The organism is Kribbella sp. NPDC054772 (assembly GCF_053611945.1).
Genome location: NZ_JBSHBJ010000026.1, coordinates 1 through 57,354, shown reverse-complemented (window position 1 = coordinate 57,354; position 57,354 = coordinate 1). Strand labels below are relative to the sequence as shown.

52 protein-coding genes and 2 tRNA genes (1 of these 54 only partly in view) are annotated in these 57,354 nt (G+C 67.7%); 16 read left to right on the top strand and 38 right to left on the bottom strand.

The window, feature by feature from the left end; translation table 11 throughout:
- From ACWGID_RS30655 to ACWGID_RS30630, 6 genes are all read right to left on the bottom strand, one after another.
- A protein-coding gene (locus ACWGID_RS30655; RefSeq protein WP_452202429.1) for an alpha/beta hydrolase crosses the window boundary here: on the bottom strand, positions 1-525 show its start. 1,080 nt of this gene lie to the left of the window's left edge; the window shows 525 of its 1,605 coding nt (coding positions 1-525); its start codon is at positions 523-525; its stop codon lies off the left edge, out of view.
- A 102-nt stretch (positions 526-627) separates the two neighbouring features.
- Positions 628-1,926, bottom strand: coding sequence for an ATP-dependent Clp protease ATP-binding subunit ClpX (gene clpX, locus ACWGID_RS30650; protein WP_452202427.1), 1,299 nt, complete (start codon positions 1,924-1,926; stop codon positions 628-630).
- 209 nt (positions 1,927-2,135) lie between these two features.
- Positions 2,136-2,747: an ATP-dependent Clp protease proteolytic subunit gene (locus ACWGID_RS30645; protein WP_452202425.1), complete on the bottom strand. Its 612-nt coding sequence runs from the start codon at positions 2,745-2,747 to the stop codon at positions 2,136-2,138.
- 29 nt (positions 2,748-2,776) lie between these two features.
- Positions 2,777-3,400, bottom strand: a complete 624-nt coding sequence (locus tag ACWGID_RS30640; RefSeq protein ID WP_452202423.1) for a ClpP family protease — start codon at positions 3,398-3,400, stop codon at positions 2,777-2,779.
- A 357-nt stretch (positions 3,401-3,757) separates the two neighbouring features.
- Positions 3,758-5,152, bottom strand: a complete 1,395-nt coding sequence (gene tig, locus ACWGID_RS30635) for a trigger factor (RefSeq protein ID WP_452202421.1) — start codon at positions 5,150-5,152, stop codon at positions 3,758-3,760.
- 76 nt (positions 5,153-5,228) lie between these two features.
- A tRNA-Pro gene (locus ACWGID_RS30630) sits at positions 5,229-5,301 on the bottom strand.
- Positions 5,302-5,408: 107 nt separating this feature from the next.
- Between ACWGID_RS30630 and ACWGID_RS30625 the strand changes: the two genes are divergently transcribed.
- A tRNA-Gly gene (locus tag ACWGID_RS30625) sits at positions 5,409-5,479 on the top strand.
- A gap of 700 nt (positions 5,480-6,179) precedes the next feature.
- Positions 6,180-6,569, top strand: coding sequence for a cupin domain-containing protein (locus ACWGID_RS30620; RefSeq protein ID WP_452202420.1), 390 nt, complete (start codon positions 6,180-6,182; stop codon positions 6,567-6,569).
- A 57-nt stretch (positions 6,570-6,626) separates the two neighbouring features.
- On the opposite strand, the gene ACWGID_RS30615 is transcribed toward ACWGID_RS30620, so the two are convergent.
- On the bottom strand, positions 6,627-7,010 hold the full coding sequence (locus ACWGID_RS30615; protein ID WP_452202418.1) for a VOC family protein: 384 nt from the start codon (positions 7,008-7,010) through the stop codon (positions 6,627-6,629).
- 87 nt (positions 7,011-7,097) lie between these two features.
- On the opposite strand from ACWGID_RS30615, the gene ACWGID_RS30610 reads away from it, so the two are divergent.
- Entirely contained in the window at positions 7,098-7,850 is a 753-nt protein-coding gene (locus tag ACWGID_RS30610; RefSeq protein WP_452202416.1) for a phosphotransferase family protein, read from the top strand.
- A gap of 109 nt (positions 7,851-7,959) precedes the next feature.
- Here the strand turns inward: ACWGID_RS30610 and ACWGID_RS30605 are convergent, their stop codons facing one another.
- Entirely contained in the window at positions 7,960-9,822 is a 1,863-nt protein-coding gene (locus ACWGID_RS30605; RefSeq protein WP_452202414.1) for a hypothetical protein, read from the bottom strand.
- 142 nt (positions 9,823-9,964) lie between these two features.
- On the opposite strand from ACWGID_RS30605, the gene ACWGID_RS30600 reads away from it, so the two are divergent.
- From ACWGID_RS30600 to ACWGID_RS30580, 5 genes are all read left to right on the top strand, one after another.
- Positions 9,965-11,026, top strand: coding sequence for an ATP-binding protein (locus tag ACWGID_RS30600; protein WP_452202412.1), 1,062 nt, complete (start codon positions 9,965-9,967; stop codon positions 11,024-11,026).
- On the top strand, positions 11,019-12,797 hold the full coding sequence (locus ACWGID_RS30595; RefSeq protein WP_452202410.1) for a vWA domain-containing protein: 1,779 nt from the start codon (positions 11,019-11,021) through the stop codon (positions 12,795-12,797). The genes ACWGID_RS30600 and ACWGID_RS30595 overlap by 8 nt, the downstream gene beginning before the upstream one ends.
- A 64-nt stretch (positions 12,798-12,861) precedes the next feature.
- A complete protein-coding gene (locus tag ACWGID_RS30590; protein ID WP_452202408.1) occupies positions 12,862-14,079 on the top strand; it encodes an MFS transporter in 1,218 nt (405 codons plus the stop codon).
- A gap of 335 nt (positions 14,080-14,414) precedes the next feature.
- Complete coding sequence (locus ACWGID_RS30585; protein WP_452202406.1) at positions 14,415-16,079, top strand: ABC transporter ATP-binding protein; 1,665 nt, start codon at positions 14,415-14,417, stop codon at positions 16,077-16,079.
- On the top strand, positions 16,076-17,962 hold the full coding sequence (locus ACWGID_RS30580) for an ABC transporter ATP-binding protein (protein ID WP_452202404.1): 1,887 nt from the start codon (positions 16,076-16,078) through the stop codon (positions 17,960-17,962). Before ACWGID_RS30585 ends, ACWGID_RS30580 begins: the two co-directional genes overlap by 4 nt.
- Positions 17,963-18,015: 53 nt before the next feature.
- On the opposite strand, the gene ACWGID_RS30575 is transcribed toward ACWGID_RS30580, so the two are convergent.
- Positions 18,016-18,933, bottom strand: coding sequence for an RNA polymerase sigma-70 factor (locus ACWGID_RS30575; protein ID WP_452202544.1), 918 nt, complete (start codon positions 18,931-18,933; stop codon positions 18,016-18,018).
- Positions 18,933-19,874 (bottom strand): NAD-dependent epimerase/dehydratase family protein, encoded by a 942-nt coding sequence (locus tag ACWGID_RS30570; protein WP_452202402.1) that lies wholly within the window; start codon positions 19,872-19,874, stop codon positions 18,933-18,935. Before ACWGID_RS30570 ends, ACWGID_RS30575 begins: the two co-directional genes overlap by 1 nt.
- A gap of 87 nt (positions 19,875-19,961) precedes the next feature.
- Here ACWGID_RS30570 and ACWGID_RS30565 point away from each other — a divergent pair, with 87 nt between their 5' ends.
- On the top strand, positions 19,962-21,113 hold the full coding sequence (locus ACWGID_RS30565) for an AAA family ATPase (protein ID WP_452202400.1): 1,152 nt from the start codon (positions 19,962-19,964) through the stop codon (positions 21,111-21,113).
- Here the strand turns inward: ACWGID_RS30565 and ACWGID_RS30560 are convergent.
- The 10 genes from ACWGID_RS30560 to ACWGID_RS30515 form a co-directional block, all read right to left on the bottom strand.
- Positions 21,110-21,961 carry a hypothetical protein gene (locus ACWGID_RS30560; protein ID WP_452202398.1) on the bottom strand — a complete coding sequence of 284 codons (852 nt, stop codon included), beginning with the start codon at positions 21,959-21,961 and terminating at the stop codon, positions 21,110-21,112. The genes ACWGID_RS30565 and ACWGID_RS30560 overlap by 4 nt on opposite strands.
- Positions 21,961-22,692, bottom strand: a complete 732-nt coding sequence (locus ACWGID_RS30555; protein ID WP_452202396.1) for a CDP-alcohol phosphatidyltransferase family protein — start codon at positions 22,690-22,692, stop codon at positions 21,961-21,963. Before ACWGID_RS30555 ends, ACWGID_RS30560 begins: the two co-directional genes overlap by 1 nt.
- A gap of 189 nt (positions 22,693-22,881) precedes the next feature.
- Positions 22,882-23,322 (bottom strand): nitroreductase family deazaflavin-dependent oxidoreductase, encoded by a 441-nt coding sequence (locus ACWGID_RS30550; RefSeq protein ID WP_452202394.1) that lies wholly within the window; start codon positions 23,320-23,322, stop codon positions 22,882-22,884.
- A gap of 84 nt (positions 23,323-23,406) precedes the next feature.
- Entirely contained in the window at positions 23,407-23,841 is a 435-nt protein-coding gene (locus ACWGID_RS30545; protein ID WP_452202392.1) for an SRPBCC domain-containing protein, read from the bottom strand.
- 47 nt (positions 23,842-23,888) lie between these two features.
- Positions 23,889-24,350, bottom strand: coding sequence for a hypothetical protein (locus ACWGID_RS30540; protein ID WP_452202390.1), 462 nt, complete (start codon positions 24,348-24,350; stop codon positions 23,889-23,891).
- 72 nt (positions 24,351-24,422) lie between these two features.
- Positions 24,423-25,517 (bottom strand): PP2C family protein-serine/threonine phosphatase, encoded by a 1,095-nt coding sequence (locus tag ACWGID_RS30535; protein ID WP_452202388.1) that lies wholly within the window; start codon positions 25,515-25,517, stop codon positions 24,423-24,425.
- Between the two features lie 63 nt (positions 25,518-25,580).
- On the bottom strand, positions 25,581-26,408 hold the full coding sequence (locus tag ACWGID_RS30530; protein WP_452202386.1) for an Fpg/Nei family DNA glycosylase: 828 nt from the start codon (positions 26,406-26,408) through the stop codon (positions 25,581-25,583).
- Positions 26,409-26,603: 195 nt separating this feature from the next.
- Positions 26,604-27,071, bottom strand: a complete 468-nt coding sequence (locus tag ACWGID_RS30525; RefSeq protein WP_452202384.1) for a ribose-5-phosphate isomerase — start codon at positions 27,069-27,071, stop codon at positions 26,604-26,606.
- Positions 27,072-27,081: 10 nt separating this feature from the next.
- Positions 27,082-28,122: a hypothetical protein gene (locus ACWGID_RS30520; protein ID WP_452202382.1), complete on the bottom strand. Its 1,041-nt coding sequence runs from the start codon at positions 28,120-28,122 to the stop codon at positions 27,082-27,084.
- 81 nt (positions 28,123-28,203) lie between these two features.
- Positions 28,204-28,818, bottom strand: coding sequence for a mycothiol-dependent nitroreductase Rv2466c family protein (locus ACWGID_RS30515; protein WP_452202381.1), 615 nt, complete (start codon positions 28,816-28,818; stop codon positions 28,204-28,206).
- A gap of 111 nt (positions 28,819-28,929) precedes the next feature.
- Here ACWGID_RS30515 and pepN point away from each other — a divergent pair, with 111 nt between their 5' ends.
- Together pepN and ACWGID_RS30505 are read left to right on the top strand one after the other, a co-directional pair.
- Positions 28,930-31,500, top strand: a complete 2,571-nt coding sequence (pepN, locus tag ACWGID_RS30510; RefSeq protein ID WP_452202379.1) for an aminopeptidase N — start codon at positions 28,930-28,932, stop codon at positions 31,498-31,500.
- 91 nt (positions 31,501-31,591) lie between these two features.
- Positions 31,592-32,122: a hypothetical protein gene (locus ACWGID_RS30505; RefSeq protein ID WP_452202377.1), complete on the top strand. Its 531-nt coding sequence runs from the start codon at positions 31,592-31,594 to the stop codon at positions 32,120-32,122.
- Here the strand turns inward: ACWGID_RS30505 and ACWGID_RS30500 are convergent.
- Together ACWGID_RS30500 and ACWGID_RS30495 are read right to left on the bottom strand one after the other, a co-directional pair.
- Complete coding sequence (locus tag ACWGID_RS30500) at positions 32,111-32,674, bottom strand: HEAT repeat domain-containing protein (protein WP_452202375.1); 564 nt, start codon at positions 32,672-32,674, stop codon at positions 32,111-32,113. The two genes, ACWGID_RS30505 and ACWGID_RS30500, sit on opposite strands and share 12 nt — an antisense overlap.
- 52 nt (positions 32,675-32,726) lie before the next feature.
- Positions 32,727-33,719 (bottom strand): aldo/keto reductase, encoded by a 993-nt coding sequence (locus tag ACWGID_RS30495; RefSeq protein ID WP_452202373.1) that lies wholly within the window; start codon positions 33,717-33,719, stop codon positions 32,727-32,729.
- Positions 33,720-33,962: 243 nt separating this feature from the next.
- Between ACWGID_RS30495 and ACWGID_RS30490 the strand changes: the two genes are divergently transcribed.
- A complete protein-coding gene (locus ACWGID_RS30490; protein WP_452202371.1) occupies positions 33,963-34,694 on the top strand; it encodes a hypothetical protein in 732 nt (243 codons plus the stop codon).
- Here the strand turns inward: ACWGID_RS30490 and ACWGID_RS30485 are convergent, their stop codons facing one another.
- From ACWGID_RS30485 to ACWGID_RS30450, 8 genes are all read right to left on the bottom strand, one after another.
- The gene (locus tag ACWGID_RS30485; protein ID WP_452202369.1) at positions 34,695-35,585 is read right to left on the bottom strand and encodes a hypothetical protein; all 891 of its coding nucleotides are present in this window, start codon (positions 35,583-35,585) and stop codon (positions 34,695-34,697) included.
- Between the two features lie 95 nt (positions 35,586-35,680).
- Positions 35,681-36,760 (bottom strand): alginate lyase family protein, encoded by a 1,080-nt coding sequence (locus ACWGID_RS30480; RefSeq protein ID WP_452202367.1) that lies wholly within the window; start codon positions 36,758-36,760, stop codon positions 35,681-35,683.
- Positions 36,757-38,385, bottom strand: a complete 1,629-nt coding sequence (locus tag ACWGID_RS30475; RefSeq protein ID WP_452202365.1) for an extracellular solute-binding protein — start codon at positions 38,383-38,385, stop codon at positions 36,757-36,759. Before ACWGID_RS30475 ends, ACWGID_RS30480 begins: the two co-directional genes overlap by 4 nt.
- Before the next feature lie 36 nt (positions 38,386-38,421).
- The gene (locus ACWGID_RS30470; RefSeq protein ID WP_452202363.1) at positions 38,422-39,372 is read right to left on the bottom strand and encodes a carbohydrate ABC transporter permease; all 951 of its coding nucleotides are present in this window, start codon (positions 39,370-39,372) and stop codon (positions 38,422-38,424) included.
- A complete protein-coding gene (locus ACWGID_RS30465; RefSeq protein WP_452202361.1) occupies positions 39,369-40,355 on the bottom strand; it encodes an ABC transporter permease in 987 nt (328 codons plus the stop codon). Before ACWGID_RS30465 ends, ACWGID_RS30470 begins: the two co-directional genes overlap by 4 nt.
- Positions 40,355-41,599, bottom strand: a complete 1,245-nt coding sequence (locus ACWGID_RS30460) for a polysaccharide pyruvyl transferase family protein (RefSeq protein ID WP_452202359.1) — start codon at positions 41,597-41,599, stop codon at positions 40,355-40,357. Before ACWGID_RS30460 ends, ACWGID_RS30465 begins: the two co-directional genes overlap by 1 nt.
- Before the next feature lie 138 nt (positions 41,600-41,737).
- A complete protein-coding gene (locus ACWGID_RS30455) occupies positions 41,738-42,751 on the bottom strand; it encodes a LacI family DNA-binding transcriptional regulator (RefSeq protein ID WP_452202357.1) in 1,014 nt (337 codons plus the stop codon).
- Between the two features lie 59 nt (positions 42,752-42,810).
- Positions 42,811-46,266 carry an alginate lyase family protein gene (locus ACWGID_RS30450; protein WP_452202355.1) on the bottom strand — a complete coding sequence of 1,152 codons (3,456 nt, stop codon included), beginning with the start codon at positions 46,264-46,266 and terminating at the stop codon, positions 42,811-42,813.
- Between the two features lie 141 nt (positions 46,267-46,407).
- On the opposite strand from ACWGID_RS30450, the gene ACWGID_RS30445 reads away from it, so the two are divergent.
- Positions 46,408-47,406 (top strand): LacI family DNA-binding transcriptional regulator, encoded by a 999-nt coding sequence (locus ACWGID_RS30445; RefSeq protein WP_452202353.1) that lies wholly within the window; start codon positions 46,408-46,410, stop codon positions 47,404-47,406.
- Positions 47,407-47,452: 46 nt separating this feature from the next.
- On the opposite strand, the gene ACWGID_RS30440 is transcribed toward ACWGID_RS30445, so the two are convergent.
- The 7 genes from ACWGID_RS30440 to ACWGID_RS30410 form a co-directional block, all read right to left on the bottom strand.
- The gene (locus tag ACWGID_RS30440; protein WP_452202351.1) at positions 47,453-48,037 is read right to left on the bottom strand and encodes a GNAT family N-acetyltransferase; all 585 of its coding nucleotides are present in this window, start codon (positions 48,035-48,037) and stop codon (positions 47,453-47,455) included.
- A 15-nt stretch (positions 48,038-48,052) separates the two neighbouring features.
- Complete coding sequence (locus tag ACWGID_RS30435; protein WP_452202349.1) at positions 48,053-48,454, bottom strand: DUF5130 family protein; 402 nt, start codon at positions 48,452-48,454, stop codon at positions 48,053-48,055.
- Entirely contained in the window at positions 48,441-48,728 is a 288-nt protein-coding gene (gene ctaJ / locus ACWGID_RS30430; RefSeq protein ID WP_452202347.1) for an aa3-type cytochrome oxidase subunit CtaJ, read from the bottom strand. Before ctaJ ends, ACWGID_RS30435 begins: the two co-directional genes overlap by 14 nt.
- Positions 48,729-48,845: 117 nt before the next feature.
- On the bottom strand, positions 48,846-49,349 hold the full coding sequence (locus tag ACWGID_RS30425) for a hypothetical protein (protein ID WP_452202346.1): 504 nt from the start codon (positions 49,347-49,349) through the stop codon (positions 48,846-48,848).
- Positions 49,350-49,430: 81 nt separating this feature from the next.
- Positions 49,431-50,030 carry a lytic polysaccharide monooxygenase auxiliary activity family 9 protein gene (locus ACWGID_RS30420; RefSeq protein WP_452202344.1) on the bottom strand — a complete coding sequence of 200 codons (600 nt, stop codon included), beginning with the start codon at positions 50,028-50,030 and terminating at the stop codon, positions 49,431-49,433.
- Positions 50,031-50,145: 115 nt separating this feature from the next.
- Positions 50,146-52,263 (bottom strand): 4-alpha-glucanotransferase, encoded by a 2,118-nt coding sequence (gene malQ / locus ACWGID_RS30415; RefSeq protein ID WP_452202342.1) that lies wholly within the window; start codon positions 52,261-52,263, stop codon positions 50,146-50,148.
- A 52-nt stretch (positions 52,264-52,315) separates the two neighbouring features.
- Positions 52,316-53,332, bottom strand: a complete 1,017-nt coding sequence (locus ACWGID_RS30410) for a hypothetical protein (RefSeq protein ID WP_452202340.1) — start codon at positions 53,330-53,332, stop codon at positions 52,316-52,318.
- Positions 53,333-53,376: 44 nt separating this feature from the next.
- On the opposite strand from ACWGID_RS30410, the gene ACWGID_RS30405 reads away from it, so the two are divergent.
- The gene (locus ACWGID_RS30405) at positions 53,377-54,156 is read left to right on the top strand and encodes a mechanosensitive ion channel family protein (RefSeq protein ID WP_452202339.1); all 780 of its coding nucleotides are present in this window, start codon (positions 53,377-53,379) and stop codon (positions 54,154-54,156) included.
- Between the two features lie 108 nt (positions 54,157-54,264).
- Here ACWGID_RS30405 and ACWGID_RS30400 read toward each other — a convergent pair whose 3' ends face one another.
- Positions 54,265-55,155 (bottom strand): SDR family NAD(P)-dependent oxidoreductase, encoded by an 891-nt coding sequence (locus tag ACWGID_RS30400; protein ID WP_452202337.1) that lies wholly within the window; start codon positions 55,153-55,155, stop codon positions 54,265-54,267.
- A gap of 531 nt (positions 55,156-55,686) precedes the next feature.
- Between ACWGID_RS30400 and ACWGID_RS30395 the strand changes: the two genes are divergently transcribed.
- Together ACWGID_RS30395 and ACWGID_RS30390 are read left to right on the top strand one after the other, a co-directional pair.
- Entirely contained in the window at positions 55,687-56,421 is a 735-nt protein-coding gene (locus ACWGID_RS30395; protein WP_452202335.1) for a DUF4389 domain-containing protein, read from the top strand.
- A 13-nt stretch (positions 56,422-56,434) separates the two neighbouring features.
- The gene (locus ACWGID_RS30390) at positions 56,435-57,187 is read left to right on the top strand and encodes a DUF4386 domain-containing protein (RefSeq protein ID WP_452202333.1); all 753 of its coding nucleotides are present in this window, start codon (positions 56,435-56,437) and stop codon (positions 57,185-57,187) included.
- Positions 57,188-57,354: the final 167 nt, after the last annotated feature.

Genomic DNA, 57,354 nt, shown 5'->3' with positions numbered 1-57,354 from the left:
GTTCACGGCGACCTTGGCGGCGTCCACGATGAACTGGCGGTCCTCCTTCGCCGTCACCGGGAACGGCGGGACGTTCGCCATCGCCTTCGACTCGTCGGCGGCCGTCGGGTAGCACGTCGTCGGATCGGAGCGACTGACGCCCCGCGGGTCGAAGCCGAGGATGTCGAACTTCGCCCGGAGCTCCGGCGTATAGATCGCTTGTGCGGCCGCCTGGACGAAGTCGACGCCGGAACCACCCGGACCACCGGGGTTCGTGAACAGTGTCCCGACCTTGTGCGCCGGGTCGCCGGCCGGCAGCCGGGTCAGCGCGATCGTCGTGGTCGACCCGCGCGGGTGGTCGTAGTCGGTCGGGACCTCGACGGTCGCGCACTGGAACGCCTTCAGCTTGGGATCGGCACCACAACTCCCCCACGCAATTTCCGGTACGGCGGTTCGCGCCTGGGCAACCGCAGTGGTCATCGGCGTGAGCAGCACCAGGGCCGCGCCGGCGACAGACAGTCTTCGAAGGATTCTTCTGGGCGTCATGTCACCGACCGTAGGCGGGTGACCGCTCCGGTCGCGTCCACCACGAGAAGGAGGCCGGGCACCCGCCTCGCGGCGGACCCGGCCTCCCTCTGTGGACTGCTGTCAGGCGCTCTTCTCGCGCCGGTCGCGCTTGGTGCGCTCGATCTGGTCGCGCGGGATCAGCGTGGGGTTCACGTTCTCCAGGACGACCTCGCCGGTGACGACGACCTTCGCGACGTCCTCACGGCTGGGCACCTCGTACATCACGTTCAGGAGGACTTCCTCCATGATCGCCCGCAGGCCGCGGGCGCCGGTGCCGCGGAGCAGCGCCTGGTCCGCGATCGCCTCGACCGCGTCGTCGGTGAACTCGAGCTCGACGTTGTCGATCTCGAACAGCCGCCGGTACTGCTTGACCAGCGCGTTCTTCGGCTCCGACAGGATCTTGATCAGTGCCTCGCGGTCCAGCGGGGACACCGTGGTGATCACCGGGAGCCGGCCGATGAACTCGGGGATCAGACCGAACTTGAGCAGGTCCTCCGGCATCACGTCGGCGTACCCGCCGAGCTCCTTCGGCTTCTCCGTCTCAGGAGCGGTGTTGAAGCCGATGGTCTTCTTGCCGACCCGCTGCTCGACCATGTGGTCCAGGCCCGCGAACGCGCCACCGACGATGAACAGCACGTTGGTGGTGTCGATCTGGATGAACTCCTGGTGCGGGTGCTTACGGCCACCCTGCGGCGGCACGCTGGCCGTCGTCCCTTCCAGGATCTTCAGCAGCGCCTGCTGGACACCCTCGCCGGAGACGTCGCGGGTGATCGACGGGTTCTCGCTCTTGCGGGCGATCTTGTCGACCTCGTCGATGTAGATGATCCCGGTCTCGGCCTTCTTGACGTCGTAGTCGGCCGCCTGGATCAGCTTCAGCAGGATGTTCTCGACGTCCTCACCGACATAGCCGGCCTCGGTGAGCGCGGTCGCGTCGGCGATCGCGAACGGGACGTTCAGCATCCGGGCGAGCGTCTGCGCGAGATACGTCTTGCCGCAGCCCGTCGGGCCGATCAGCAGGATGTTCGACTTGGCCAGCTCGACGGCCTCGTCCTTCGCGTGCCGGCCCGCGCTGGACGCGCCCTGGCCGTCACGCACTCGCTTGTAGTGGTTGTACACAGCCACCGCGAGAGCCTTCTTGGCCACGTCCTGACCCACGACGTACGCGTTGAGGAAGTCGTAGATCTCCCGGGGCTTCGGCAGCTCGGTGAGACCGACCTCGGAGCCTTCGTTCAGCTCCTCCTCGATGATCTCGTTGCAGAGATCGATGCATTCGTCGCAGATGTAGACGCCGGGACCGGCGATGAGCTTCTTGACCTGCTTCTGACTCTTTCCGCAGAACGAGCACTTGAGCAGATCGCCGCCGTCACCAATGCGTGCCACCGGGACAGATCCCTTCTATGCGCAATCGAACAGGGCCGGGAGGGCATGGGCCGCACGGACCGGGGATTCATGGGGAGCCATGGAGACCCCGAGCCGCGTTTTGACGGTACCCCGTCCGGGGCCGAAAAGCCGCGCTCGCCACCGGGTTGTGACTACGCCGGTGGCGAACGCGTCAGGCCCTTGACAGTTCCCGGGCCCGCGAACCGGAGTCAGACTCCGGCCGGGAGCGGGGCCTTCAGGGACTCGAACACCTGATCGATCAGACCGTACTCGACGGCCTGCTCGGCGGTCAGGAACTTGTCCCGCTCGATGTCGCGGGAGACGTCCGCGATGTCCCTGCCGCTGGCGTCGGAGATCATCTTCTCCAGCAGCGAGCGCAGCCGGAGGATCTCGTTCGCCTGGATCTCGATGTCGCTGGACTGCCCGTAGGTGCCCTCGGTGGCCGGCTGGTGGATGATGATCCGGCTGTTCGGCAGCGCGAACCGCTTGCCCGGCGTACCGGCGGCGAGCAGCACGGCGGCGGCCGAGGCGGCCTGGCCGAGGCACACCGTGGACACGTCCGGCTTGATGTAGCGGATGGTGTCGTAGATCGCGGTCAGGGCCGTGAACGAGCCCCCCGGCGAGTTGATGTAGATGCTGATGTCGCGGTCGGTGTCCATCGACTGCAGGCACAGCAGCTGCGCCATCACGGCGTTCGCGATCTCGTCGGAGATCGGCGTGCCGAGGAAGATGATGCGCTCCTCGAACAGCTTGGTGTACGGGTCGACACGACGCACGCCGTACGACGTGCGCTCCTCCCACTGCGGGATGAAGTAGTTCATGGTGCGTCCTTAACTGACGGAGTGGGAGATCAGGAGTTCGGGCTGCCCTGGCTGAGCTGGGCGGCGCTGCTGACCACGTGGTCGATGAAGCCGTACTCCTTGGCCTGGTCGGCAGTGAACCAGCGGTCCCGGTCGGCGTCGTTCTCGACCTGCTCGAGCGGCTGGCTGGTGTGCTCCGAGATCAGCCGGAACAGCAGCGCCTTCAGGTGCAGCGACTGCTCCGCCTGGATCTTGATGTCCGACGCCGTTCCGCCCATACCGCCGGAGGGCTGGTGCATCATGATCCGCGCGTGCGGCAGCGCGAACCGCTTGTTCTTCGCGCCGGCGCAGAGCAGGAACTGGCCCATCGACGCGGCCAGGCCCATCCCGACGGTGGCGACGTCGTTGGAGATCCACTGCATGGTGTCGTAGATCGCCATACCGGAGTCGACCGAACCACCCGGCGAGTTGATGTACAGCCAGATGTCCGCATTCGGGTCCTGGGCGTTCAGGAGCAGCATCTGCGCGCAGATCGCGTTCGCGTTGTCGTCGCGAACCTCGGACCCCAGGAAGATGATCCGGTTCTTGCGCAACTCCCGGTAGATGTCGTCGTCTTGTCCGCCGGATCCGTTGCCGCCCGCGGCGGTGGGGCTGGCTGCAAATGTCTCGTTCACGAACCCGACATTACTGGTCGGCGGCGACAGACCTAAGGCTGGGCCGTAGGTGTTCGCTCACGGCGCACCGCTCGTCTGCTCTGAGCGAATTCGGCTGCTTCACCAGTCGCACAGGACCACGGATCCGGGCTCGTCGGCCGTTGCCTCGTCAGGTACTTCGCGAGGGTCCGGCGGGTCCGCGTCCCGTCGTACCTCAGACTCCTGCACCTGCGCGGCCACTGGCGTCCCCCTCGACGGAAATCGTTTCACCAGCCACGCTAGGTGCTCGAACCGACAGTTTCCTTGCGACAGGTTCGCAATATGCGAACGACCCGGAACCCTCGCGGGGTCCCGGGTCGTTGCGGGTGCTGCTGGGGCTCAGGCCTTGGCCGGCTCCGGCTCCTCGGCGGTCTCCGCAGCCTCGGCCTCGGCGGCCTCCGGGTCGGCGTACGTGCCGTCGGGCTGCAGGGTCTTCAGCTCGACCGTGTTGCCGGACGCGTCGGTGACCGTCGCGTTCTCCACCAGGTAGGCCAGCGCCTTGCCGCGGACGACCTCGGACACCAGGCTCGGGACCAGGTTGTTCTCGACCGCGTGCTGGGCGAACTGGTCCGGGCTGACGCCGGAGCGCTGCGCGTGCCGGACGATGTGCTCGGTGAGCTCCTGGTCGTTGACGCTCAGCTCCTGCTGCTCGGCCACCAGGTCGAGCACGAACTGCGCCTTGATGGCGTCCTCGGAGCGCTTCTTCAGGTCCTCGTCGAACTCGTCCTGGGTCTGCTCCTCACCCTCGAGGAACTGCTCCATGGTCATCCCGGAGTACCCGAGCTGCTGCTCCAGGTTCTCCTTGCGGGCGGCCAGCTCGTCGGTCAGCAGGCCCTCGGGCACCGGCACGTCGACCAGCGTGAGGATCTTCTCCAGGACGGCGTCGCGCGCCTCGCCGGCCTGCTCGAGCCGCTTGCCACGCTCCAGCCGCTCCTGGACGTCGGCCTTCAGCTCGTCGGCGGTGTCGAACTCCGACGCGGTCTGCGCGAACTCGTCGTCGAACTCCGGGAGCTCCTGCTCCTTGACCGCGGTCACGGTCACCTCGACGTCGACGTCGTCGCCCTTCAGCGCGCCGCCGACCAGCTGGGTGACGAAGGTCTTCTTCTCGCCGGCGCTCAGGCCGATGACAGCCTCGTCCAGGCCGTCGAGCAGCTGACCGCTGCCGACCTGGTACGACAGGCCGGTCGCCTGGGCCTCCTCGACCTTCTCGCCGTCCTTGCTGGCGGACAGGTCGATGGTGATGAAGTCGTTGTCGCCGACCGCGCGCTCGACCGGGTTCAGCGAGCCGAACCGCTGACGCAGCGACTCGATCTGCTCGGTGACCTCGTCGTCGGAGATCGCGATGTCCTCGACCCCGGCCTCCAGGCCCTCCAGGTCCGGCAGGGTGATCTCCGGGCGGACCTCGACCTCGGCGGAGAACTGCAGGTTCTCCTTGTCGTTGAAGTCGGTCACGTCGACCTCGGGCCGGCCGATGGCCTTGACCTGGTTGTCGCTGACCGCCTGCGAGTAGAGCTTCGGAAGCGCGTCGTTGATCGCTTCCTCCAGCACCGGCCCGCGGCCGACCCGCTGGTCGATCACCTGCGGCGGCACCTTGCCCTTACGGAACCCGGGCACGGTGATCTGCGAGGCGATGCTCTGGTACGCCGCGTCGAGGCTCGGCTTGAGTTCCTCGAACGGCACCTCGACGATGAGCTTGACCTTGGTCGGGCTCAAGGACTCGACGGTGCTCTTCACGGTGGCGGTTCTCCTTGATTCGGTGACAAGTGCGGCACGCAACAGCCCGCGCCACAGCGGTGCTGCAGGGGGTTTGTCGGGGCGACAGGACTCGAACCTGCGGTCTCCTGCTCCCAAAGCAGGCGCGCTAGCCACTACGCTACGCCCCGCAGTGACCGCAGAAGTCTAGTCGACCCGAACCAGTGCTCGCGCCACCGGCCCCCCGAACAACCCGTTTTGAGTCCACCCGGGTCCTGTGGAATCATGTCCGAGCACCGCGGGTGTAGCTCAATGGTAGAGCCCCAGTCTTCCAAACTGACTACGCGAGTTCGATTCTCGTCACCCGCTCCCCCCGGAAAGGCCCCCAGCCACAGCTGGGGGCCTTTCCCGTCCCCGCCCCGAAACCGCCGCCGCCGCCACCCAAAGCACTCGTCAATGTGACACAGGTCACTGAAGACGAAAACCTGCGAGTTTGGTGGTCCGGTCGTCTTGGGGCTGTCCTTCAGCTACTGATCCGACCCATCACCCTGCAAGCCCATCGGGGAACGGTGCCGTCTCTTGATCCCAGGCGTCCGGCAACTCGGAACGCCAGGTTCGGCTCCGTGAATGCGAGCCCTGGTTGACCGTTGCCTGTCGCCGCGTCACGTAGCCATACAGACACACCTGGCGTCTCGTGCCCTCGACCATGTGCCAACTGAGCCGCTTGCCAGGGTCGGCTGCATCAGGGAACTGATAGCCGGTGACGCAAAGTTCGAGACCATGCCCGTCGCCGTCTACGAGTCGCACAGCTCCGCAGTCTAGGAGGTCGTGCCCTTCTGGACTGCGTAGCGATTAGCGAGCGATCTCGTCGTCCAGGCCCGAGTCCGAGGGTCCGACGTACGTACCACTCCCGCGGCTTCCGAGGCACGAGGGTACCGCTCCCCGGAGGCGGCCGGTTGCCCGCGTGACAGAGCCGGGCTGGGGAGGATCTCCTGCCCGATATGGCAAGAAATCCTCCCCAACTACCGCGGTGGGAGACGGTCTACGTGGTTGCGAGTGCTTCGGGGAGGTGGAGAATCGCCTCAAACTCCACGCGACTGAACGGGAGGGCAGTGCGATGGATGAACAGCCGGTGCCGGAGACCCGGGGCATCTCGGTCGAATTGCTTGCCACGGTCGATCTCGGTCCTGAGATCCCCGCGTTGGAAGGCCATCAGCTCCGTATGCGCATGGTCACGATCGACCCCGGTGGAGTGTTCGGCCCGCTGCACGACCACGCGGGGCGCCCGGGCACCGTCTACGTCCTGCAAGGAACCATCACCGACCACCGCGACGGCACCACCACGGAGTACGGCCCCGGCCTCGGCTGGCCCGAGGACCGAAACACCCTGCACTGGCTGGAGAACAAAGGCGACGTCCCCGCCGTCGAAGTCTCAGTCGACATCGTCAAACCCGCATAACTCCGGTACGGCGTTATGCGCCGGGGTCGGCCGCAGCGCGGTAGGAGCAGCTGGGGTTCAGGGGGTTGGTGTGGCTCGGTCGGCTTTGCTGCGGAGTACGCAGAATTCGTTGCCTTCGGGGTCGGTGAGGACGACCCAGCCGGTGCCGTCGGGGTTGCGGTGGTCGTTGGCCAGGGTGGCGCCCAGGGCGAGGAGGCGGTCGACTTCCTGGTCGCGGGTCGTGTCGGGGCGTAGGCAGAGGTGGACGCGGTTCTTGATGGTCTTCGGTTCGGGGACCTGGTTGAAGTAGAGCAGCGGGCCCTCCTCGAGCATCACTACGGTCTCGTGATCGCCCGGTTCGCAGTCCGGGTCCAGCGGACGGCCGGTCACCGCGCTCCAGAAGCGGGCCAGTTCGTAGGCGTTCGCGCAGTCGATCGCGACGTTCTGCAGTACCGAAACCATGCGCGTAGCTTTCCCGACTTCCGGTTCAGCCGCCACCAAGCGGTAATCCCGGTGACGCGGAGGGTCGTCCTCGCGAGAATGGCCCGCATGGACGAGGTCGAGGTCGTTGTCGCGCACAGCGAGCGTGCGACGTTGCGCGTCGGTGACGTGTTCCTGAAGGTCGATGCCGTTCAGTCGCGGCTGGACGTCGAGGTCGAGGCGATGGGCATGGTGCCGGTCCCGACGCCGGAGATCCTGTGGCGAAAGCCGCCCGTACTCGCGATCGCGGCCGTCCCCGGCACCGCACTCGGCGTCCTCGGCGAACCGTCGACCGCCTCGTCGGCCGCCTGGGCCGCCGCGGGCGCCGCCATCCGCGAACTGCACGACGCGCCGCTGCCGCCCTGGAAGAGCCCGGGCATCGACGAGCTCGCAGCGAAGCTCGATCACGAATGTGAATGGCTCGTCGCGAACGACGTCCTCCCAGCGGACCTGATCGCGTACAACCGCGAGCTCGCCGAACTCGCGCTCCGCCCGTGGACGCCGGTCTTCATCCACGGCGATCTGCAGATCACCCACGTCTTCGTCGACGGCGACAAGGTCACGGGCGTGATCGACTGGTCCGAGGCGAGCCAGGGCGACGCCATGTTCGACCTCGCCATCCTGACCCTCGGCCACGAGGAAAACCTCGCCGACGTCCTCGCGGGGTACGGCGCCGGCGCCGACGTCGACGTGATCCGCGCCTGGTGGTCCCTCCGAAGCCTCACCGCCGCCCGCTGGCTCACCGAACACGGCTTCGACCCCGACACCCCCGGCTGCGAATTCGACGTACTCCGCACCGCGTTCGCAACAGCCCGCTCCTAACTGACCGCCGGAGGGTCAGGCCTCCGGCGGTCAGCTGCACGGTCCAGGAGGTGGTCCACGGCTGACCCGGGCTGAGCTGCTCACGGATCAGCTCGCGGTCCCGCCGCGGTCAGGCGCGGAGGAAGGCGATGGCGTCGATTGTTGCCGGTGCGGTTGAGGTCGAGACGATCTTGAGAGCGCCTGTCCGGAAGGCCGTGACGGGCAGGTACGTGACCACTCGGCTTGTCGTGGTGGCGGCCAGGGAGACCGTGCCGATCTTGATGTTGGCGTGGTCGATGTCGACCCGCCCCTGCCCCGGTCCGTGGATCGCCACCAACGCAATGCGTTGACCGGCCTCGGTTGCCTTGGTCAGGTAGGCGCCGTTGGCTTTCAGGATCGTGGTGGTGCCCTGGAAGGCCAGAGTGCTGGTGGTGCGGGTGACTGTGCCCGCTGAGGTGAGTGCGCGGTCGTCCTCGGGTGACGCCGAGCAAATGGGCGCCGACCAGGCGGAGAGGTTCCCCAGGTAGTCCCGGGCGCGCACCATGAAGCACTCGTCCCAGCCGAGACGTGGCGTCCACGTGATCGACGTGATGCGGGTGTTCTGCCACGTGGCGGGGTAGATCCACTTGCCGAGCGCAACACCAGGCGCGGCGGTCTTGTAGACGACGTCGTACGACGCGATGTCGGTGTCGTCCTTGTACGCCCAGCGGACCGTCGCGGACGTACCCAGCTCGACGCGGTCACCAATGCGCCACGTGACAAGCGCTGGAGCCGTGCCGTCGACCTCACTGCAGTACGACGTACTCCAAGCGCTGACGTTGCCCGCATAGTCACGCGCCCGCACCTGCCAGCACGTATCGGTCCCCACAGCCGCGGTGAGACTCGCACCGGTCGTCTTGAGTCCCTGCCACCCCGGTACCTCGTTCCAGGCGCCGTACGGCGTACTGCGGTTCGGACGCTGCTGAATACGCAGGTCGTAGCTGTCCACTCCCGTGGCCGGCGCGTTCGGGTCCTGAGGATCGTCGTACGCCCACTCGAAGGACAGACTGGTGTTGTCGCGGATGCGGTCACCGGCGGAGGCGCTCCGCAGTACGGGCGCGACTGTGTCGGAGTGCTCCTGCGGATCGTCGGTCAGCCACGACAGAGTGATGACGCGGGGCTTGCCGGCCGCGTCGGCGTACACGATCTTCGCCAGGCCGGAGCCGTCCGCACGGAAGCTCGGAGTGGTTGTGCGGATCGGTCCGTAGCGACGCTGTCCCAGAGCCGGGTCGTTGAGGTCCGTCACCAGCAGGTCGGAGCCGGACGCCTGGACCGCGAAACCGTTGCCCAGTTGGGAATCCGTCGCTACGGACAGGTTGCGCGGCGCCTGCGGACCGCTGACGTCGACTACCTGGTTGCACCCGCTCAGCACCGCCCAGCGGCCGTTGACGTCGTCAGAGTCGACAGTGCACGCGCCGGCGACCAAGACCGTCTTCACGACACCAGTGGTGAGGTTCTTGCCGTCCAGATGTCCCGGCTCGGTCACCTTCCACACCGTGTCGCCCGACATGGCGAACGGGGGCGCGAAGTCCGCGACCTTGGCCTTCGTGGCGACGTCGTACACCTCAGCGGTCGCAGCAGTCGCCGCGCGGTGTGAGACGAGCTTTCCGCCCTTCCCCAGCACGACCTCGTCCGCCGCTGGGAACGTGAGCCCGCCGACTTTCGCAGTACTACCGTCGAATGTCAGCAGTGCCGCGCCCTCCACCTGCAACGCCTTGCCACTACTACTGCCACCAGAAGGCGTCCACGTCGACCCGTTGTTACTGGTCTCGTAGACGACAGCCGGGTCCGACACCACCACGCGTGCACCGGACAGCCCGACAGCAGTCGCCGCGTGCCCCGGCACGAGAACACCCTCACCCAGATGCGTCGGTGGATCGGCCGCCATCGCGGGTGAAGCGGACAACGGCAGCAGTACGGCGGCGCAGACTGCGGCAGCCTTTAGACGAAACACGAGATACCCCCCAGGCACTGCGACGACATCGCGCCGCACCCTAGCCAGTAACGACCGGTAACGGAAGCCGTGTGGAAATCCGGGTGACACACCGTGACGGCCAGGGGATCCTGAAAGCCGGTCAACGAGCGAAAAGGGACGGATGCAGGCGGGAATCACGGTATCGGCGGCAGAACTGCCCGAAGTACTCCTGCACGTCGCAGTGGTACGGCCGGTGTTCCTCTGGGGCGCACCCGGAATCGGCAAGAGCAGTCTGGTGCGCGCGTTCGCGGAGTCGCTCGGTCTGGAGTGTGTGACGCTCCTGGGCACGCAGCTCGCTCCCGAGGACCTCATCGGCGTACCGCAGATCGTGGACGGCCGCAGCCGTTTCGCTCCGCCGGTGGCGATCGCCCGCGACGAGCCGTACTGCCTGTTCCTGGACGAGCTGAACGCCTCGTCGGCCGAGGTACAGAAGGCGTTCTACTCGCTGATCCTGGACCGCCGCATCGGTGAGTACGAGCTGCCCGAGGGATCCGTGGTGATCGGCGCCGGCAACCGGGCCACGGACAACGCACTGGCCCGTCCGATGGCCAGCGCCCTGGTCAACCGGCTCGTGCACATCCACCTGCGCGCATCCGCAAGCGACTGGCTGCAGTGGGCCGGTACGGCGGGCATCCACCCGTGGGTACTGGAGTACCTGCGCAACCGCCCCGACCACCTGTGGACCGCCCCGCCGAAGACCGAGGAGCCGTTCTCGACCCCCCGCAGCTGGCACATGCTCTCCGACGCCCTGCACTCGTACGGCGACGACGTCACCGACGAGACGCTACGGGTCCTTGCCTTCGGCACCTTGTCCGCGCCGCACGCGTCCACGTTCCGCGCGTACGTGAAGACGGTCCGGCACGCCTTCGGCCTGGACGCCGTACTCAAGGGTGAGACCGGCTGGCCGTCCGCACCGGAGGACCGTGACCTGCTGTACTTCCTCGCCGAGACCTTCCGGGCCCGTCTGATCAAGGAGCTGGCCGCCGACAAGGCCTCCGCGAGTCCTGCGGCCCGCCAGCTCGCGCACCGCGGGAAGGCACTGCTGGTCGAGCTGGCGGAGATCTCGCTCGAGGTGGCGCAGCTCGTGATCGCCTCCGACGACGACGGCCGTCCGGTGCTGCCGACGTGGTTCCTGGTCGAGGTCAGCCGCGACCTGCCGCGTCTGGTGGCCGCCCGTGCCTAAGCGCAAGAAGCGGGACCCTGCGCTGGAGGCGATCCAGGCAGGCTGGACCGCCGTCTTGCAGCACCCCTTGTTCGCACCGATGGCCGACCGGATGCACAGTCCGGAGCGCGACGACACCTGCCCGGCCGACGCCTGGGCGATCATCGACTCGAACGGCCGGATCCACACGCACCGGACCCGCCGCGCTACCCCGCAAGAGTGGACGTGGGTCTTCGCGCACCTGCTGATCCACCTCGGTCTCGGCCACGCCAACCGCGACCTCCCCGAACCTGACCAAGCCCTCAGCGCCGCATACGACGTAGCGGTCAACCGCTACCTCAAATCCCTCAAACTGGGTACGGCGGTACTCGAACTGCCGGTGGAGTTCCCAGCGATGGACGAGGACACGCTGGCACGACTCTGGCGGCGGTCCGGTGTACCAGCGGATTTCGAGCACCTCGGAGTCGCCGGCCACGTCTCCGACGTACAGACGGCTCGGTGGAACGGGTGGGGTAAGCCGCCGGACTGGAGCGAGTTGTTCGCCGCCGGACTGTCCGCGGCCGCCGCGGCAGCGGTTGATGTCGCCGGTGGTGCCCGCTCGTCGCTGACGTCCGGCGGCGGTGGACGCGACGACTGGGACCTGGCGCTCGGCTGGTTCGTGTCGTCGTACCCGTTGCTGGGAGCGATCGCGTCCAGCATGACGATCGTTGCCGAGGTGGAGCTGGCGCGGGCCTGGGACATCCACACCGCGGCCGTCAACGCGTCCGTCGGCGAGATCTACGTCAACCCGCTCTCCAGCCTGACGCTCAACGAGTGGCGGTTCGTGATGGCGCACGAGATGCTGCACGCCGCGCTGCGGCACGGCGAGCGCGTCGGCGGTCGCGACGCGTACCTGTGGAACGTTGCCGCAGACCTGGTGATCAACGGCTGGCTGCTGGAGATGGGTGTCGGCACCATGCCGGACGGCATACTGCACGACCCGGTGCTGAAGGGCATGTCCGTCGAAGAGGTGTACGACCGCATCACCACCGACCTGCGGCGCTACCGGAAGCTTGCGACGCTGCGTGGTGTCGGAATGGGCGACGTACTCGGCCATCCGCTCCCCCACAGCGGTGAAGCGGCTCGCGCGGCCGGGCTGGACGACATCTACCGTCGGGCACTCACGACGGGCCTGGCGTACCACGACCCGACCCGTGGCACCCTGCCAGCCGGCCTGGTCGAGGAGATCCGGGCACTGGACCACCCGCCACTCAGCTGGGACGCACAGCTCGCCCGCTGGTTCGAGGAGCACGTCCCCGCCGTCGAGAAGGCCCGCACCTACGCCCGAGCGTCCCGGCGCCAGTCCGGTACGCCGGACATCCCGCGCCCGGGTTGGGTCCGTCCGGTCGAGCTGACGCGACTCCCGACGTACGGCGTCGTACTCGACACCTCGGGGTCGATGAACCGGGAGCTGCTCGGCAAGGCGCTCGGTGCAATCGCGTCGTACTCCCGCGCCCGCGACGTACCGGCCGCCCGGGTCATCTACTGCGACGCGGCGGCCTACGACGCCGGCTACGTACCGGTCGACGACATCGCGGGCCGGGTGCAGGTCCGTGGTCGCGGTGGCACCGTCCTGCAGCCCGGCGTGGACCTGCTCGAGCGCGCTGACGACTTCCCGGTCGACGGTCCGATCCTGCTGATCACCGACGGCCAGTGCGATGTCGTCCGGGTACGCCGGGAGCACGCGTGGCTGATCCCTCGCGGCGCCACACTCCCCTTCACCGCAAAGGGTTCTGTGTTTCGCGTGGAGTGAACTGCGTCTGCTCAGGGCGAACAGCCGTAGTCGAGTGACTCTGCTGAGTGACAGGTTCACAGCCATGGCGTGGATCGTGAGTGGCGAGTTCCGGAAGCTCTGGATCGGACAGCTGGTGTCGGCGTCCGGCAGTGCGGTCACCACTGTCGCGCTGCCGCTGGTGGCAGTGGTGAACCTGCAGGCGTCGGCAGTGCAGATGGGTGCGTTGTCGGCGCTGACGATCGCACCGCATCTGGTGTTCGGCCTGCTCGCCGGTGTCTGGGTCGACAGGTGGTCGCGGCGGCGCGTCCTCATCCGGACCGACGTAGGGCGGCTCCTGCTGCTCGGCTCAGTCCCCGTCGCAGCGGCCGCAGGGGTACTACGGATCGAGCAGCTGTACGCCGTCGCCGTACTGACCGGAGTGCTCACTCTGCTGTCCGACACCGCGTCGCAGACGATGATCCCGCTGCTCGTGCCACGCGACGACCTCATGCGGGCCAACAGCGCGGCGCTGCTCAACGTCAACCTCGCCTCCACGCTCGGCCCGTCCGTCGCCGGCTTCCTCGTCCAGGTCCTCACCGCGCCGTTCGCGATCGTCATCGACGCCGCGTCGTACGTCGTGTCGGCGATCGCGTCGTACCTGATCCGCGAGCCCGCCCGCGCTCCCGCACCGGAACGGTCCGAGGTGCGGCTCTCGGCGGGACTCCGCGTCCTCTTCGGCGATCGGGTCCTCCAGCCACTCGTTATCTCGGCAGGGATCGCCGCGATGACCGGCGCGATGCAGGCTCCGCTGACCGTGCTGTACCTGATCCGCGAGCTGCACAAGTCAGCGGCGTTCGTCGGGCTGAGCCTGACGACCTTCGGCGCCGCGGCGGTGGGCGGCACGCTCGTCGCCGGCGCCTGGTGCCGTCGGGTCGGTATCGGACGCTCCTACCTGTCCGGCGTCCTGCTCGCGTCCGTCTCCGGCGCCGCCTTCGCCACCGGATCCACTCCGGTGATCCTCCTGGGACAGGTCTGCGCCGGCCTCGGTATGTCGCTGTTCGGCGTCCCGCAGCGCACCCTCCGCCAGGCGCTGGCGCCGACCCACCTGCTGGGTCAGGTCACCGCCTCCTGGCGCACGCTGGTGATCGGCGGCCAGACCGTCGGCGCCGCCGCCTCCGGTCTCGTCGCCACCGCCCTCGGGATCCGCCCCACCCTGCTGCTCGCCTCCGCCGGCATGCTCGCGGGCCTGCTGATCGCCGCACTGTCGCCGCTCCGCACGCTCCGTGACGTGCCCGATCGGGAACCGGCAGGCGATCGATGAGGTTGGACTGATTGCGAAACGCGATAGGTTCGCGCACCCTTCCCGCGTGGAGACGGGACCGGCTATTGCGTCCGGTGGTAATTCATCGGCGGGGAATGGAATTCGGGGGACAAGCGCTTACCTACTGAGTGATACTGGAAAGTGCGCCGTTTTCCGGTCGCCCAAACTCCCCCCTCGTACCGAAGTAGATGGGAAGTGCGCCCGTCCAGATGCCCTCAGAGCACCCTGTCCAAGCGCCGTCGATCGCTGCCCCTACCACCCGTGCCCCAGAGCGTAGCCGTAACCTCTGGCGGCTCCGTCCGTATTTGAAGCCACACCGCTGGCGACTCTCGGTGATGTTCGTGACCGCCATGCTCGGCGTCGGCGTCAGCCTCGCCGTCCCGCTGGTCACCAGGGCCATCATCGATGGTCCGGTCACCCGGCGCGAGCTGAGCATGCTGGTCCCGCTGGCCCTGCTGGCCCTCGGCCTGAGCCTCGCTGAAGTGATCCTGGTCTGGATGCGCCGCTGGGCGCAGTCCCGGACGGTCAGCGACCTCGAAGCGACCCTCCGGCACGACCTCTACGTCCGGCTGCAGTCGCTGCCGATGGAGTTCCACACCCGCTGGCAGAGTGGCCAGCTGCTCTCCCGGGTCACCACCGACCTGTCCATCATCCGCCGGTTCATGGGCTTCGGCCTGCTGTTCCTGGTGATGAACATCCTGCAGCTGATCGTGGTCACGATCCTGCTGCTCCAGCTCTACTGGCCGCTCGGTCTCGTGGTCCTGGTGGCCGCCGTACCGATCGTCCTGGTCTCGCTGAAGTTCGAGAAGAAGTACCTGCGGATCTCCCGCAAGGTCCAGGACCAGCAGGGCGACCTGGCCACCAGCATCGAGGAGTCCGCGCTCGGCTTCCGGGTGATCAAGGCCTTCGGCCGCCGGCCGTACGTCCAGCAGCAGTTCGACGACGAGGCGAGCAGGCTCTACGAGACCGAGGTGGAGAAGGTCCGGCTCGCGTCGAGGTTCTGGAGCTTCCTGGGCGTCATTCCGAACCTGACCCTGGTGATCGTGCTGCTGCTCGGCGCGCTCGCCGTCGGGCGGGAGGCGATCACGCTCGGCACCCTGGTCGCGTTCATCACGCTGATGCTGTCGCTGGTCTGGCCGGTCACCTCGCTCGGCGCCATCCTGGCGATGGCGCAGGAGGCGATGACCGCGGCGGACCGGATCAGCGAGATCCTGGACACCCACTCGGTGATCACGTCCGGCCCGGACGAGCTCACCGACTCCCGCGGCCACCTGCGGTTCGAGAACGTCGGTTTCCGGTTCTCCGACGACTCCACCGAGGTGCTGCACGACATCAACCTCGACCTGGCCCCGGGGACGACGCTCGCACTGGTCGGCGCCACCGGGTCCGGCAAGACCACCCTGACCGCACTGGTCCCCCGGCTGTACGACGTGACGGCCGGACGGATCACCATCGACGGGCACGACATCCGGGACCTGTCCCTGGTGTCGCTGCGGTCCGCGGTCGCCTCGGCGTTCGACGACCCGACGCTGTTCTCGATGAGCGTCCGGGAGAACCTGACGCTCGGCCGCCCGGACGCGACGGACGCGGAAGTCCAGCAGGCACTGCAGGTCGCCCAGGCGCAGTTCGCCAACGACCTGCCGTGGGGTCTGGAGACCCGCGTCGGTGAGCAGGGCATGTCCCTGTCGGGCGGTCAGCGACAGCGGCTCGCACTGGCGCGCGCGGTGCTCGCCAAGCCGGCCGTGCTGGTGCTGGACGACACCCTGTCCGCTCTCGACGTCCACACCGAGGCGCTGGTCGAGGAAGCGCTGCAGAACGTGCTCTCCGACACCACCGGCATCGTGGTCGCGCACCGTGCGTCGACGGTGATGCTGGCCGACAAGGTCGCACTGCTGCAGAACGGCACGATCACGCACGTAGGGACCCATCAGGAGTTGCTCGCGACGGTACCGGCGTACCGGCACCTGCTCGCGGCCGAGGAAGAGGAGGTGCACGCATGACAACGACCCAGCAGACACCTCCGGAGGCCTCGGAACCGGCGAAGGACAACGACGCGCAGCAGCCGGAGGAGCAGAGCTGGCGGGGTTTGTTCGAGGAGGACCCGGACCGGGAGATCTCGCGGGCGACGAGCGTCCGGCTGAAGGAGGACTCCCGCAAGCTGCTCGGCGAGCTGCTCCGGCCGTACCAGAAGCTGATCTGGCTGCTGGTCGTGATCGTGCTCGTCGAGAACGGCGCCCGGCTCGCTGTGCCGTACCTGGTCCACCTGGGCATCGACAACGGCATCCCGCCGATCCTCGCGGGTCAGGGCTCGCGGGAGCTGATCACGATCGTGATCGCCGTCCTGGCGTCCGCGTTGCTGCAGGCGTTCGCCCGCCAGTTGTTCCTGATGCGGTCCGGCCGGCTCGGCCAGACCATCCTGCTCAGCCTGCGGAAGCGGGTGTTCGACCACTTCCAGCGGCTCAGCCCGGCCTTCCACGACAAGTTCACCTCGGGCCGGGTGATCTCCCGAATGACCTCCGACGTCCAGGTGATCGACGAGATGCTGGCCAACGGGTTCGACGGGCTGGTCACCGCAGCCCTGACCCTCGTCGGTACGGCGATCCTGCTGCTCACGCTGGACCTCAAGCTCGGTCTGCTCGCACTGCTGTCGTTCCCGGCGCTGATCCTCCTGACGGCGTGGTTCCGGAAGCGGTCCGCGGTCGTGTACCGGCAGACCCGAGAGGCCGTCGTACTCGTCATCGTGCACTTCGTCGAGTCGATGACCGGCATCCGCGCGGTGCAGGCGTTCCGCCGGGAGCCGCGGAACGAGGAGATCTTCCACGGCGTCAACGACCGCTACCGGAAGGCGAACCTGGAGTCGTTCCGGCTGAACGCGATCTTCATGCCGTCGATCAAGGGCGTCGGCAACATCACCATCGTCGCGATCCTCGCGTACGGCGGTTACCAGGCGTACCACGGTCACGTCACCGTCGGTGTGCTGACCGCGTTCCTGCTGTACCTGCGGCAGTTCTTCGAGCCGCTGCAGGACATTTCGCAGTTCTACAACACGTTCCTGTCCGCGAGCGCCGCGCTGGAGAAGCTGTCCGGCGTGCTCAACGAGACCCCGGACGTGCCGGAGCCGATCGAGAAGGCGAAGCCCGGCCCGGCCCGCGGTCACCTGGAGCTGCGGAACGTGCGGTTCGAGTACGTCGACGGCGTACCCGTGCTGCCCGGTCTGCAACTGGACGTGCCGGCTGGTCAAACGCTTGCCCTGGTCGGTACGACGGGAGCCGGTAAGACGACGATCGCCAAACTCGTCTCCCGGTTCTACGACCCGACCGGCGGGCACCTGCTGCTCGACGGCGTCGACCTGCGCGACCTGTCCGAGGACGACCTGCGCGAGCGGGTCGTGATGGTGACCCAGGAGAACTTCCTGTTCACCGGCACGGTGGCCGACAACATCCGGTTCGGGAAGCCGAGCGCCACGATGGAGGAGATCGTCGAGGCCGCGAAGGTGATCGGCGCGCACGAGTTCATCTCCGCGCTGCCGAACGGGTACGACACCCCGGTCGAGAAGCGCGGCTCGCGGCTGTCCGCGGGTCAGCGGCAGCTGGTCGCGTTCGCGCGGGCGTTCCTGGCGAACCCCGCCGTACTGATCCTGGACGAGGCGACGTCGAGTCTGGACATCCCGAGCGAGCGGCTGATCCAGCGGGCGCTGAAGACGATCCTGGCCGACCGGACGGCGATCGTGATCGCCCACCGGCTGTCCACCGTCGAGACCGCGGACCGCGTGCTGGTCCTCGAGTACGGCCAGATCATCGAGGACGGCTCGCCCGACCACCTGATCACGGTCGACGGGCACTACGCCGGGCTGCACCAGGCCTGGGAAGAATCACTGGCCTGAGTCATACCTAAGGTGCGGGCGCGTGGGGTCTCCCTGCGCGCCCGCACTGCTGTCTAGACGGTACGGCGTGCCTCGGTGGTCTCCCGGACGACGGACCAGGCGTCGGCGACCGGACCGACGTGCCGGAGCTTGTCCGGGTTCACCACCGCACGGATCGCCACGATCTGCCCGTCGGCGATGTCCAGCGTCCACGTGTTCACCACGCGCCCGTCCGCGTCGCGGAAGATCGCCCCCGGCTGTCCGTTCACCTCATGCGGCTCCACGACCCCACCGATCTGTGCGAACGGCTCCGCGAGCGCCGACAGCATGCCGGCCACGTTCCGGGCGCCGACGATCAGACCACGGCCCCACTGCGGCGCCTTCCCTCCCGCATCGCCCACCAGCTGTACGTCGGCCGCCAGGAACTGCATCAGATTGCCGACAGCACCTTCTCTGAAGGCGTCGAAGAACCGCACCGCGAGCTCGTCCCGCTCCCGTCGATCCGCCGCGAACCGCTGGCGCCCGTCGTCCATGTGCCGCCGCGCCCGCGTCGCCAGCTGACGGCACGCGGCCTCCGAACGCCCCAGCGCGGAGGCGACCTCGGCGAAGCCGAAACCGAACACCTCGCGCAGCACGAACGCCGCCCGTTCCAGCGGGGACAACCGTTCGAGCAGGAGCAGCGCCGCCATCGACACCGAGTCGGCGAGCTCGGCCGCGCGCTCCGGGTCCTCGTACGGGTCCGAGAGCAACGGCTCCGGGAACCACGGCCCGACGTACTCCTCCCGCCGGTGCCGCGCGGACCGCAGTACGTCGACCGAGATACGCGTCACCACTGCTGACAGGAAGGCCTTCGTCGACACGGGACGGGTCCCGGAAGCGTCGTATCGCAACCACGTCTCCTGTACGGCGTCCTCTGCCTCGCTGACGCTGCCGAGGATGCGGTAGGCGATCGAGAACAGCAGCGGCCGCAGCTCCTCGAACTCCTCGACCATCACGCCGCCAACTCAGCTTTGAAGCCCTGCCGCCACGACGGGTACCGGAGCTCCCAGCCGAGCTCCTTCTTCGCCTTGGCGTTCGAGAAGCCACGCCCCTCGGTCATCATCACCACCGCCTGGTCCCCCGCCAGCGGGCGCGCCAACCACACCGGGATCCGCATCGGCGGCTTCGCACCGGCACACTTCGCCAGGTACGGCAGCCAGTCGCCGGCGGGCGCCGGGTCGTCGTCGACGATGTTGAACACGCCGGTGACCTTCTGCTCGACCGCCAGCACAGTCGCACTCGCCGCGTCGTCCAGGTGCACCCAAGAACTGTAACCAGTCCCCTTGCCGACCAGTGGGTACTGGCGTTTGCGCACCAGCTCCACCTGGTCGTCGATGGCGCCGGGCCCGTAGAAGGCGCCGTACCGCATCACTGCACCCCCGGTCTTGACCACGAGCTCCTCGATCCGGCTCAGGGCCTTCAGACCGACGTACGCCGCCGTTCCCTCGAGCAGGTCGAGCGGGTCCTCCTCGGTCTTCACCCAGCCGCCTTCGCGGATGCCGTTCCAGCTCGCGTAGCCCTGCGCGACGAAGTGCGGCACACCGACCGCCTCGGCGGCGGCGAGCAGGTGGTCGGTCCCCTCGGTGCGCAGCCGGTTCGTCTGAGCGAACCAGCGGTCGGGGTGCTTGATGTCGGGCTTGCCCGCGTGCGTCATCGAGATCGCGGTCATCTGGTGCACGATCACGTCCGGCTTCGCCAGCGCGACCGCCTCACCGACAGACGCGCCGTCGAGTCCGTCCATCACCACCGCGTCGGCGCCGGCCGCTTTGAGCAGGTTCAGCTTCCCCTTGCTCGTCGTGGTCGCCGTCACCTGGTGACCGCGAGCCACCAACTGCGGCACCAGCCTCCGACCCAGCACACCGCTACCACCAGCCACGAACACTCGCATGCTCATCTCGTTCCTTTCGTCGTCCCCGAGACGAGATATCGCGCGCACCTGTGACATCGCCGCATTGTCTGAGGGCGTCTGTAGCTTGGTCGTGTGTTGACGACGCTGGCGGTGGAGAACTATCGGTCCCTGCGGCGGATCGTCATGCCGCTGGGCGGGCTGAACGTGGTGACCGGGGCGAACGGGACCGGCAAGTCGAGCCTGTACCGTGCGCTCCGGTTGCTGGCCGACGCCTCGCGAAACGGTGCCATAGCGGCGCTGGCGCGCGAGGGCGGTCTGCAGTCGACGCTGTGGGCCGGGCCCGAGCACGTCCGGAAGGGCCGCCCCGCTCAGGGCACGCGGCGGACCGGCCCAGTGACGTTGCGGATGGGGTTCGCCGGTGACGACTACGGCTACCTGATGGACCTTGGGTTGCCGATCGCGCATGGATCCGCGTTCGACCTAGACCCGGAGATCAAACGGGAGGCTCTCTGGTCCGGCCCGTTCCTGCGGCCGGCCGCGACGCTGGTCGAGCGCAGCAACCGCGAGGTGCGGATCCGTTCCGCCAGCGGTGACTGGGAGCGCGCGGGACATCAACTGCAGACCTTCGACAGCATGCTCAGCGAGTTCGCGGATCCGGAGCGCGCGCCGGAGTTGCTGCTCGTGCGAGACCGGATGCGCGGTTGGCGCTTCTACGACCACTTCCGTACGGACGCCGACGCTCCAGCCCGCCGCGTCCAGATCGGCACCCGTACGGCGGTCCTCGCCCCGGACGGCGCCGACGTGGCGGCCGCGCTCCAGACCGTCCGCGAACTAGGACCCCGCGGCGCCCTCCACGAGGCCGTCGAGCTCGCCTTCCCAGGCAGCCGGGTGGAGGTCGTCAACACGTCCGGCCGCTTCGAGGTCGCCTTCCACCAGCACGGTCTGCTCCGGCCACTCTCAGGCGCCGAACTGTCCGACGGCACCCTCAGATACCTGCTCTGGGTCGCCGCTCTACTCACGCCACGCCCGCCAGACCTCCTGGTCCTCAACGAGCCCGAGACGAGCCTTCACCCGGAGCTCCTGCCAGCACTGGCCAACCTGGTCGTCACGGCGGCGAAGGAGACCCAGGTGATCGTGGTGACCCACGCCCGCCCCTTCATTGCGTCGCTCGAGGCCCTCTCCCCCGACCTCCACACCCTCGAACTGACAAAGCAGCAAGGCGCCACGACCATCACCGACCAGGGCCCTCTCGACGAGCCACCCTGGAAGTGGCCGACCCGCTAACGGCTGCTTGGTTCGTGCTTCACGCTTTCGAAGCGGACGAGGATGACGGAGCCGGCGGCGGAGAGCAGGAAGCCGATGATTGCGGCCGGCCACCAACCCGCGCGGACGGCATCGTCGAGGACGAAGACACCGACGGCCGCCGGCGTGATGGTCTGCAGGGCGATCATCGGCGTGGTTGCCAACGTCACCGAACCACGCTGCAGCGCCAGTGAGTAGAGGATGAACGCGAGCGCGCCACTGATCGGCAGCGTGTACAGCGTCGGGCTCCGGACCAGCTCGGCCAGCGACCCGTCCTGGAGCAACCGCGCCGAGATGGCAACCCCGGCGTACCCCAGGCCGGCAAGCATGCCGAGCAGGGCGGTCGAGACGCCGTGCTGGGATCGGCTCGCGAGCGCGCCCAGGGTTGCGATGACGACAAGGCCCACGATGAGGCCGACGGTCAGGCCGTGATGTTGCGCGCTGTCGCCGGCGTTTCCGGCCGAGACCGCGAGTACGCCGAGTCCGACACAGACCGCGATGACCGCGGACCACTCGAGCACGCTGAGCTGGTCCGACATCAACCGCGTCGCGAGCAGCGCAGTCACGACCAGACTGACCGCGATCCCGGCCTGCGCGAGATACAGCGGTAGCAACCGCAACGCGACGAAGTGCAAGCCGAAGCCCGCCAGGTTCAGCGCCAGCGCACCGAGGAACGCGGGCTGCTTCAGCAGTGCGGCGATGAACCCACCGAGGCGCCGCGGGTCCAGCTCCGACTCCGTCGGCACCTTCCGGGACCCGACCGCCTGCAGGATCGCGGCGACACCGAACAGCACCGCGGCGCCGAGCGCCGCGCCGAGACCGAGAACCACTAGGCGTCGACCTTGCGGCGTGGCGCCCAGAAGGTGAGGAACAGGCTGAGCCCGGCGTAGTACACCAGGTAGGCGAGCGAGATCACGACCACGATCGTGTTCGGGTTCGGCATCTGCGCGAGCAGTACGGCGTACGACGCCAGCCAGATCGCGGTGGTCAGCAGGTTCAGCGAGCGGAACGCCTTGGTGCGCGACGGGTACACGTACTTCACCGGGATGAAGACGAGCACCGAGAACAGCACCAGCAGGATCCCGGTGGTGACCGGGCTGAGACCGAGGATCACGATGTAGAACGCGACCACGTTCCAGTAGCTGGGGAAGCCGAGGAAGAAGTGGTCCTCGGTCTTCGCGTCGACCCGGCAGAACTGGTAGCTGGAGGCAAGCAACGGCAGCGCGCCGAGGACCGCGCCCCAGGTGCCGGACGGCAGGTAGCCGCCGGTCCAGAGCAGCACGATCGGGGCGAACGCGTAGGTCAGGTAGTCGACGATGTTGTCGAGCATCGCGCCGTCGAACCACGGGATGGTCTCCTTGACCCGCAGCCGGCGCGCCAGCATCCCGTCGGTACCGTCGATCACCAGGGCGGCCAGTCCGAGCCAGAGGGCCCGGACGGCGTCACCGTCGATCGCAGCAATCACGATCAGCAACGCGAGCACCGTTCCGCTCGCGGTATAAGCATGCAGTGCAAGTCCGGCCAGACGCAGCCGCGTCGACCCGACGAACGGTTCCCGCACCGCGTCGTGTGTGGTCAGGACAACTCCCGGAACTCAAGCGACGCCACGCGCCGGGCCGGATCACGGTGAACCCAGCCGTCGCCAGCGTCTCACAAGCCTGGTCCCGGGCCGGTCACCGCCCGTCATCCCACGCCGGATCTTTGCAATGACTTAGTGGCCCAGCCGGACAGACCGGCTGGGGCGCAGGGCCTACTCGACCGGGTCGAGCACGAACAGCGGGATCTTCCGGGTGGTCTTCGTCTGGTACTCGGCGTACGACGGGTAGGCGTCGACCGAGCGCTGCCACCACTCGTCGTACTCGGCACCGTCGACCTCGCGGGCGACGTACTCCTTGGTGATCTCACCGTCCTGGACGGTGACCTTCGGGTCGGCCTTCAGGTTGTAGTACCAGACCGGGTTCTTCGGGGCGCCGCCGAGCGACGCGACCGCGGCGTACGCGCCGTCGTGCTCGACGCGCATCACCGGCACCTTGCGAATCTTCCCGGACTTGGCGCCACGCATCGTCATCAGCACGACCCGGAGGCCCTGGATGTCCACCGCGGCGGTGGTACCGGCCGCGGTGACCTTCTCCACCTGCTCGCGGACCCAGTCAGCAGTGCTCGGCACGTACTCGTCGTTGTTCGTTGTCATATCACCCATGATAATGGTGACACATCACCATCCACACCCACGGCGCGTCATTTCTCACCAACCGTAGGTGGTCCTCGATGGAAGTCAGAGGGTTGGGGCGAGGGCGGTCAGGGCGGTGAGGGCGTTTTCCCAGGCGTGGGTGGACTGGGTGGCGTGGGCGGACTGTTGTTCGGGGGTGGCGTCCAGGCGGTCGAAACCGGACTCGACGACGAGTAGGCGGGTGCCTTCGGCCTCCGGGGTCAGGGTGAACTCGACCACCGTGGAGTTGCCTGGTGCGGGGTCGACGCCTGGGTCGACGGCGTAGCGGTAGGCGAACCGGCGGCCCGGCTCCACCTTCTCCACGAAGCCGCGGAACTCACCGTGCTCGTCCCATCGCATCACCAGCCGCCCGCCGGGACGCAGGTCGATCTCCGCACCACCGAACGCGTACCACTGGGCGAACACATCCGGTTGCGTGACCGCTGACCAGACCACCTCCGGCCGAGCTTCGACGTACACCTCACGTTCCACGCTGTCCATGCGGTCATCCTGCCAACTCGACAGCTCTTGGAGCCAACCCGAGGTCGTCAGGGAGCGCAGGACTTCAGCTGCGTCGCGGTGGCGATCGTGCCCTCGATCCAGCGGCGGCGCAGGAAGTGCGCCTTCAGCAGCCGGTGGATACCGTCGAGCACCACCAGCCGGCCGCGGTACGCCACCAGGTTGATCGGGAAATCCAGGTCCGCGTCCATCACCCGCTGGTAGTGCGCGCGGAAGTTCATCGGCGTCTCCGCGACCTGGTGCGGCGTGACCTTGAAGCGCTCGCCCTCCAGCTGCCACAGCGGCAGGTCGAACATCCAGACCAGGTCGGCGATCTCGACCGGCTCGACCTTGAGATCGAGCTCCCACAACTTCGCCAGCTGCCAGCGGTACGGCGGGAACACCTCCCGCAACGCCTCCGGCATCATCGCGACCAGCTCGTCGAACGACACGTCCGGAGCCGCCCGATCCGCCACGGCGTCGAAGGTGTCGCCCAGCCCGTCGATCGTCACGACGGAGCACGCTACGCCATCAGCAGGGCGACCACGGCGTCGCGGACCGACGCACCTGCTCCGGCGAATACGTCAGACGTGCGCCATGCGGTGGATGATGACGATGGCCGAGTCGTCGCCCGGGCCGCCGGCGGCGGCGACGAGTTCGGCGGCGCCGCCCCGGAAACCCTGTGCCACCAGGCGTTCCGCGTGGCCGGCGAGGCGGTCGGTACCGCGGCCGATGTCCCGCCGCGGCGTCTCCACCATGCCGTCGCTGTACAGGAAGAGCGCGTCCCCGGGCTTCAACTGGCCACGGTTCGGGTCGAACTCGGCGGCCTCCATCAGCCCGAGCAGCGGCCCGTCCGCGTCGCGCGTCTGCCACCGCCCCGACCACGCGTCGAACTGGATCGCCGGCGGATGCCCGGCCGTCCGGACGTCGAACTCGCCGGTGTGCAGGTCCATCGCGACATGCACCACGGTCGCGAAGTCGTCGTCCCAGTCCTGACGCCGGATGTACCGGTTCGCCGACGGCAGGAACTCCTCCTCCGGTACGACGCCCAACAGCCCGCCGAACGCACCGGACAACAGCAGCGCCCGCGTCCCGGCATCGATGCCCTTCCCGGACACGTCGACCAGCGCCACCTCGAGTACGTCGTCATGCACCGTCGACACCACGAAGTCACCGGAGAACGAAGAACCACCGGCGGACCGGATCGCCACCTCCACCCGCCAACCGGGCGGCAGTTTGGGCAACTCGCCCTGCGCGGTCAGCGTGTCCCGCAACTCCATCAGCATCGACTCGCTGCGAGTGCCGGCCACGCCGAGCCGGCTGCGCACCTTCGCGCTCGCGATCATGATCCAGCCGACGATCGCGATCACCAGTACGAACCCGATCCGAGGCAGCGTCGGTCCGCGGGACACTACGACGTACAGGCCGAGCGCCGTGGTGATTCCGGTGAGCGCGACGAGCTCGCCGAACCGCAGCAGGACACCGCCGACCACCAACGGGATGATCAGGAAGGACGCCGGCACCAACGTCATCCACGTATCGCTCGCGATGGCGATCAACACCTGCACCATGGCGAGTGCGACGAACGCGACCCGGTGCGACTTGCGGGCGCGCCGGCCCAGCGCCTCGACCCGGCGGCCGATGCGTCGTGCCAGCGCGACACCGCCGCTCTTTCTCATGGTGTGAAGAAGATAACGGCACCTCTCCATTGACGCATCAATTCGCAACACGACTGAGAGTCGTCAGCCCTTGCGAGTGAGACCGGTTCGCTGGCATTTAGGGCACCAGAACAGGTTCCGGCCGGCCAGGATCTTGGTCCGGATCACCGATTGGCACACGTAGCAGCGCTGCCCCTGCCGCCGGTAGACGTAGACCTCACCGCCATGGTCGTCCTGGCGCGGGTCACGGCCCATCGCCTCCGGGGTGTGGTCGACGGCGACGGTGTCGATCCGGCCGGTCTCCACGCCGTACTTCATCAACTCGAGCAGGTCGTCCCACATGCCCTGCCACTCGCGCTTCTTCACCACGTTGCCGGGCGTCATCGGGTTCAGCTTGGCCCGGAACAACACCTCGGCGCGGTACACGTTGCCGACGCCGCTGAGCACGTCCTGGTTCATCAGCAGCTGCCCGATCGGCAGTTTGCTGCGGTGGATGCGCTTCCAGGCGAGCTCGGGGTCGGCGTCGTCCCGCAACGGGTCCGGGCCGAGCCGGCCGAGCAGTTTGTCGCGTTCCTCGCCGGTGATCACCTCGCACACGGTCGCCCCGCGCAGATCGGCGTACGCCGTCGCGTTCTGCAACCGCAGCCGGACCTGGCCGACCGGCTCGGGGACCGGAGCCGGCTTGATGTCCATCTTGCCGATCAGCCCGAGGTGGATGTGCAGGAAGCCCGCGCCCTCGACATCGGCGAGGAAGTGCTTGCCGTGCGCCTCGGTCTGCCGCAGGAGGTGGCCGTCGAGCAGTGCGGCGCCCTCGGCGAACCGGCCCTGTGGGCTGGACGCCCGGACCGGCCGGCCGCCGAACGCGTCCCAGACGTCGTTCGCCAACCGGTGCAGGGTGTGACCTTCAGGCATGATTCCTCATATGGGGACGACAGGTGGTTCCAAGGGGCGGAGCGGGCCGCCCACTCCAGCGGTGGTCGGCGTCGGCCGCAGCATGCGGGCTCGCGACGTCTCCCGGCCGCACCGGCCCGCCGGCCGCCGACCGGTGCTACCGCCACCGGACGGCGACCAACAGGGCACTCAGAAGACTCAGGGCACTCAGGACAGTCAGGGCAGCGGCGGGAGCTCGCCGGTCGACTCGTAGCCGGTCAGCATCTCGATCCGCCGGGTGTGCCGCTCCTCACCGGAGTAGTCGGTCGCCAGGAACGTGTCGACGAAACCGGCTGCCTCCTCCTCGGTGTGCATCCGGGCGCCCACGCTGATCACGTTGGCGTTGTTGTGCTCGCGACCGAGCCGCGCGGTGTCGGTGCTCCAGGCCAGAACCGCCCGGACCCCCTTCACCTTGTTGGCGGCGATCTGCTCACCGTTGCCGGAGCCACCGATCACGATGCCCAGACTGCCCGGCTCGTCGACCACCGCCTGTCCGGTGCGCAGGCAGTACGGCGGGTAGTCGTCCACGGCGTCGTACACCGCGGGACCGTGGTCCACGACGTCGTGCCCGGCAGCAGTCAGGTGCTGCACGAGGTGGTTCTTGAGTTCGAAGCCGGCATGGTCGGAGCCGATGTGCACTCGCATGGCGAGCAATCTACTGACACACCGGGACGCCCGGGAGCTTGGGTGCACCCGATCCGACGTACACGTTGGTCACGTAGCCGCCGTACTTCGGCAGATAGGCCCACCACTCACTGGACCGCGGCGGTACGTCGATCAGCTCGCCCTGCATCTGTCCGCTGACCAGAACCTCCACCCCGGACGGCAGGTGCCCCAGGATCCCACCGGACGTGTTGGGCGCTGTCCGCACCCGCACACCCTCCCCTGTGGTGATCACCCAGCTGCCGGCGCTCCGCACCGCACCCGGCACGGTCAGCGTCCGCGTCAACCGCGTCACGTCCGTGTACGCCTTCCCGTACTGTGTTCCGCTCGGGTGCAGCGTGAAAACGGCAACGATCGTCCGGTCGTCGACTCCGACGGTTCCAGTCGTATGCAGTGCGTCACTGACCAGGTCCAGCGCGGAGGACGGCTTCGCGCGATCGGACTGGTAGCCGCTGGACCCGTGGAACCCGGACCAGCCCTGCTTGAGGCTGAAGTCCGGGTCGAACACCGATGCGATGCCGAAGTACTGATCGAAGCCGTCCGTGCCGTAGCGGGTCGGCCGGCGCAGTAGATCCATCACGTACTCGCGGACCGGCTGCGGAGCCCGGTCCAGCACGTAGCGGTAGATCCGCACCGTGTCGGCTGCGGTAATCGCGACGTACCCCCAGAAGCCCGGGTGCGTGACTGGCGGGCCCGCCGTGTGGGTCAGACCGAGCCGCTCGACCATGCGGTCCACGATGGCCGTACCGCCGAGCTCTTCCCAGTAGTAGCTCGCCGCGTCGTCGTCACTGCTGCGCAGCATCACCTCGAGCCGCTCGCGGTCCGCGGCCGGTACGTCGTACTCCGGGCCGCGGTCCCACAAGAAGTCGAGCACGAGCAGCAGCTTCACCACCGACGCCGACCGGAACGCCCGATCCGCGTCGAGTTGCTGGACGAACTGCCCGGTCTGACGGTCGAAGACAGCCAGACCGGCTGTCAGCCCGTCCGGCACTACGAGGTCACCGACTGCTGGCAGCTCATCACGCAAGGTCATCTGGAACCTACTCACCACTGGACGGAATCCTGAGTGAGCAACTTTCACCGGCCGGAGGGCTCCAGGACAACCCCTGAACCGTCAGTCGAAGATCGGACCGCGGTCGCGGGTGCGCTTGATCTCGAAGAAACCCTCGGTCCCCGCGACCAGGCGGACGCCGTCCCACAGCTTGCCGGCCGCCTCACCCTTCGGGGCCGGCGTCACGACCGGGCCGAAGAACGCGGTGCCCTCGACCGAGATCACCGGCGTACCGACCTCCATGCCGACCTGGTCCATCCCGGCGTGGTGCGACTTCTTCAGCGCGTCGTCGTACCGGTCGGTGTCGGCCGCCTCGATCAGCGCCGCCGGCAGCCCGACCTCGGCGAGCGCCTCCTTGACGACGTCACCCTTGCCGTCGCCGATCCCCCGGCCGCCGACGTGGATCCGCTGGCCGAGCGCGGTGTAGAGCGGCAGCAGGACCTCGTTGCCGTGCGCCTGCTCGGCCGCGATCAGCACGCGGACCGGACCCCAGGCGTTGGTCAGGAAACTCTTGTACTTGTCGTTCAGCTCGTCACGGCCGTCGTTCAGGACGGCGAGGCTCATCACGTGCCAGGTCGTCTTCACGTCCCGGACCTGCTCGACCTCGAGCATCCAGCGGGACGTCATCCAGGCCCAGGGGCAGGCCGGGTCGAACCAGAAATCTGCGGAGGCAGTCATATTCACCATCATACAAAGTTGAAGGAATGGTTATACCGACTCGGTATCCCTTACCCAATGTCGGGGGGAAACCCGCATCCAACGTGTGAGCCAGGTGCATAGGATGCCGACATGCCTGGAACCAACCTGACGCGCGACGAGGCGCGTTCCCGGGCGGGCGTGGTCAGTGACGTGAGTTACGCGATCGAGCTCGACCTGGCCAACGCCCCGACCGGAGCCCCGACGTACCCGTCGGTGACCACCATCACGTTCGCCGCCGAGGCCGGCGCGAGCACGTTCGCCGACCTGATCGCGGAGAAGGTCCGCGAGGTGACCCTGAACGGCGTCGCCCTCGACCCGGACACCGTGTACGACGGCGCCCGGATCCAGCTCGACGGGCTGGCGGAGCGTAACGAGCTGACCGTGGTGGCCGACTGCCTGTACTCGCGGACCGGTGAAGGGCTGCACCGCTCGGTCGACCCGGCCGACAAGGAGACGTACCTCTACACCCAGTTCGAGGTGCCGGACGCCCGCCGGGTGTTCACCACCTTCGAGCAGCCCGACCTGAAGGCCGTCTTCACCTTCACCGTGTCCGCACCGGCCCGCTGGGTCGTGATCTCGAACGCCCCGACGCCCGAGCCCACGCCGTACCAGGGTGAGAGCGGCGAGGAGCTGGCCCGCTGGGAGTTCCCGCCGACCGAGCGCATCTCGACGTACATCACCGCTGTGGTCGCCGGTCCGTACCACGTCGTCACCGACGTGTACGAGGGTCCGCACGGGACGTACCCGCTGTCGCTGCTGTGCCGTCCGTCGCTGAAGGGTGCGCTGGACGTCGACGACCTGTTCGAGGTCACCAAGCAGGGCTTCGCGCTGTTCGAGGAAGCGTTCGGTACGCCGTACCCGTTCCACAAGTACGACCAGGCCTTCGTGCCGGAGTACAACATGGGTGCGATGGAGAACGCGGGCTGCGTGACACTCCGCGACGAGTACCTGTTCCGCAGCCGGACGACGCACGCGGAGATGGAAGCGCGCGCCAACACCGTCCTGCACGAGCTGGCGCACATGTGGTTCGGCGACCTGGTCACGATGACCTGGTGGGACGACCTGTGGCTGAACGAGTCGTTCGCCGAGTGGGCCAGCCACTGGGCGCAGGTGGTCGCGACGACGAAGTACTCCGACGCGTGGACGACGTTCTGCAACGCCCGGAAGAACTGGGCGTACCGGCAGGACCAGCTGCCGTCGACGCACCCGATCGCGGCCGACATGATCGACTTCCACGCGGTCGAGGTGAACTTCGACGGCATCACCTACGCCAAGGGCGCCTCGACGCTGCGGCAGCTGGTCGCGTTCGTCGGTGAGGACACCTTCATCACCGCGCTGAAGGAGTACTTCCACGACCACGCGTTCGGGAACACCGAGCTCACCGACCTGCTGAAGCCGCTGGAGAAGGCGTCCGGGCGCGACCTGGACGACTGGACCGAGCGCTGGCTGCGGACCGCCGGGGTGAACACGCTGCGCGCCGACTTCGCGGTCGACGACCAGGGCGCGTTCACGTCGTTCGCGATCGAGCAGACCGCCACCGAGAAGTTCCCGGTACTGCGCCCGCACCGGCTCGCGGTCGGCCTGTACCGGCGTACCGACTCCGGCCTGGTCCGCACCGAGCGGTTCGAGGTGGACATCGACGGGCCGCGCACCGAGCTGCCTGAGCTGACCGGCGCGACCCAGCCGGACCTGGTGCTGCTGAACGACGACGACCTCACCTACGCGAAGATCCGGATGGACGAGCGGTCCCGGGCGACGCTGGTGGAGTCGATCGACCAGTTCACCGAGTCGCTGCCCAGGGCGCTCGCGTGGGGCTCCACGTGGGACATGACCCGCGACGCCGAGATGCCGGCCAGCCAGTACGTCGGCATCGTGCTGCGCGGCATCCGGGCCGAGACCGACCTGACCGGTGTCCGCTCGCTGCTCGCGCAGGCAAGCAACGCGATCAACCAGTACGCCGCTCCGCAGAACCGGGCCGCTCTGCGGGCACGGTTCGAGGAGGCGCTGGCCGGGCTGGTCGCCGAGGCGAAGGCGGGCAGCGACCACCAGCTGGCGTTCGTCCGGGCCTACAGCTCGGCGGTGTTCTCCACCGAGGGCGCTGACCGGCTCGCCGGATGGCTCGACGGTCGCGACCTGCCGGAGGGCCTGGTCGTCGACACCGACCTGCGCTGGACGCTGATCGTGGCGCTGGCCCGCCTCGGCCGGATCGGTGCGGACGAGATCGACGACGAGCTGACCCGCGACACCACGATCACCGGGCAGGAGCGGGCCGCCCAGGCCCGTGCGGCCCGGCCGACCGTCGAGGCGAAGGAAGAGGCCTGGCGGATCGCGGTGGAGTCCGAGGACACCCCGAACGAGACCCAGTTCCGGACCATCCTCGGCTTCCAGCAGCCCGGTCAGGAAGACCTGCTGCGGCCGTACGTCGACAAGTACCTCAGCGCCGCCAAGGACGTGTACACGCGGCTCGGCTCGTCGATGGGCGAGAACGTGCTGGTGTACCTGTCCCCGCGGCACCTGGCCGACCAGGGCGCGCTGGACGCGCTCACCGGCTGGCTGGCCGCCGAGTCGTCGTCGGTCGACGCGCCGACGCTCCGGTACGTCACCGAGGCCCAGGCCGACCTGACCCGCGCGATCGCCGCGCAGGCGACGGACATCGTCTAACAAGCGCTCTGACAAGCGCTCCGGCACTGCCGGTCTCTTCTGAGGCCGGCAGTGTCGCTTTTCGACCTCATCGTGCGGTAAGACTGGGTCGGTGCCCGCCTCTGATCCCGCCTTGGCCGGTGCGGCAGCTGTTGCGCTGACCGGACTCGCAGAGGCGTACCGACCCCGCCCCGTCACGCCGCTGATGCCGTGGCGGTACACCAACCGTCTGGTGAAGCCGTACGTCGTGACCGCGCGCGGCCGGCAGTGGGACGACCAGATGGTCGACATCGCCCGCGGTACGGCGACCCGTCAGCTCGAGTTCGACGACGCGATGGGCTCGGTCGGCCTCGGAGTCGTCGTACTGCACCTCGGCGAGGACGCCATCCACCTGGTGGTGCAGAGCTGGGCGCGAGACTTCCACTCCCGCCTGAGCATCTTCAGCGGCATGGACGTCGACGACCTCCGCCCGGCCCCGCTCGGCGCCGCTCCCTGCATCTGGGAACTAGAAATCCTCAGCCACGAGCGCGCGGCGTACGTCACCCACATCCTCACCGGCGACGTCGACATCGACACCTGGCTAGAAGACGCCCTCGACACCCGCCCCCAAGCAAACTACGACGGCATCCCGTCAGGCACGTAGCCCTTCGAGCAGGACCGCCGCGTTGTGACGCACGTGATCGGTCGGGTCGTCACGACCGAGCTCCCGCACGAGGTCGACCAGCTCAGGCCACGGCAGGTACCCGGTAGCCACCACGATCGCCTGCCGGATACCTGCATCGTCATCGGTGCGCGCCAGCGCGCGGAACGCTTCGACCAGCTCCGTCTGAGGCGCTCCAGTCGCCGACAGCGCGGCGGCGTAGATCGCCCGCAACCGGTCATCGCGACTCTCAGCAGTCTGCTCCGCAACCAACGCATCAGCCGGAGACCACAGGGCGCACCCAGCCTCGATCTGTCCACGGGCGGTCGCGACATCATCGCCGTACAGCGTGACGTAGCTCAACCCGACCAATCCGTCCTCGACGTAGTGGATCTCCACCGCCCCGTCCTCGGTACGCCAGACGTCGACGTACGGGTCGTCGCCGATCCGGCCGACGTCCACCAGATCCCAGTCGTGATCCCACGTCACCTGGCTCAGGACCGTCCTGGTCACCGGCTGCTGCTTGAGGACCAGGCGTTCGTTGAAGCTGGTCATCCACCACTCCTCACCGACGCACAGGAGGCATGACCTTATCCACGCACTGGTGTCAGTTCTGGCCGGGTGCGTCTAGGCGGTGGCGTTGGTCGGGGGTTAGGTGCAGGTCGGTGGCTGCGAGGGTTTCGTTGAGTTGGGCGACTGAAGACGCGCCTACCAGCGGGATGATTGGGATGTCGCCGCCCATCAGCCATGCCAGGACCACCTGGTTCGCGGTGGCGCCGGTCTCGCGTACTATGTCGTTCAGCGCGAGCTGGCGAGCTCTAGTACCGGCGTGGTCGTACGACTCGTCCAGGGGCTTGTCGGCTCGGACATAGCCGCCGCTGAGGAGTGGTGAGTACGCGACCAGCGTCATGCTCGGCTCAGCACGTAGATAGCTGAGCAACTGTCCGTCGGCCACCCCGATGGCACCGTCGCGCGAGCGGAGCCCACCCTGGTCGGTTCTGGCCCGGAAGTACGTGTGGTGGTGTTGCAGCACCTCACACCCCGGCAACCCTGCCGCAGCGGCCAGCGTCCGGAAGCGCTCGATCTGCCAGCTCCAGTAGTTGCTCAGCCCGACCAGACCGACAGTCCCCTCCGCGACATGCGACCCGAACGCCTCGACCTGCTCCTCCAGCGGTACGGCGGGATCCGGGACGTGGGCGTAGTACACGTCGACGTGGTCGCGGCCGAGATTCTCCAGGCTGCGAGCCAAGGACTCCTTGATGACCTGCGTCGACAGGCCCTCCAGGTCCTCGCTCAACTGCTTCGCGGGGCGCGGCGGCCGGCCGCCTACCTTGGTCGCGATCGTGAGCTCGTCCCCCAGGCCGCGGCTCCGCAGCCAGCGGCCGAGCAGTCGCTCGCTCTCGCCGCCCTGGGTGCCGTTCACCCAGAACGCGTAGTTGTTCGCCGTGTCCACGAACGTCCCGCCGGCCTCGACGTACCGGTCCAGGATCGCGAACGACGTCGACTCGTCGGTCGCCGTCCCCATCAGCATCGCCCCGAGGGCGATCTGGCTCACCCGGCGCTGCCGCGCGGGGTCACTGCCTATCGTCAGATAACGCATGCCGGCAGCCAATCAACTAGAGCGCTGTCTAGGTCAAGACATTGCGGATCCGCAGTCGTCCAACCTCGTTCTGTAAGAGTCAAACGATTGTTCGTCGGCGCATCGTGAGGGACTGTGTGCGGTGCGCGATTCCCTTGCAGGGAAAGAGATTCTTGCCACCTGAGAGATGCTCACTTACCGAGCGGTTCGGTCTAAGCTGCAGCGACCTGACCATCAGGGGTGATCTGGGGAGGGGCCCTTGCCGTGACACCTGTCGATCACCGGAAGCCGCCCGCCCGGGCTGCCCGGAGACAACAGAAGACCAGCGCCAGACGCAGCGCCGCCAAGCCACGGCGGGCACAGCGTTCGCACAGCGCCATCGGCGCGGCGGTGGTCGCCGGGGCCGCACTGGTCGCGGTGTTCGCGTTCATCCTGACGCGTGGGACGTCCGCGCAGTCGCCGGACGACGGACTGGGGATGGGCTCGGGGACGGACAGCGGCGCCGCCGCACCGGCCGCGCCGACCGCGAGTACGAGCGGCAGCGCGACCAAGGCGGACCGCAGCCCGCCGTCCTCCGCGACGGCGCCCAAGACCGCCCCGAAGGCAGCGCCCAAGACCGTGCCGACGACTGGCACGACCACGCCGCCTCAGGTCAACACTGGGCTGACCTCACCGGTGTTCAAGCGCGGTCAGTGGATCGCAGTGCTGGACAAGTACCCGACCGACGTCGGTCTCGACGCGGCCGAGGCAGCCAAGGCCAGCGCGACGGCCATCACCCGCGCCGGGATCCCGGCGAAGGCGATGCTCGTCAACGGTCAGTACCCCGGCCTGCGGAACAGCTCGCTGTCACCGGTCACCGACACCTGGGTCGTGTACCTCGGCCCCGGCACGTCCTCCGAGCAGATGCTCAACCTGTGCCTGGACCCGCGCACCCAGCGGGCGCACCCAAGCCCCGCCTGCCCAACCTACGAGCCAGCCGCCGGCCCAGCCAACTGATCAGCCGCGGTTGTAGGGCTGCACCGCCGCCTTGCTGCCGCCGATCCTCACGTTCCGGAAGTCGGAACGGAACGTCGCGCCCGGCTGGTAGTCCTTGTACATGCCGAACTTGATCCTGAACTCGTTCTTGAAGGAGTCGTCCTTGCAGGTGGAACGCGTCGCGTAGCCGAAGTACTCATCCTGCTCGAAGACCTTCTCCTCGACGGTGGTCGCTCCCACTCTTTTGTGGTACACCGCGATACTCCCCATCGGGGCGCCGTCGTGGTAGGGCTCCACCCGGTACTTGATGACGAAGGAATGCCACTCGTCGGTCCCGACGCTCCTGGTCGCCAGCGCCGTGTTGTAGTCCTTGCCCGGCTCCTCGCCACGGCGCACGAACTGGACATTGTGCCCGTTGCCGGCACCGGACTGGATGCGCACGCCGCCGATCGGGTTCGCTCTGCACTGCCACAGCTGCAGCACGTACGCCCCGCTGCCCGTCACGTCGTCGACGCCCGCGGGGATGCGAACGTCGAACCCGACCCACACGTCGGTGTGGAACGGCAGGTCCCACCCCGTCGCCAGCTCCGAGCGGTCCCGGAGGGTGTTTCCAGCAGCGTCCTTCCAGGTGTTCTTGGCGGCGTCCTCAACGATGGCGCCTTCGTACCTGAAGTCCTTGTCCGTGCGGAACGTCAACGCCCGCGCGTCCGAGGTCCCGGTGATCTGGGGTGCCTGCGCCGCTCCCTGACACTTGCCAGGAAACCAGCCGGTGCCCTCCCGGAGGTTGCCGCCGGCACCCAACGTCGGACTGCAGGCACTGGCGTTCTCGATCGTCCAGCTCGCACCCGCGATACCCGCCGAGTAGCTGGGCACCGCGGTATCTGCCGCGCTGGCGGTTCGTGAGTTCGTCACTGCGGCGAAACCCACCGAGGCGCTCAGGGCCAACGCCACGGCCAGAGCCATCGTCTTTCGAGCAAGTCGACTGGGGGCGGAGATTTGCATCTGTGTCATCCCTTGCTTGTAGGGGAAATGCTTCGTTCCATGGCTGCGGTTGACGGGATCTCAGGGGCGGGCAGGTCTTGCCTTCGCAGGGTTTCTGCGAACGCTTTGAGGCTCGGGGTCCGGTAGACGGCGGCGGCTTCGTCGGCGAGCCACAGAGCGGTTCGGTCGAGGTCTGAGGGCTGCCGGGGCCAGATCCATCGACGGTCGTTGTTGGCGTTTCCGGCCCAGAAGTGGAACGCGTCGCGGAGACTGCCGAAGCCGGGTTCGGCGGGCGCGTTCCAGAGGTCGCGGCCTTCAGCAGCCGCGACTCGACAGCAGACGGCGAAGGCTCGTAGACAGTAGATGGTGTAGAGCAACGAGTCGGGACGAGCCAGTTCTCTCGGGAGCGCGCCGCCGACAGCGATGTGGCGCAGCCGGATGCCGAACCGATCGAGGATCTTGGTGAGCGCGCTCCGATCATCCACGAACTGCAGATAGCGCAGTACCTGCGCGTCCCACCAGACTCCGTGGTTGTTGGGCATCAGTTCTTCCTGGCGGCCGAGCTCGCTCGACCGCATCCAGTGGGTCAGCTCCGCGAACCAGTCCTGCAGGAGCGGGAGACGCTCGGTGAATCGTCCGGCCTTCACCAGCAGGTCGACGTGATCCACGAGGTCGGTCAGGAGCGTCGCCTCGATCTGCCCGATCGCCGCACCGTCGTGGCTACCGGGCAGCGCGGCAGCGTGAGCGAAGTTGGGGCGCATCGCGGTCGCCGGGTCCAGGAACCAGCGTTCGAGACGTTCGACCGCGGCGTCGGCGTAGCGTGCCTCGCCGGTACGGACGTGGGCTTGCACCAGGGTGTTGACGGCCGCGACCGTCTGCCGGAACCGCCGTTTGTCGTAGCGATCGCTCCACGCGTCCGGGTTCCGCCGGCCGTCGACCCTGATGTACGGCAGACCGTCGGCTGTCTCCGGATTCGGCCAGGAGTAGTTGCCGACCGAGTAGTAGTCGTGGGCGTCTCCGGTCCACTCCGACGGCTCCCGGTCGATGATGGAATACGGCCGACCGGCCAGGAACTCGTCGGCCCGGGCCACCAGTTGACGGCTCACTTGGGTCCCGCCTCCGAGAAGGCCTGTTGATACTCGGCCCGGATCTTGTCGCCTCCGCCGTTGCGCCACTTGGTCACGGCTGCCTTCCAGCTCGATACGGGTGCGCGTCCGGCCAAGATGCCGTTCCGCGCATCGGTCAGGTCCTTGCCCAGCTGCAGCCCCTTGGCCGCATCGGTCTCGGAGTACAGGCCCTGGGTCGGATCAGGGGCGAGAATCGGCAGAGCGGCTTCCTGGTAGTCGAAGCGGGCCTGGGCGACATCGCGCCGGCCCGGATCGTAGATGGCCAGGGTCGGTCCGCTGACGTACCCGAACGGCACCAGGCGCAGATTCTGACCGCGCGAGTTCATGATCGGGTCGCTGCCCTCGAACTTGAACGTCTGGCCCTCGATGCCGAAGTTGCGCAGCAGGTACTCGGAAGATCCGAACGGCGCGGCGAGCCAATCGAGTACCCGGAGCACCTCGCGGACCCGGTCCGGCTCGGCCTTGGTGACAGCGGTGAATGCCTGAGCCGCACTCCCCCGAGGATGGACGGGCTTGCTCGCCGCGTCGTAGCCGAACATCGGAAGAGACCCGAGCTTGAAGCCCGGTACCTCGGCTCCCCACATCTCGTACTTGCTCCAGCCGGCGTACCCGCCGAACACGATCGGCGTGGTGCCGTTGGTGAACCAGTCGTTGCGTTGGTTGTTGGACGCGACCAAGCCGTCCGGATGGAAGACGCCGGCGTCGGCCAGTTCGCGGGTGTCGGCCAGCGCCTTCTCGTACGCCTCGAGTTCGATGTTGGAGGTGAACTTCCCGCCGTCCTCGATCCAGCTGCCGGGGATGCCCAGGGAGGCCGCGATCATGGTCAGGGTGCTGCCCGGATCGCCGCAGGCCCAGCGGGACTTGCGCTCGTTGGTCAGGCCTTTCAGCAGGGCCTTGAACTCTCCGATGTCCTTGGGCTGCGCGGGCAGTCCGGTACCGGCGACGAGGTCGGCGCGGATCCAGGCGACCGACGGGATCGGTACCCGGGCGATCGGTACTCCCCACAGGGCGTTGCCGTACACGGTCTTGCGCCACGAGTCGGTGGACAGACCCGCCAGGTTCGGGTAGTCCTTGACGGCATCGCCCGACAAGTACTCCGTCAAGTCGGTGAACTTTGCCTTCAGCAACGCCGGCAACTGCTGCACCGAACCGTAGATCGACACCAGGTCGGGCAGATCCCCGCCGGCCACGGTCGTCGCGAACCGCTGAGCGTAGTCAGCCGCCGGCGCGTAGGTGATATCGAGCTGTCCACCAAGTCGCTTGTCGACCTCCTGCCACAGCGGATTGTCGGACTTGCCGGGCGCCACCGGGTCGAAGGTGTAGGTGAGTGCGGAGATCTGGCCACCCGACAACGGGGGCTTACTGACCGCCGCGACGGGATTCTGCGGGTACTCGAAGTACCCGCTCATCCCGAGCGGGCTTGCGCTCTTCAGCGCGGGTTCGGCGTTCCCGGCCTGGGCGAACGTCGGGAGAACGTCCGCTCCGATTCGGCCGGAGGTTCCCGTCGTCGTCTTGGCGGAGCAGCCGAGAGCTGATCCGGCGGCACCGGCGACGGCTGCCGCGGACAGCCCTTTGAGCAACGTACGGCGCGAAAACGCATCCATGGTTACGGTCCCTCCTCATGGCGGGCGTCCGGTCGATCAGCCTTTGACGGCGCCGATCAGGAGTCCCTTGCTGAAGTGCTTCTGGATGAACGGGTAGATGATCAGGATCGGGATGACGGACATGACGAGAATCGCCATCTGGATCGATGCCTGGGGCGGCAGCGACTCGGTCGACGCCGAGAGCTCGTCCGTACCGAGCGGCGTCTGGTTCACGACGAACGTCCGCAGGACAAGCTGCAGCGGCCATTTCTCGGGCGACGGCAGGTAGAGCAGGGCGGAGAAGAACGCATTCCAGTAGGCGACGGCGTAGAACAAGCCGACCACCGCCACGACGGCCTTCGACAGCGGCAGGACGATGAAGGTGAGGATCCGGAGTTCGCCGGCCCCGTCGATCTTCGCCGACTCGGTCAGCTCACCGGGCAGCTCGAGGAAGAAGGACCGCATCACGATCACGTTGAAGGCGTTGACCACCACCGGCAGGATCAACGCCGCCAGGTTGTCGATCAGGCCGAGCTGCTTGACGATCAGGTACATCGGGATCATGCCCGGATTGAACAAGAGGGTGAACAGTGTCATCAGCAGGATGGGCTTGTGCAACAGCGATCCCGGCCGCGACAGGGCGTACGCGAGCATGATGGTGCAGGCCAGCGACAGGACAGTGCCCACAGCGGTGACCACGACCGACACGGTGAGGGCCCGCGTCACCACTCCTCCCGACAGAACGGCCCGGTACGCCGCGAGCGACGGCTCGCTGGTGAAGAGGACAAGTCCACCGCGCGCGCTGATGTCGCGTTGCGGCGCCAGACTCGTCATCACGACGGCGACGAACGGGACGATCACCGCGAGGCAGGCGACGGTCAGCAGTCCACCGCGCGCCGCGGTCGCCCAGCGCGGTTGCCGCCCCATCCAGGCAGGCCGCTCGTCCGACGCCGTTTGACGGTTGCGCCGAGCCCGGCGTTCAGCGGTGGTCTCCAGCAGTCCGGTCATTTCGAGTACACCCCCCGCTCCCCCATCGCATGGGCGAGCCGGTTCGCCCCGAGCACGAGAACCACGCCGACGACGCCCTTCACCAGGCCGACCGCGGCCGAGACACCCCAGTTCCCGCCGATGATCCCGTTGTTGTAGACGTAGGTGTCGAGCACTTCGGAAGCCTGCGCGCCGACCGGACCCTGCTGCAGGAGGATCTGCTCGAAACCGACCGTGAGCGAATCACCCAGCCGCAGGATCAGCAGCAAGACGATCACGGGCCGGATCGCGGGCAGCGTGACGTGCCACAGCTGCCGCAGCGGGCCGGCCCGGTCGATCGCCGCCGCCTCGTACAGGTTCAGATCGACCTTGGACAGCGCGGCCAGGAAGATGATGGTCGACCATCCGGTGTCCTTCCAGATCACCTGCGACGTGATCAGCAGCTTGAACAGCTCCGGTACGCCGATGATGTGGAAGGTTCCCAGGTCCGCGGAGCGCAGCCACTCGTTCAGCATTCCGCCGTTCCCGAACATCTGCTGGAACAACGCCACGACGATGACCCAGGACAGGAAGTGCGGCAGGTAGAGGATCGACTGCGTCAGCCTCTTGGCTCGTTCGTTCAGCATCGAGTTGAGGACCAGAGCCAGCGCGATCGGCACCGGGAACACGAACAGCACCTGGACCATCGTGATGATCAAGGTGTTCACGAGCGCGTTCAGGAACTCCGGGTCGCCGTCGAAGATCACCGAAAAGTTGCTCAGGCCAACGAAATCCGATCCGCTGATGCCGAGGAACGGCTGGTAGTCCTGGAAGGCGATCACGTTGCCGAGCAGCGGCAGGTAGTGGAACACCACCAGGACGATCACTCCCGGCACCGCGAGCACGAGCAGCACCCGGTCCCGGTGCCACCGGGCCGCGAGCTGCCCGCGGAGGCGAGTCTCGCGGGCGGCAGGCGCACCGGGATCGGCGCCGATCCCAGGCCGCACCTTGATCCCCGACGACATCAGCGGATCCTGCTGCCGACCGCTGCGATGGCGGTCTCGACCATCCCCCGCACGCGCTCTTGCGCGCCGTCCCGCGTCTCGTGGGCGCGTTCGGCCGCGGCCAACCGGTCGTCGACGATCTTCTGCAGGAGTTGCCCGGCCGCAGCGTCGGCCCCAGGTCCCAGCTCGATCAGCGGCAGGCCGAGATCGTTGTACATCTGGCCCTTGATCGTGTCGGTCGGCTGCCGCAGGTAGATCGACGGAATGCCTTCCGCCAAGGCGATCAGAGGTGAGTGGCACTCCATGCTCACGACCGCGCCGGCCCGCCGGTACACCGCGGCAGCCTCGGTCAGGTCCCAGAACCGCGGCAGGATGTGGACCAGGTCGGCCACGTCGGCAGGGAAGGTCCCCGCGAACTCGGCCTCGGCGACTTCCATCGCGTAGCTCATCTCCGGCACGACGAGCGCCGGCTCGCCCGTGGCTCGCACCCAGCCGATCACGGTCTGCCGCAGAACGTCCAGGTCGGACTTCAGATAGCCCGCGTTGTAGGCCGTCCGGCGAACGTCCTCGGCCGCGGGTGGGTAGTTCCGGATCTGGTGGTACGGCGTGAAACGCAGCCGCGGTACGACGCACAGGAAGCGTCCGGGCTTCAACCCGTACTCCGCGAGAACCGCCTCGCCGTCGCTGTCGTCGACCACGTCGAACATCACGGTGGCGTCCGGACCGAACGCGATCGTGGGCGCTCCGAGGCCCTGGCCGGCCAGGAACCGCTCGGTCAGCGAGTCCCGGCAGTAGACGAACGCGGCCGTGTCGAGCACCTCGCGCTCGAGCTCGGTGAGCAGGTCACCATCGATCGCGCTGACCATGCTCGCCGCCCGCGCCAGCGTCGATCCGTACGGCCGGAGCGGATCGACTGTCACCCCGAAAATGCCATGCGGCTTTCCGGTCCGTCGATGCCATTCGGCGACCTCCACCTTGGCAACGAGCGATGGCCCCGACCCGTGGACCAAAAGGTCGCCTTCGGCAAACAACCGGTCCAGCTCCGGGCTGAGCGGCTCGCCGGGCACGACCCGGTCCTCGACGATCTCGACGTCCGGGAAGTAGCGGCGGAGCATCTGCCGTACGGTCTCGTCGATGCTGCGGGCCCACAGCGTCAGCTTCACTTCCGGCGCGTAGCGCTGAAAGGCTCGGAGCGCGCCCGGCGTATGGGCGACGTCGCCGATGTTGACGGTCTGCCAGCCGGAGACGAGAACGACGTGAACCATAGGAATTCCCTGTCCAGCCCAGTCCGGATGCGGTGGGCTTACGGTCGATTCGGGGCTACGGCGAGCATCATGCCCGTGATTCATCGGTTAATCAAGATCATGCGAGGGCTGCGACGAGACCTCTCGGCAGGTGGGCGCTCAGCCGGCGTACGGCGCGGTGGATCCTCGATCGATCAATTTCGGCGCCGGCCGCGTCACCAGTGCCGACTGGACGCGGCGGCCGTCGATCATCCGGCGCAGGGTCGTGTAGGCGCGCATTCCGGCTTGCTGCACAGGCATCCGGACCGTGGTCGGTGCCGGCCGCATGGCGTCGGCGATGGGCAGATCCTGGTACACGACGATCGACAGATCGGCGGGAACCCGCAGGCCGAGATCGATGACCGCCGCGATCGCTCCCGGTGCCGCGACGATGTTGTCGATGATCAGCGCGGACGGCGGCCGGGCCGAGCCCAGGAGCTCGCGCGTCGCGGCCGCCAGGTCCGCCGGCTCGTAGCCGACCTGCTTGACCAGCGACCGGTCGAAGCGCACACCCGCGGCCCGCAACGCCGAGCGGTAGCCGTCGAGCCGGGCGCTACTGGCGATCGGGACGACGGGGCCGCCGACCAGTGCGATGCGGCGGTGCCCGAGACCCAGCAGGTGCGTCGTGGCCAGACCGATCCCGGCCGCGTCGTCGATCCACACCGACACGGAGTCGTCGGGTCGCGGGTTCTGCAGGATCACGTACGGGATCGACCGTTTGGTGAGTTCCTCCGCAGTCTCGGTCCCCCATTGGGTGGACCGCAACAACACCCCGTCGACCATGCCCGTGCCCACGATCCGGCTCATCAGGTGGCTGCCCGGTTCGATCCACAGTGCGTCGGCCAGCAACAGCACGTCGCCGTGTTCCTCGGCGGCCGCATGCATGCCACGAATCGCCAGCTCGAAGACCGGGTTCGCGATCTTCGGCACCACCGCCGCGATCACTCCCGACCTGGACAGTCGCAGTGACTGCGCGGCGTGGTTGACGCGATAGCCCGTGTCCCGGATCGCCTGCTCGACGCGCAGCCGGGTCGCCTCGCTCATCCGGACGTTGCCGCGGGCCCCGGAGATCGCCGCGGAGACCACGGCCGTGGACACCCCGGCCCGCTTCGCAACGTCCTTGATCGTGGTCATGCCGCCAGCGTAACCGCACCCGCCTTTGCCACCGATCGACTCGGTTCTTCACTGTGGACCTAAGCGCCGGGAACACTTGGACGGACGCGCTGTCGCTCGCAGGAACGTGCGACGGTGACGTTCTCGAACGTGCTCTCCGTTGATGCGTAGAGCCCGACGCCGCCGTTCCGGACCACGGTGTCGCGGCCCTCCAGGATCTGAACGCCGTTCAACGTGACGGTGATGCGGTCACCGTGGATCGCTGCACCAAGTTCGACGGGACCTGTCAGCGGGTTGCTGAGGGATACCGTGCCCACCGTGACCGGACCCGACGCATGGGCCTCGCGGACGATACTCGCGTACTGCGTTCTGTTACTCGTCTTGCCGAGGTGGATCCGGTACCCATAGGAATCCGAGGTGTCTCGCAGCGAGATGCCCGCGGTACCGACGGATCCGTTGATCGTGACCGTGGCCTTCGCGGCATAGTCGCACGTCTCGGAGAAGCGTGACGGCAGCGTCGAGTCGGCCAATACGTGCGCCCTGCCATCGGTAGGCGTGAGCTTCAACTGCCCCGAGTTGACGGACACCTTTCCTGCGATGCCCCGCCAATTGGCCTGGTCGAGCCCTTCCTTGATCGTGATGTTGTCGAAGGCCGCGGCCTGGCCATTCGTGGAGGCGGCGGCACCACCGGTCGGCAATTGCGTGTCGTCTGCGGAGATCGACGCGTTGCCCACTGTGGCGATCAGATGCTTCCCGACGGCGGAGACGGTCAGTGTGTGCGCGCTGTCTGCGCTGATGGGCAGGTCCGTCTCCGCGAGAAGCGTAGACGTCGCGTTGTAGACCTTCACGAGCTGCAGCTTCGCGCCGCCCGATGTATTGACGACATCGGCCCGGTAGTAGTTGCGGGAGTCGTGGTACCGGAACGCGAGACCGGTCGTTGCCGTCGTCTGGTTTCGTGACCCCGGAGCGATATCGGCCGTCACAACCACGTCATCCGGTACGTTCTGTTGCACCGCCAACGATTGCGTGTCCGCACTCGAGGTCTGCACCAGCTGCGTGTCAGGCTGCGCGCCGCCCAGCGTCCAGGTGCCCTGCACTGGCGTCCAGCCGTCAAGGGAGCCGTTGAAGTCATAGACGGTGCGGTCCAGGCTCGCGTCGGTGAACTTCTCGTTGAGCAACGGCTTCGGGGCGAAGGCCGCCTTGGCCGAGACGGTGACGAGGTTGCCGGTGCGGGTGAACGCGGTCGGGGTGCCGTTGATCTTCACCGCGCGTGCCTTCGGCGCGTTGATCGAAAGGGTGCCGGTGAAGGGGTCCCCGAGCGAGATCTGTGCGGTAGCACCCTGCAGTTCCACACTGACATCGGACACAACTCCGGAGGCTTTGATGACGGTGTCCCCGTCGTCGACGAGCGACGATCCCCGGGTCAGCGCGTACCGCGTCAGCCCGCCGCCCTTGTCGGCACGCTCGAGGTAGGCGGTCTCGGCGTCGGTCGCGGCAGCCCCGAACTGCCTCGACGAGGGACTCGCCTCGCGCGACAGGTAGAAGCGGCCGGTGGCTTTCGGCAGGTCGATCTCCATCGCGCTGGCCACGGAGTGATCCACCTGAGGCAGTTCAATGCGCGACGCCTTGACCGAGGGCGCGGCGCCGGCCTTGCCGGGAACTACGACGGTGTCCAGTCCTGTGGCGCCAGTCGTGGACCAGTCGTACGACAGGTAGTCGACATCCGTGAGCACCTGCTCGCCCACGCGCACGGCGCCGTTCTTGTGGACGCTCGACGTGAGATCAGCGCCGGGTTGGGCCACGGGGACGAGCCGCACGCCGGCAACCGGTGTGGCGCCGGGCACGGTGTCGAACCCGATCGTGGCGACGTTCGTGTTCGGGTCGACGGTGACCGGATCGCCGGGGAAGTGCCAGAGCTGCCGGTAGTCGTGCGCGCCGGTGTCACCGGTGAGGTCGTCGGAGACGACCCAGAAGCCGGGCTTGACGAAGTAGACGACGCGATCGTGCGCGATCGGCCGGTAGGCCTGCGTCTTTCCGCGGTAGATATCGAGGCCCGCGTTCGAGCGCCACAGCGACGTCGAGCGAGGCAGACCGGCGGGCTGCGGTTGTCCGTCCACCTCGATGGTGTTGTGCGCCTCGGTCGTGCGGCGCATCCAGTCGTTCGTCGGGGTCGCGCTGTAGTCCCCCGCTCCGGGGTCGACGATCAGCGGACGCCCGTACGCCGCCATCACCAGGCTGAGGTCGTCGGGATGCCGATGGGAGGCCGTATAGCTGGAGTTCTGGTTGTTGATCAGCATGTACCGGGCATCGGCGTCCCACCCGGACCGCTGGACCGCGTAACTGATCGGGAACACCGTGGACGACAGCGTCGGGACGGTCCCCTCGGTGCGCCCGGAGGCGACCCAGGTGAAGTCGGGCCAGGAGTTGCGCGCACCGGTCCTCCGAATCGCGCTCTCGCCCGCTTCCGTGTTCGGAGAATCACCGACGAGCGCGGTCTCGAGATTCGGTTGACGGGTCGCGAACAGCGCATCCGCGATCCAATCCGCTGACCGAACAATCCCGTCGGGAAGGGTTCGCCCGTTGGCATCCGCAACTTGGATCATCGTGTTGATCAGATCCGCCACGTAGGCCTGATAGTTGAACGTCGGCTCGCGGTACACGCCGTCGCCCTTCACCCAGGCCCGCAGGAACCGCTCGACCGAGCGCACCACGAACGGCTCCCAACCGAAGGACGCCTTGAACTCGGGAAGATAGACCGCCGCGACGTAGATCGAGCGGGCCATCGAGACGTACCAGTTGTTCCCGACATGGATCTGCAGCGCGGTCGCGAGGTGATCCGTCGTCGCGTGCACGCCGGACAGGTACGCCACGAGGTCATTCGCGTCGGTGCTCGGCTCCGTCCGGAACACGGAGAACGCGCTGACGAGCTGGGCCAGCCGCTTGGCGCCCGACAGGTTGCGGTTCTGCACCCAGGTCGGGTTGTCGGCGAAGAAGTCCAGCGAGATGTCCATCCACGCCGACGCGTACGCGGCACGCTTCTGCGGATCGCTCTCCTTCAGATACGCCCTCGTCAGCGTCGACATGAACGCGAAGTCACTCATCAGAACCTGCGCGCTCCCCGGGATGGTCTCCGTACCGCCCCAGAGGTCCGCCCAGTCCACGTCGATCCGCTCCGCGGCATCGTCGTAGAAGTCGCGGGTCACGGTGCCGAACCGGAAGATCCCCGCCGCCAATTCGTCGGCGGTCGCGTCGCCGCCTCCTTCCCCGCCCACACCCGGGTACTCGATGCCTGAGCGGTCCGCGTAGTAGACCTTGAGCTCGGCCGCGGCGCCCGCCTCATCGCCGGCGGCAAGCTCCGCCGCCACGCGGGCGAGCCCCGGACGCGTCAGGTCGAGCAGCTCACCGAGATCCGACATGTCGTTCGTGGCGGCCCGGGCCGGCGACAGACCCGTCACCATCAGAGCCAGCGCGACTGTCCCCGCAGCCCACGCCTGGGCACGGCGGCGAGTGCTCCGCCGAAGAAGTCTTCGTTGCATCCCATCTCCTCATGACACGTGAGAGTTCTTGCTGAGTCCTTCGACTGCACCCACCGGCACCCGTTCTTAGGTGACGTATCGTTAATTCACCGTAGATTTGGTTGCGACGTTACGTCAACGGTTCGAGGGAGACGTGCAAGCGTGACAACGCAACGGGACATCGCCCGCACAGCGGGGGTATCGGTCGCGGTGGTGTCGGCCGTGCTCAACGGCACGACCCACACGCGGATGAGCGAGGCCACCCGTGCGCGGGTCATCGAGGCCATGGAGAACCTCGACTACCAGCCCAACCAAGCGGCCCGGTCCCTGCGGCTCAACCGCACCGGCATGATCGCGCTGATCCTCAACAAGCTCGACAATCCCGTCTACGCCCACCTGCTGCGCGGCGTCTACGCGGCCGCGGCCGAGCGCGGCGGGACAGTCCTGCTCGGCGACGCCGAGACGATGCGCTCAGGCAGCCAGTTCGTCACCCGGCTGCTCAGCCAGGGCACCGTCGACGGCATCCTGATCCGGGACGACCGGCTGTACGACGACGACGTGATGGCCGAGCTTCGCTCCCATCCCAAGCCGATCCTCAGCCTGGACTACGCCCAGGACCACCCTTGGGTCGGCATCGACGACCGCCGCGCGGGCGAGATCGCGACCCGGTTCCTGCTCAACCTGCGCCATCGCCGGATCGTCTTCATCGGTGGGGCTACCGGGCACGCGTTCCGGCAGCGCTACCTCGGGTACCAGCAGGAGATGAAGCAGGCCGGGCTGGAACCGGCGCCGCACCTGGCCACCGGGTTCGGTGAGCAGGCCGGTGCCGACGGGCTGCGCCAGGCGCTGCAACTGCCGATCGGGCCGACCGCGGTCGTGGTGAACAACATCATGAGCGCCGTCGGAGTACTGGCCGCCGCCCGGGACCTCGGCATCGCCGTACCCGAACAGCTGTCTGTCGTCGGGATCCACGACGTCGGCCTGATGGAACACCTGCGCCCAGCCGTGACCGCGGTCCGGATGCCCATGTACGAGCTCGGCCGCGCCGGCGTCCACGGGCTGTACGAGCTGATGGCGGGGCGCCCCTGCGCCGGCGGCATCATCGCCGATCCCGAGCCCGAGCTCGTCGTCCGCGACTCGGCAACGGCCGTGACCGAGTAACGTCAAACAGACCCTCTAGGAGGAAGTGACATCAATTGACGTGTCGTTATGTCATCTCTTGTACGTCGTCGGTCGCGAGGCGAGCGTGCAGGTGGGAGTCGTGGCGTCGTCCGGTTGGTTCGACGTAGTAGTCGCGCATCACGCCCTCGAGCTGGAACCCGGCGCGGAGCGCGACGTGGCACGATCCCTCGTTGACCAGGGAGTGGTCGAGGGAGATGCGGTGCAGGCCGAGCCCGTCGGACGCGAAACCCCAGCGCGCCGCCGCGTCCAGCGCACGAGCGCCCAGCCGCCGTCCCCGGGCCACCGGACTGACCCAGTACGCCGCGACGGCCTGATCCGGGATCCGGTGTACGTCCCGCAGCGACACGCTGCCGATCACCTCGTCGGTGCCGGCGTCGGCGATCGCGAAGATCGCGTTGCCGCGCAGCCAGCCCTCCAGTCGCGGCTCCAGCCACCGACGGCCGCGCTGGTCGGCTGGTGAGCGAATCACCGCCGTACCAGCGGTCCAGCGGAGGATGCCCGGGTCCTGCAGCGCCACGCCGACTGCAGCCTCGTCGGATGCGACGAACGGGCGCAGTACGACGTCGCCCAGGTCGATCTGGCGTGGCTGCAGGGCCATCTGTGCGGGCATGGCCTCGGACCGGTGTTAGAGCTTGTGGGGCTCGTTGTTGGCGTGCAGCAGCGTCGGCTGGTGCGCGTGTGCACCCAACTGCTGGACACCGGTGACCAGACCACCGGTGAGGTCACCGGTGGCGAACGAGGTCTGCATGGTCAGCGCGGCCAGACCGGCCGCCGCGTCCGCCAGCTGGCGCCTCGCCTGCGAACCGGTGACGATCTCGAGCCGGCGACCGGCCGGGTCGACGTAGACCAGGATCGTGTTGTCCGGGTCGTCCAGCTCGTTCAGCAGCTCGATCGCGAACGGACGGGTCTCCGAGTCGGCGCCACCGACATACACCGAGAAGTGCAGGCCGGAGACCTCTTCGGCGTGCCGGACGGCGCGCTCGATGTCGTGGAGCTGGTCGGGGGTGAATGCGTCACCAGCTGGCACTTGCGCCTCCGGTTGTGCGGGCGACGCCGGTGCCGGCGGTCGCGGTGGCCGGCGCGCCGGTCAGCTCAGGCAGATCGGGCAGGTTGGCCGGGTTCGGCTTGGTCGTCGTCGGTCCGTTGATCCAGACCGGCGGGGCCCACCACGACAGCCCCGGGCGGTACCGCGGGCCGTTCGCGATCGACGACGCGAACACCAGCAGCGCCACGACGGCAACAACCAGCGCGGGAATCCCGACGAACACCAGCAAGGAGTGCCCGGACATTTCAACAATCACGCCTGAAGCCTAGCCCCCTCCCCGCGCGAGGCGACCGCGGGCATCCACCCGGACGCACGAACCGCGGCAGCCAGCCGTTCACCAGCCGCCGCGGTTCCACATCCCAAGTCTTGTTTTTCAGCAGCCGCCGCAGTTGTAGTACGTGATGTCCCAGTGGCTGCCTTCGTCCGCGTAGATGTTGCCGGCGCCGGACTTCCACTGCAGGGCGCCGTCGCCGCGGTTGGCGATCCGGGTGAAGTTGTTGTGGATGTAGTTGCCGACACACGTGTACTTCGAGATGTCGACCTTGTAGCCGTTGCGGTGGCTGTAGGTGCCGCTGGCGTGGCCGACCTCGGTCCCACCGGTGATGTTCACGGCACACCCACTGGACTGCTTCAGGGTGCGGACGCCGTACACGGTGGAGTCGTTGATGTTCGTGAACGAGGTACAGGTCGAGACGTTCCAGTCGGAGCAGTTGCCGCTGGACGACCACGTGATGCCGGCGGCGCGGAAGATCGCGGTCGCCTGCGAGTGGGTCATCTTGGTCAGGGCCGACGCCTGCTCGACCGCCACCACACCGGGCAGCAGGCCGACGAGGACGGCGACGAGCGGGACGACGACACGACGGAGCACAGATTTCATGGGGACACTCCTCGGAAAACGGGGCGGATATTCCAAGGAGTGAAATCCCCAAGAAAGTTATTGGCGAAACGTCAGGTTGAATTAGAAATTAACGTCCGAGCACTGGTAGAAGGCGTTCCCCGTGTCGGCAATGGTCCAGACCGCCAGGATCATGTGCCGCCCGGTCCGGCCGGTCGGAATCGTGCCGGGATGCGACACGTCCGCGGCCGGCCGCGCGCCGTTCATCGGGACGGTCAGGAACGGCGTCAGCTCGAGCGCGGAGCGGGTCAGCGGTTGACTCGGATCCCAGCCCTGCTTGGTCATGTAGTACTTGAAGTCGGTCGTCGAGTGCGCCGCGGTCAGGTGCCAGCTGAACGTGAACCCCTGACCGCCCTGGAGCTGAGTGGCCGGCCAGGAACCGCCGCGCTGATCGTCGAGTTCGGCGAATTGCCCGAGCCCCGCGGAGCACAACTTCCCGTCCGCGGGACCACTTTGCGGGAATCCCTTGGGCCCTTCCACACTTTGCGGTTCCCACTGGATCTGCCCGCAGGCGGTGACGACGCCGTCGTGGCAGTTCTTCGCGCGACTGTTCGGGCCGGTCGAGTACCCGTGCGCGTAGGCGAGCGGTACCGACGTACACACCGTCAGCGCGAGCGCGCCGACGGCAATTCCAGCCATGCTGAACGTGCGTTTCCGCAGCATGAGATCTCCTTCAACTGTTGGGGCGGTGGACAGCGAAGGAAGGCGCCTCCTGCTCAATAGAAAACAACCGTTCAAATCTATTGTCAACGTTTGGTGAGCAGGTGAATACGGAAAGCTACATGTTGAGCGCGCCGATGAGCCGGCGCAGGCGGTGGTTGTTCGGCAGGTCCTCGACCAGCACGGGCTCACCGTCCGGGCCGCCGAGCGGCACCCGCCAGTTCGGGTACTCGTCTGTGGTGCCCGGCTGGTTCTGGGTACGCCGCTCCCCGACCGCATCCGTCAGCGCGACGCCGACGAGCTTCGCCGGCGTATGGGCGACGTACCGGTGCAGAGCCTCGACGATGCGCTCCACGTCCCCGTCGGTGTTGCTCAACAGATGCCGCTCGCGCAGCGCGTTGAGCCACGCGTCACGGTCCGCCTCGTCCACAGCCAGCTCTTCGGCCACAGGTCGAGTCAGTAGGCCCAGGCGGTTCCGCAGCTCCACGTGGTCGCCGGCCAGGTACCCGGCGGTCGGCGGGAGGTCGTGAGTGGTGACAGTCGCCAGGCACAGCTCACGCCAGAGCTCCGGCGCCAGCGGCTTGCCCTTGGCGTCGCGCTCGAACCACAGGACCGACGTGCCGAGGATTCCGCGCTCGGTGAGGTAATCGCGTACCCACGGCTCGACAGTCCCGAGGTCCTCACCGATGACCGTCACGCCGGCACGCTGGGCTTCCAGCACCAGGATGCCGACCAGCGCCTCGTGGTCGTACCGCACGTACGTCCCCTCGGTAGGCCGCTCCGGCGACGTGACCCACCACAGCCGGAACATCCCGAGGATGTGGTCGATCCGCAGCCCGCCACCGTGCCGCATCACCGCCCGCACCAGGTCCCGCCAAGCGGCGTACCCGGTCTCGGCCAAGGCATTGGGGCGCCACGGCGGCTGCGACCAGTCCTGGCCCTGCTGGTTGAAGGCATCCGGCGGCGCACCGACGTGGATGTTCGGCGCCAGCACCTGCTGCAGCGCCCACGCGTCCGCGCCATCCGGGTGCACGCCAACGGCTAGGTCGTGCACCACGCCCAGCGACATCCCGGCCGCCTTCGCGCGGGCCTGCGTGCGGCCGAGCTGCTCGTCCAGCTGCCACTGCAGCCAGCAGTGGAACTCCACCGCATCCGGGTTCTCGTTGCGGAAGGCAACGACCTCCGGCGTGGTCGGTTCCTGGAGCTCCTCCGGCCACTTGCTCCACTCCGGTCCGTAGACGTCCGCAAGAGCGGCCCAGGTGGCGAAGTCGATCAGCCCCTGGCTCTCCCGGTCGCAGTACGCGCCGTACTCCGCGATGCGCCCCACCGAGGGCTGCACCCGGAACAGCACCTGCAGCGCCTCACGCTTCGCAGCCCACACCGTGTCCCGGTCCAGCGCGGTGGAGTCCTCGCTCAGCGCACGGGTCTGCAACGCCAGCGCCCGGACCTGGTCGCGCTCGGCCGGCGCGAGATCGCCGTACTCGTCGATGTCCTCGATCCGCAGGTAGATCGGGTTCCCGAACCGCCGCGAGGCCGGCAGGTACGGCGAGGGCTCCATCCGGCCCGCCAGCTCGGCAGCGTGCAGTGGGTTCACCAGTACGAAGCCGGCACCCAGGTCATGCGCCGACCACGCGGCCAGGTCACCCAGGTCGTGCAGGTCGCCGATACCCCAGGAGCGCCGCGAGCGAACGGAGTACAGCTGCAGGACCCAGCCCCAGGTGCGGTGCAGCTTCTCCGGCTCCAGCTTCCGCGGCGTCACGATCAGCGTGCTGACCGAGATCTCCGGATTGCTCCCGATCCGCGCGCACAGTCGGTGATACCCGATCGGCAGGTCGCCAGGCAGCTGGAACGTCGCCTCACCGACCTGTACGCCGTCGACCCACTCCGGCTTGACCCAGTGGTCCTGCTGGGGCAGATCCCGCCGCTGACCGCCGTCCTCCAGGTCGACCCACACCTCGGCGGTCGACCCGTGCGGCAGGTGTACGGCGAACCACGGCGTCCACCCCGCACGCATCACGACAGTGGCAGGCAGCGTACGTCGCCAGCGCGTCTGCTGGTGCTCAGCGAGCGCCAGTGCCGCCTTCTCCGGCGTGGACGCATCCACACCGAGCGCCGCGAGCACGTCGGACACGACTGCACTGGGAACGATCACATGCTCGCCCTGCCAGTTCCAGTACTCCGTCGCCACGCCATGGGCAACCGCTAGCTCGACAAGGGCCGGACTGGGAGCTGTCACCCCAGCGAGTTTGCCGTATCAACGCCACCAACGCGTAACGGCGCGCGTTGCGTTACTCGTTCGAACGCCGGCGACTCAGCATCAGTACGGCGAGCAGGAGCACTCCACTGGCCACGACCAGCCCGATCGCGACGCCGGCCATGTTGTCGGTGAGCTGGTACAGCGCGGTCGGCCAGATCACCAGGAGGATCGCGCAGCCCACCACGGCGTACGCCGAGCGCCTGGTCCGCCCGTAGGCGACGAGTAACGCAGCCGGGCCCGCCGTACCGACGGCGAGAGCCATGATCTCGCCGCGTTCCTGCACCAGCCAGCAGATCGACGAACTGAACATCGCGGCTCCGGCGAGTGACCACGAGGTCACCGGATCGCGGACCAGTCCGAGCATCGCGAACACGAACGCGACGATGATGAAACCGGTCCCGGCGATGCCCGCGCTGTTGGCGGCCGAACCGGCGTCCGGAGTGAGGACATCTGCCGTGATCACCAACACACCGACGGCCAGGATCCCAAAAGTTGCCACTAGCAACGACGATCCGGCCAGCCACCACAGGCCGACGGCGACCAGCGCGAGCGCCACCACGACCCCGGCGACCCGTCCCGGCTCCCCTTCAATGGCGACGTACGTCGCGAAGCCGGCCACGCAGCACCCGAGCGAGGCGAGCGCCGAGCTCAGCTGTTCGCGGCGCCGAAGCACCGCCAGGACGACCGCCGCACCGAGCAGAACCACGGCCGCGGCGGTGCCGGTGGTGACCCGCGCGGCGCGCCCCATCTCACCCCAGTTCGCCAAGGTCAGGAGCGCGACGGCACCGAGCAGCAACGCGCCGCCGATGTAGCCGAGCACCTCGACCAGAGCGTTCGGATGCGTGATGGCCAGCGGCCGATCTCGGGTGTCCCGCTTGTCCTTCGTGGCCGGTTCGGGCTCCGCCGCGTCCGGCCGCGGCCGGCCCGGGTCGGCGAGGGCCGCGTCGATCTCCGCGTCGGCGGCGTCGCGGATCGATTCGGCCTGGTACTGGCGCAGCACACCAGCGCTCACGAGCCTCGAAAGCTCGTCGTCCAGCCGGCTCGACATGCGATCGCTTCTCCTTGTCAGCCTTACTAAGATCGGGCGGCGAGATGCCTATTCTGACCAGCTACCTTGTGTCCCTAGTCAGTCACCCCCTGTTTTCGCTGCCGGACTCGTTCCCGACCTTCTTCCGGACGGGTAACGACGGCAAGCTGGAGATGACCGACCAAGTCGTCGTCGTCCCGGCCCGGATCGCCGGGCTGATCATCGGTTTCCTCGTGCTGCGCTGGGCGCTGCACAAGATCATCCGGCGGTTCGCGCGACGCACCGGCAACGGCGCCGTCGCCGGAGTACTGGCGAAGTCGAAGCGTGGCCAGGAGTTCGTCGAGAACACCCTGGCCAACGAACGCCGGGCGCAGCGCGCGGAGACGATCGCCTCGCTGCTGACCAGCGCGGTGACCATCGTGCTCACTGCCGTCCTGGTGGTGATGGTGCTGGCCGAGCTCGGCTTCAACATCCTCCCGGTGATCGCGTCCGCAAGCATCATCGGCGTCGCGCTCGGCTTCGGCGCGCAGACGCTGGTGAAGGACTTCCTGGCCGGCATCTTCATGATCTTCGAGGACCAGTACGGCGTCGGCGACCTGATCGACATGGAGAAGGCGACCGGTGTCGTGGTCTCGGTCGGGCTGCGGATCACCACACTGCGCGGCGAGGACGGCACCACCTGGTACGTCCGCAACGGCGAGGTGCTCCGGGTCGGCAACCTGACCACCCGCGACCCGAACAGCAACGCCTCCTCTGGTGTCGGCTCCGGCACCGAGAAGGAAGAAGAAGTCGCCAAGGCCGACGAAGATGCGGCGAGCGGAACGCAGGACGCAAGCCGAGGTTGAGCTGGAGCCCTCGGTGGCAGAGCCCTCGACCACCTGCAAAAGTGAGGCGCCCGCCCGCTGCGTCTCGCCGGGCCCGCGCGAGCAGTCTCGTGGCGAGACCTCGCAGTGCTAAGCGTTGGCTGCCGGTGTGGCGAGCCCGACCAGATCGGCGCTCACCTCCCACAGTCGCGCGGCGACCGATTCGTCGTAGCTGCGCGTGGAGGACCTGGTGGCCTTGCTCTTGGCGAAGTAGCAGCCCGTCATCCGATCGAGATCGGGTGCCGAGGCCAGGTGGATCGAGGTTGCTGCGCCCTGAGCCGGTGACTTCATGAAAGGTCGCAGGACAGGAACGACCAGCCGCTGGACGCGGCCGGGGTCAGCTGCTCCGAACGCAGTGCTCACCAAGCCTGGGTGTACCGCGTTGGCGGTGACGGAACTGCCCGTGAGTCTTCTGGCCAGTTCGTAGCTGAACAGAACATTGGCGAGCTTGGACTGGTTGTAGGCGCGGGCCCCGGAGTACGAGCGTTCGCCTTGGAGGTCGTCGAAATCGATGCGCCCCATCGCATGCGCGTTGGAAGCGACCGTGACGATCCGAGCCGGGGTGCCTTGCTGCAGGTTCTCGAGGAGCAGATTGGTGAGCAGGAACGGCGCGAGGTGGTTGAGGGCGAAGGTGTGCTCGAGCCCGTCGATCGTGGCGTGGCGGGTGTTCCAGTAGCCGCCGACGTTGTTGATCAGCACGTCCGGATGTGGATCACGCTGGAGTACCTCATGGGCCAATCGCCGCACGTCGGCCTGCGAGGACAGGTCCGCAACAAAACCCTGTACCTCGCCGCGGCCGGCCGCGCGGATTTCGCGAACGGTGTCCTCGGTGCGGCCACGATCCCGACCGGTGATCAGGACACGGGCACCCATCGCGGCCAGACCGAGCGCGGTCGCCTTGCCGATACCTCCGGTACCGCCGGTGATCAGCACTGTTCTGCCGGCAAGGTCCGTTGGCTCTCGACGACCGGTTGCGCCCATGCGAACGGCCCCTCTCAGCACGGACACGCCTTGGTTGCGGCCCCTGACGGATCACTGAGTCCAAGCTCTGACCGCGCTACTCACAGCATGTTCCTGCCCGCCGGCCCTGTCCATGACCAGCCGGCGATGCACCATCCGGTCGCCGGTCACGGGCGACGGTGGTCGCCGTTGACAGGGTGGTTCCCCCCGAGGATGGTGGTCAGCACGGGGTGTATGCGGGTGGGGGTGTCGGCCATTTTCGTCGCCGACGGAGATGGGCGCCGGGGTCTTGTGCTGCCTGCGGGGGGAGCTCAGCCTCATGGCGAACATGAGCACTGTGAGACGTACTGCGATTGTCGCCGGTGCGTCTTGTCCAGTCACCGAGGGTCACCTCGACCCCGGCGCTGGTCTTGTCTCAACCCGCTGTTCATCGCCGGTACGGATGCCGACAGCAGGTCTGTGCCGGGCCGTCTCGTGCACCGCTACCTCCTGGGTGGGAAGCAGACCGCCCGAACTTCATTCGTCGATCAGGTTCCTTGGGAGATAGTTCTGATGACAACATCTATGGTGTACCCGGTGCATGTGAATGCCGCGCCGGCTCCGACGTCGTCCAGGTGGCTCTGGCTGGTCAAGTGGGTCCTCGTGCTCCCGCACTACGTCGTCCTGCTGTTCTTGTGGATCGGCTTCATGATCGGCTCGGTCGTGGCGTTCTTCGCCATCCTCATCACCGGTCGCTATCCCCGCGCGATCTTCAACTACAACGTCGGCGTACTGCGGTGGTCCTGGCGGGTGACCTACTACGCCTACGGAGCCCTCGGCACCGATCAGTACCCGCCGTTCACGCTCGCCGAGGTCGAGGACTACCCCGCGCACCTGGCAGTTGACTACCCCGCCCGTCTGTCCCGCGGCCTGGTGCTGGTGAAGTGGTGGTTGCTCGCGATCCCGCACTACATCATCGTCGGCATCTTCGTCGGCGGCGGCGCCTGGGCCGCGAACCGGACCGACAACTGGCAATGGAACATCAGCAACGGCGGCGGTCTCGTCGGGGTACTGGTGCTCATCGCTGCCGTCATCCTCGCAGTCACCGGCGCCTATCCGCGGCCCCTGTACGACGTGATTCTGGGCCTCAACCGTTGGGTTCTCCGGGTAGCGGGCTATGCGGCCCTGATGACCGATGTCTACCCACCGTTCCGCCTCGACCAAGGCGGCAGCGATCCGGTTCTCACCGTTTCGCCGCCCGCGGACGGCGCGCCTGGCCCGGTCGACACGATGACGCCAGAGCGGTAGGGCCGGGATTCAGATGGCCACCGCCACAGACCGTCCGAGCAGCACGGCGTACGCACGGAAGACTGCCACCCTGACCGGGTGGCTGATGGTGATCACGTTCGTCGCCTCGATCCCGGCGTACTTCATCCTCTACGCCCCTGTTCGGGACCACCCCGACTACATCACCGGAGCCGGCGCCGACCCGACCACGAGCGTGGCCTTGGGAGCTCTGCTCGAACTCGTCGTCATCATCGCCAATATCGGCACCGCCGTGGTGCCGTTCGCGATCTACAAGCGCTACAGCGAGAGCCTCGCGCTCGGCTACGTCGCAGCGCGCCTCGTCGAGGCCACCTTCATCGCCATCGGCATCGTCAGCCTGCTCACGTTCCTGCTGATGCGACAGCAGGGCACGGCCGGCGCGGACGCCGCTCTCGGCCAGGTCTTCGTCGCGATCTACGACCGGGCCTTCCTGATCGGGCCGGGCTTCTGCGCCGGTGTCGCGAACGGAATCATCCTGGGCTACCTGATGTACCGAACCGCTCTGGTGCCACGACGGATGGCGATGCTCGGGCTGGTCGGCGGTCCGCTGGTCGCCGCCTCGGGAATCGCCGTCATGTTCGACGTCATCGAGCGCGGCGGCGCGGTCCAGGGTCTCGCGACGATTCCAGAGTTCTTCTGGGAACTCTCGTTCGGTATCTATCTCATCGTCAAGGGATTCAAACCGTCTCCGATTCTGGGGCTCGACGACGGCCCCGTCGCACGCGGCACCGGCTCGTCGTCCGGATAGTCCTCGATCCGGACGCGCGGTACAGCAGCCGAAACGACAGCGTCCGGCGGGCCGGGGGGGGTCGCCGGGCGCGGGTGGAGTGGTGTGTGAGGCGGTGTAGGTGTCGTCCCGCGCCGGGGGCTTTTAAACAAATACGAGCCCACGAGACAGGCGAAAATCTGGGTTTG

Bases quoted from the DNA above. Each gene is read 5' to 3' on its own strand.
- ACWGID_RS30645 (WP_452202425.1), bottom strand. From the start codon at position 2,747: ATGAACTACTTCATCCCGCAGTGGGAGGAGCGCACGTCGTACGGCGTG.
- ACWGID_RS30615 (WP_452202418.1), bottom strand. From the start codon at position 7,010: ATGGTTTCGGTACTGCAGAACGTCGCGATCGACTGCGCGAACGCCTAC.
- ACWGID_RS30610 (WP_452202416.1), top strand. From the start codon at position 7,098: ATGGACGAGGTCGAGGTCGTTGTCGCGCACAGCGAGCGTGCGACGTTG.
- ACWGID_RS30600 (WP_452202412.1), top strand. From the start codon at position 9,965: ATGCAGGCGGGAATCACGGTATCGGCGGCAGAACTGCCCGAAGTACTC.
- ACWGID_RS30590 (WP_452202408.1), top strand. From the start codon at position 12,862: ATGGCGTGGATCGTGAGTGGCGAGTTCCGGAAGCTCTGGATCGGACAG.
- ACWGID_RS30585 (WP_452202406.1), top strand. From the start codon at position 14,415: ATGTTCGTGACCGCCATGCTCGGCGTCGGCGTCAGCCTCGCCGTCCCG.
- ACWGID_RS30580 (WP_452202404.1), top strand. From the start codon at position 16,076: ATGACAACGACCCAGCAGACACCTCCGGAGGCCTCGGAACCGGCGAAG.
- ACWGID_RS30575 (WP_452202544.1), bottom strand. From the start codon at position 18,933: ATGGTCGAGGAGTTCGAGGAGCTGCGGCCGCTGCTGTTCTCGATCGCC.
- ACWGID_RS30570 (WP_452202402.1), bottom strand. From the start codon at position 19,874: ATGAGCATGCGAGTGTTCGTGGCTGGTGGTAGCGGTGTGCTGGGTCGG.
- ACWGID_RS30550 (WP_452202394.1), bottom strand. From the start codon at position 23,322: ATGACAACGAACAACGACGAGTACGTGCCGAGCACTGCTGACTGGGTC.
- ACWGID_RS30545 (WP_452202392.1), bottom strand. From the start codon at position 23,841: ATGGACAGCGTGGAACGTGAGGTGTACGTCGAAGCTCGGCCGGAGGTG.
- ACWGID_RS30535 (WP_452202388.1), bottom strand. From the start codon at position 25,517: ATGAGAAAGAGCGGCGGTGTCGCGCTGGCACGACGCATCGGCCGCCGG.
- ACWGID_RS30530 (WP_452202386.1), bottom strand. From the start codon at position 26,408: ATGCCTGAAGGTCACACCCTGCACCGGTTGGCGAACGACGTCTGGGAC.
- ACWGID_RS30525 (WP_452202384.1), bottom strand. From the start codon at position 27,071: ATGCGAGTGCACATCGGCTCCGACCATGCCGGCTTCGAACTCAAGAAC.
- ACWGID_RS30520 (WP_452202382.1), bottom strand. From the start codon at position 28,122: ATGACCTTGCGTGATGAGCTGCCAGCAGTCGGTGACCTCGTAGTGCCG.
- ACWGID_RS30515 (WP_452202381.1), bottom strand. From the start codon at position 28,818: ATGACTGCCTCCGCAGATTTCTGGTTCGACCCGGCCTGCCCCTGGGCC.
- pepN (WP_452202379.1), top strand. From the start codon at position 28,930: ATGCCTGGAACCAACCTGACGCGCGACGAGGCGCGTTCCCGGGCGGGC.
- ACWGID_RS30500 (WP_452202375.1), bottom strand. From the start codon at position 32,674: ATGACCAGCTTCAACGAACGCCTGGTCCTCAAGCAGCAGCCGGTGACC.
- ACWGID_RS30495 (WP_452202373.1), bottom strand. From the start codon at position 33,719: ATGCGTTATCTGACGATAGGCAGTGACCCCGCGCGGCAGCGCCGGGTG.
- ACWGID_RS30475 (WP_452202365.1), bottom strand. From the start codon at position 38,385: ATGGATGCGTTTTCGCGCCGTACGTTGCTCAAAGGGCTGTCCGCGGCA.
- ACWGID_RS30470 (WP_452202363.1), bottom strand. From the start codon at position 39,372: ATGACCGGACTGCTGGAGACCACCGCTGAACGCCGGGCTCGGCGCAAC.
- ACWGID_RS30465 (WP_452202361.1), bottom strand. From the start codon at position 40,355: ATGTCGTCGGGGATCAAGGTGCGGCCTGGGATCGGCGCCGATCCCGGT.
- ACWGID_RS30460 (WP_452202359.1), bottom strand. From the start codon at position 41,599: ATGGTTCACGTCGTTCTCGTCTCCGGCTGGCAGACCGTCAACATCGGC.
- ACWGID_RS30455 (WP_452202357.1), bottom strand. From the start codon at position 42,751: ATGACCACGATCAAGGACGTTGCGAAGCGGGCCGGGGTGTCCACGGCC.
- ACWGID_RS30450 (WP_452202355.1), bottom strand. From the start codon at position 46,266: ATGCAACGAAGACTTCTTCGGCGGAGCACTCGCCGCCGTGCCCAGGCG.
- ACWGID_RS30440 (WP_452202351.1), bottom strand. From the start codon at position 48,037: ATGCCCGCACAGATGGCCCTGCAGCCACGCCAGATCGACCTGGGCGAC.
- ACWGID_RS30425 (WP_452202346.1), bottom strand. From the start codon at position 49,349: ATGAAATCTGTGCTCCGTCGTGTCGTCGTCCCGCTCGTCGCCGTCCTC.
- ACWGID_RS30420 (WP_452202344.1), bottom strand. From the start codon at position 50,030: ATGCTGCGGAAACGCACGTTCAGCATGGCTGGAATTGCCGTCGGCGCG.
- ACWGID_RS30410 (WP_452202340.1), bottom strand. From the start codon at position 53,332: ATGTCGAGCCGGCTGGACGACGAGCTTTCGAGGCTCGTGAGCGCTGGT.
- ACWGID_RS30405 (WP_452202339.1), top strand. From the start codon at position 53,377: ATGCCTATTCTGACCAGCTACCTTGTGTCCCTAGTCAGTCACCCCCTG.
- ACWGID_RS30400 (WP_452202337.1), bottom strand. From the start codon at position 55,155: ATGGGCGCAACCGGTCGTCGAGAGCCAACGGACCTTGCCGGCAGAACA.
- ACWGID_RS30395 (WP_452202335.1), top strand. From the start codon at position 55,687: ATGACAACATCTATGGTGTACCCGGTGCATGTGAATGCCGCGCCGGCT.
- ACWGID_RS30390 (WP_452202333.1), top strand. From the start codon at position 56,435: ATGGCCACCGCCACAGACCGTCCGAGCAGCACGGCGTACGCACGGAAG.